This is a genomic window from Luteimonas sp. A277, from assembly GCF_054052045.1.
Genome location: NZ_JBSVRG010000003.1, coordinates 229322 through 284745, shown reverse-complemented (window position 1 = coordinate 284745; position 55424 = coordinate 229322). Strand labels below are relative to the sequence as shown.

Here is a 55424-nt window from a genome sequence, read left to right as displayed (position 1 = left end):
TTCCCGAGGTTATCCCCCACAAATAGGCAGATTCCGATGTATTCCTCACCCGTCCGCCACTCGCCACCCGGAGAGCAAGCTCTCCTGTGCTGCCGTTCGACTTGCATGTGTTAGGCCTGCCGCCAGCGTTCACTCTGAGCCAGGATCAAACTCTTCACTTAAGTCTTGCAGGGCCGAAGCCCTTAAGTCTTGAGTGCAGTCGTCGTTACCTGAGCCCCAATTACTCGCTTGCATTTGCATGCATTTGAATCGTTGTTGCTCTTGTTACGAACGTCTGCATTTTGTGGATGGTCACCCACCTGCCAGACGCCCGCACAAGTCACCTGCGCACACTGTCAAAGAACCCGGGAACAGGCCTCAGCGCCTCGATCCCGACCCCTCGCAACTTCTCGAGGGGAGCCGCACATGATAGCGCGGATTTGGTTTCTGTCAACACCTCGTGAGGGTGACTTTTTCCGTTTCGCTTCCCATTCAGTCGGTGACCGTCCGGGGAGCGAGCCGCACATTCTAGCGCCGAATTGAAGAACGTCAACACCTCGTGGGATATCTGCGTTCCTCTCCCGCTCAGGTCCGCCGGGCTGTGCCGGCCGCTCTCCGTTGCGGGCCGCGCATTGTGCACAGGTTTGCCGGAAGAAGGAAGGGGCTGTTGCCGGTCTCCCGCCGCCGGGCGGCCCCGCGCTTGACCCCCGTTGCAGCCATGGTTGATCGTTCCCGACTCACCATGAAGGAGTACCCCCCATGTTTTCACCGCGCTCCCTGTTCACCAGGCTTCTGCCTGTACTGGCACTTCTGCTTTCCAGCGGCTGTGCGAGCGGTGGCAACTGGGTGGAGGTTGGCGGCGAGCGCTTCACGGTGGAGATCGCCGCCACCGATGAAGAGCGCGCACGGGGACTGATGTTCCGCGACCAGCTCCCGGCTGGCGCCGGAATGCTGTTCATCCATGACCGGGAAGAGCCCCAGGCGTACTGGATGAGGAACACGCTGATCGCACTGGACATCCTGTATTTCGATCGCGACCGCAGGCTGGTGTCACAGCAGCGCGATGTTCCGCCGTGCTCGGCCGACTTGCGCTGCCCGTCCTACCCCAGCCGGGCGCCCGCGCTCTATGTGCTTGAACTCAACGCCGGCGAAGCCGCACGGCTGCAGCTGGAGGACGGTGCGCACATGCGCTTTGGGCCGGGCATCCCGGTTGCGGACTGAACCGTTGCACCTCGCATCCTTGTGCGCGCCCAGCCGCGGTCCCAGTCTTTGATGCATGAGTACTGACCTTCTCCTGCCGGGCTGGAACGCGCTGGCCACGCTGGATGACGCCGACATCCCCCTGCTGGGCACGGCGCTGCTGATTGCGCGCGACGAGTATCCGGATCTTGAGCCGCAGTATTACGAACAGATGCTGGCGCACCACGTGGAACAGCTGCGTCCACGGATCGAGCCGGTCGAACCCTGGCCGATGCGGATGCTGGCCATCAACGCGTACCTGTTCGACGAGCTCGGCTACAGCGGCAACCACGACGAGTACTACGACCCGCGCAACAGCTACCTCAACGAAGTGTTCGAGCGCCGGCTGGGCATTCCGATCTCCTTGGCAGTGGTGCAGATCGAAGTGGCGCGGCGACTGGACATGCCGCTGGAGGGCATCTCCTTCCCCGGTCACTTCCTGGTCCGCTTGCCGGTCGATGACGGCATGCTGGTCATGGACCCCTTCAACCGTGGCCGCCCACTGGATGCGGACGAACTGCGCGAACGGATCCAGCCTCATCTTGCCGGGACGCAGATTGACGACCAAGCCCTGCACCGGGTCCTGAACCCGGCGTCGCACAGGAGCATCCTGGTCCGCATGCTGCGCAACCTGCACGGGCTGTATGCGCAGGACGGCGACTGGGCGCGGGCGGCACGAAGCGCGGACCGGATACTGAAGCTGGCTCCGGACAACCCCCCGGCACTGCGCGATCGGGGCATGAGCTACCTGCACCTGGGCCATCGCCACGGTGCGCGTGCGGACCTGGGCCGCTATCTGCTGCTGGACCCGAACGCGGACGATGCCCGCCAGGTATATGAATCGCTGGCCGAGGCCAGCAGCGGCAGCGCCCGGCTGAATTGAGCCACCGGGCGACCGCGCGACGGCTGGCGCGTCAGAGCGCCATCATCTCGAAATCGTCCTTGGTCACGCCGCAGTCGGGGCAGGTCCAGTCTTCGGGCACATCCTCCCAGCGCGTCCCCGCTGCAATGCCTTCTTCGGGCATGCCGACGGCCTCGTCATAGATGAATCCGCAAACCACGCACATCCAGGTCTGGTAGGCAGTCTGCGTGGCGGTGGCGTTCATCTGATAATGGGTCCTGTTGCGGCTGGAGAAGCGGACATTGTCCCACCGCTTGCCGCGCCACGGAAACCGCCACATGAATGACAAGTCAGCCGCCGCGCGCGGCCTTTACCTGATCACGCCGGATGAATGCGATACCCCGCGACTGCTGGAGCGCGTCCGCGAGGTGATCGACCTGGCCACTTGGCTGCAGTACCGCAACAAAGCAGCCGATGCCGGGTTGCGCGATACCCAGGCCGCTGCGCTGAGAGTGCTGTGCACCGAAGCGGGCGTTCCGCTGATCATCAACGATGACCCCGCGCTGGCCCGGGCATGCGGCGCCGACGGCGTGCACCTGGGTGAAGACGATGGCGGGATCGCCGCGGCGCGGGCGATGCTGGGAGATTCGGCCATCATCGGCATCTCCTGCTATGACGATCTGGAACGGGCACAACGCATGGCTGCCGCCGGCGCCGACTACGTGGCCTTTGGCGCATTTTTCCCCAGCACCAGCAAGGCCACCAGTCGCCGCGCCACCCCGGGGCTGCTGCGTGAAGCCGGCGCGCTGGGCCTGCCGCGGGTGGCGATTGGCGGGATCAACGCCGACAATGCTCCGGCACTGGTGGCCGCCGGTGCGGACCTGATTGCGGTGATCGGCGCGGTGTTCGACGCCCCTGACCCGCGCGCTTGCGCGCAGTCCCTGCGCCAGGCATTTATTGCCTGACCGCCCATCGCTGCCGGCCACCCGCCCCCGCCGCAAGGCTCCCTCCCCCATCTCCCAGGAACCCTCTCCATGAAGCACGACAAATCCCAGGCCCTGTTCTCCCGTGCCAAGCGCCTGCTCCCGGGCGGCGTCAACTCGCCGGTGCGCGCATTCAACTCGGTGGGCGGCGAACCATTCTTCGTGGAACGTGCCGACGGTGCCTACCTGTATGACGTGGACGGCAACCGCTACATCGACTACGTAGGCTCGTGGGGGCCGATGATCGTTGGCCACAACCACCCGAAGGTGCGCGAGGCGGTGGCGGAAGCGATCGGCAACGGCCTTTCCTTCGGCACGCCCTGCCCGGCCGAGGTGACCATGGCCGAGACCATCACCCGGCTGGTGCCGTCCTGCGAGATGGTGCGGATGGTCAACTCCGGCACCGAGGCCACCCTGTCGGCGATCCGCCTGGCGCGCGGGGCCACCGGGCGCCAGCGCATCGTCAAGTTCGAAGGCTGCTACCACGGCCACGGCGACTCATTCCTGGTCAAGGCCGGCAGCGGCATGCTGACCCTGGGCGTACCCACTTCACCGGGCGTGCCGGCTGGATTGAGCGAGTTGACCTCAACCATCAGCTACAACGATTTCGAAGGCGCGACGAAGCTGTTTGACGAAATCGGCAGCGAAGTGGCTGCGGTGATCATTGAGCCCGTCGTGGGCAACGCCAACTGCCTGCCGCCGCGGGAAGGCTACCTGCAGCACCTGCGCGAGCTGTGCACCAAGCACGGCGCACTGCTGATTTTCGACGAGGTGATGACCGGCTTCCGGGTGGCGCTCGGCGGCGCGCAGGCGCGTTATGGGGTGACCCCGGACCTGTCGACCTTCGGCAAGATCATCGGCGGCGGCATGCCGGTGGGCGCCTACGGCGGCCGCCGCGACCTGATGGAGCAGATCTCACCGGCCGGGCCGATCTACCAGGCGGGTACGCTCAGCGGCAATCCGGTGGCGATGGCCGCAGGGCTGGCGATGCTGGAGCTGGTGCAGGAGCCGGGCTTCCACGACCGCCTGGAGGCCACTGCCAACGCGCTGTGCGACGGCTTTGAAGCCGCCGCCCGCGACGCCGGCGTGCCACTGACCACCACCCGCGTTGGCGCGATGTACGGCCTGTTCTTCAGCAGCGAAAAGGTGGACACCTACGCCGGCGCCACCGCGTGTGACATCGATGCGTTCAAGCGCTTCTTCCATGCCATGCTGGAGCGCGGCGTATTCGTGGCGCCGTCCGCGTACGAGGCCGGCTTTATCTCGAGCGCACACGATGAGGCCGTAGTGGAGGCCACTCTGGAAGCCGCGCGCGAGGCCTTCAAGGTGGTCGCGGCCGGGTAAGGCATCCCCTCAGGCGAGGGCGACCAGCGCCTGGCGCAGCCGCGCCAGGCCGTCGGCCACTTCGCCGTCGTTGATGGTCAGGGCCGGCACGAAGCGCAGCACGTCCGGCCCGGCCTGCAGCAGCAGTACGCCGCTGGCAGCTGCCAGATCCAGGATTTCGCCCGCGCGGCCGGCATGGGCCGGGGTCAGCTGGGCGCCGAGCATCAGCCCGCGCCCACGAACCTGCGAGAACAGCCCGAGATCCGCGTTGATCGCCTCCAGTCCCGCGCGCAGCGCCGCCGACTGGCGTGAGACGTTGCTGGCGATCTCGCGCGAGGCCAGCTTGCGCAGCGCCACCCGGGCCACCGCGGCCGCCAGCGGGTTGCCACCGAACGTGCTGCCATGGGCACCGAGCTGCATCGCCTCGGCCGCTTTGGGGCCGGCCAGCATCGCGCCCACCGGGAAGCCGCCACCCAGCGCCTTGGCCAGGGTGACAACGTCAGGCACCACCTGGTCATGCCAGTGAGCGAACAGGGTGCCGGTGCGCCCCATGCCGCACTGGATTTCATCCAGCACCAGCAGCGCGCGGTGGTGGTCGCACAGCTCGCGCAGTCCGCGCAGGTACCCGGGCGCGGCCGGCGTGACTCCACCTTCGCCCTGAACCGGCTCCACCAGCACCGCGGCCACGTCGCCGGCGGCCATGGCGATCTCCGCCTGCACCAGATCGTTGAAATCAACGTAGCGGAAGCCTCCCGGCAGGGGCTCGAAACCGGCCTGGTACGCAGGCTGGGCGGTAGCGGTCACGGTGGCCAGCGTGCGGCCATGGAAACCACCACGGAAGGTGAGGATGACCCGCCGCTCCGGTGGACGGCCTTCGCCCGCGGCCCATTTGCGTACGAGCTTGATCGCAGCTTCGTTGGCCTCCGCGCCGGAATTGCACAGGAACACCCGGGAGGCGAACCGCGAAGCCTCGACCAGTTCCTTCGCCAGCCGCAACGGCGGCTCACTGTGGAACACATTGCTGGTATGCCAGAGTTTGCCGGCCTGTTCGGTCAGCGCCCCAAGCAGGTCAGGATCACCGTGGCCCAGGCTGCACACGGCGATGCCGGCGGCCAGGTCGACATAGTCGCGACCGGCGCTGTCCCACAGCCGGGCACCCTCCCCGCGTTCAAGCACTACCTCGCGCTGGCGGTACACCGGCAGGTAGTAGCTGGACAGGGGCAGCAGGTCATCAGGGGTCTGGTTCATGGCGCGATCGGGCAGGTGGGAACTGGCCACATTCTCGCCCATCCCGCACCGGTTGGTGCCAGCGGTTCAGGGGTCGAGGAAGAGATCCGGCAGCAGCGGCTGGGTTGGGTCGACCGCGTAGCGGGACAGATCCGTCACGCCGGCTCCGGCCAGGACTTCATCATCGACCAGGAACTGCCCTGAGAATCCCGCGGCCTTGCGCACCAGCACCGCGTGTGCAGCGTCGGCAAGGATGTCCGGGGTGCGGCAGCGGGCCGCATCCACGCCCGGAATCATGCGGATGGCATCGGTGGCGATCACCGTGCGCGGCCACAGCGCGTTGATCGCCACGCCGCGGGGCCCGAATTCCGCTGCCAGCCCGAGGGTGACGAAGCTCATACCCATCTTGGCCAGGGTGTAGCCGGTGTGCGGACCCCACCACTTGGGATCCAGCGATGGCGGCGGGGCCAAGGTGAGGATGTGCGGATTGGCGGCCTCCAGCAGGTGCGGCAGGCAGGCCTGGGCGCACAGGAAGGTGCCTCGCGAGTTGACCTGTTGCATCAGGTCGAACCGCTTCATCGGTGTATCCAGCGTGCCGCGCAGCCAGATCGCGCTGGCGTTGTTGACCAGGACGTCCAGCCCGCCGAATTCGGCCACGGTGGCTGCAACCGCCTCGCGGACCTGGTCTTCCTCGCGGATATCGCACTGGATCGCCAGCGCGCGTCCGCCCATGGCCTGCACTTCCGCAGCCACGGTATGAATGGTGCCGGGCAGCTTGGGGTTGGGCACCCCGGACTTGGCCACGATGGCGACGTTGGCGCCGTCACGGGCGGCACGCAGGGCGATGGCGCGACCAATGCCGCGCGAGGCTCCGGTAATGAACAGGGTTTTGCCCTTGAGCGTGGTCATGCTGCGTTCTCCTGCCCGCTGCGGGCGGTCATGGCGTGGGTCAGGGCTTGGGGCCCTGGCCCTCGTTGTCTTCCCATTTGAGGATCCGACGGGTGATGAAGCGGTACACCGGCTTGCCAGTGCGGAACCACAGGTCACGCACCCAGGAATGCCGCTTGAGTACACGCTTCTCCACCGGCGTCAGGTGCTCGCGGCAATACATGCGTTTGTGTTTGAGCAGATGGCGCAGGTCTTCGCGGGCCAGCAGCCGCATCCAGCGCGAGCGCGGTTTGCCGACCACCGCCAGCTGGAAGTCGATGATCCCCGGACCACCGTCTTCCAGCACCAGCCAGTTGGCCTCCTTGGCCAGGTCGTTGTGGGCCACGCCGCGACGGTGCAGCTCCTGCAGCTTGCGGCGGGCAGCACGGAAATATGCCAAGTCTCCACGCGGCGGGCGCTGGTACATGGCCGCACCGGCCATGTAGCTGCGGTCCAACCGCCGTCCATCCCATTCCAGCAGCTGGGGCACATCAGCCATGCCGCGCACCTGCTCCAGTCCGCGCGCCTCGCGCCGGGCCAGCCACCACGCGGGCAGCCGCAGCCACAGCGGCACGTGACGCAGGTCGCGCCGCACGAATACGCCCTGCGATCCGCGCATCAGCGAAATACGGCCGAAGCTGTCGGCTTTGAGCGCCTGGATTTCGATCGCGGCTTCTTCCTTCATCCAATCATTGTAAGGTCGCGTTGCGGGTAGCGCGGCGTTGCAAGTAGCGCTGCCATAATTGCGGGATGAATGAAGCCTGGCTCGACAGCCTGCTGACCTGGATCAGCGCCCACCCCGTGGCTGCAGGCGCGGTGATTTTCCTGATCGCCTTCCTGGATTCACTGGTGATCGTGGGCATCGTGGTGCCGGCCATGCCGCTGCTGTTTGCCGTGGGCACGCTGATCGGGCTTGGCCATATCGATGGTTCCTACGCGATTGCCTGCGCCGCGGCCGGGGCGTTCAGCGCCGACGCGCTCAGCTACTGGGTCGGCCGCCGCTGGGGGCCACAGATGCGTGAGCTGTGGGCGTTCCGGCGCTACCCGCAGCTGCTCGACCGCGGTGAGAACCTGTTCCGACGCCACGATGTCAAAAGCATCCTGGTGGCGCGGTTCGTGGGTGCGGTGCGGCCGTTCGTTCCGGCCATTGCCGGCATGCTGCGGATGCAGCTGCGGCGCTTTGTTCCATTCAGCGCGCTTGCCGCGGTGGCATGGGCAGCGGTGTTCCTGGCGCCGGGCTGGATCTTTGGGGCGTCCTACGAGGCCGTGGCCGCAGTCGCCGACCGCCTGGCGCTGGTGTTGGTGGCCCTGCTGGCAGCGCTGGCGCTGGTATGGGCCTGCGTGCTCTACACCTGGCGCTGGTTCGACGGTCGCACCAGTGAACTGCTGGCGCGGGCGCTGCGCTGGAGCCGTTCGCGCCCGCGGCTGGGCCGCTACGCCGAGGCCTTGATCGACCCGCGCCGGCCGGAATCACCCTCGCTGGCAATCCTGGCGGTGCTGCTGATCGGCATTGGCTGGGCGTGGTTCGCACTGCTCACCACCGTGTTGATGAAGGGCGAGCCGCTGGCGATCGACCAGAGCGTGCATGCCTTCATGACCACGCTGCGCAACCCGTTGGCCGACCGCCTGATGGCCGGCCTGGCCTCGATCGGAAATGCCGAAGTGCTGGTGCCCGCGGCGGCGCTGGCCATGATCTGGCTGGCCTGGCGGCGGCGCTGGATGGCGATGGCGCACTGGGCGGCGGCCATCGGCTTCGGCGTTGTATTGACCGGGCTGCTGGAGGCGGCCATCAGCATGCCGCCACCGCCAAGGGCCCACGGCAGCTTCGGCTTTCCGTCCATGAGCGTGACCATGACCACCATCACCTTCGGCTTCTTCGCCGTGCTCATTGCGCGGGAGCTGCCGGGGCGTTCGCGGGTATGGCCTTACCTGGTCTCGGGGATCGTCGCCACGCTGCTTGGCTTCGCCCGCATCTATCTGGGCGCGCACTGGCTGAGTGACGTTATCGGCGGGATGCTGCTGGGAATCGTGTGGCTGCTGGTGCTGGGCCTGGCCTATCGCAGCCATGTGAACCGCTCGTTCTGGATGCGCCCGCTGGCGGCCATCTTCTATATGACCTTCGCCGTGGCCGCGCTCTGGCACGCCCCGCGCGCCATCGACCCGATGTTGGCCAGCCTGTCCCCACCACCGCCGGCCGCGACGATGTCCGCGCAACAGTGGTGGCAGGAAGGTTGGCGTACGCTTCCGCCGCAGCGCAACGAGCGTGACCATGAGCTGCGCTGGCCCTTGGACGTGCAGATAGCCGGGCCACTGCAGCCATTGCAGGTCGAGCTGGAAACCCGGGGCTGGGTGGCCCAGCCACAGGCGGACTGGATCGCGACGCTTGGTCTGCTTGACGATGACTTGGCCCCGGCCGAACAGCCGGTCCTCCCCGCTACCCTGGATACCGAAGCCGAAACCCTGCTTCTGCGCAGGGACGCCGGCCCGGATCGGGCCCAGGTGTTGCGCCTCTGGCGTGCTCCGGCCGCGCTGACCGATGGCACGCCGCTTTGGGTGGGCACGGTGCAGACGCTGCACTACACGCGCCCTTTCAACCTGTTCGGACTGTGGCAGCCGCGTGCTGATGAACATGGCGCCTGGGATCAACTGCGCGCCGCGGTGGAAGATCTCGACACCCGGGTGGAACCCCACCCGCAATCACGGCTGCCGGTACTGCGCATCCGCATTGCCACGGACTGATCAGGGCTCGGCTTCGGAAACGAACTCCAGGATCCACTGCAGCCGCGCGTGCGGGTCCCGCTCCTGCAGAAGACCCTGCCGCTGGTCGTCAACCAGCGGCAGCAACTCAGCCAGTCGCCAGCCGATCCATGCGGCTTCCTGCAGCCGCGGCTTGGCGATGGCGTTCAGATCGGAGCCTATCTGCTCCAGGATCCGCACCAGCAATTCGCCCAGCAATGCGTGCTCGGGGCGCAAGGGGGCCGACGCGTCCTCTTCGACCCAGGCGATGTCGGCCATGACCAGACCGTTGTCGCGCACCCGGGTACGTTGCACCTGAAACCGCCGCGCCCCGCGGACCCGCAGCGCCAGCAGGCCGTCCGGCCCCTGGTCGAAATCTTCGATCAGCGCCTCGGTGCCCCATGCCGCTGGCGTGGCCGCGACGCCGGCCTCGCTACCCTCCACGATCATGCACACACCGAAACCGCCACCGCTGCGCCCGACCTCGCGCACCAGGTCCAGGTAGCGGGGTTCAAACACCCGTATCCCCAGCGCCGCGCCCGGCACCAGCACCGTATGCAGCGGAAACAACGGCAGGCTTGCCTGTGTCGTCATCACCAACCTCCGGATCCGCCGCTGCGGTACTCCGGCGGCGCCGCCGCGCCCGACACGGGCGCCGACATCAACAAGTCCAGGCCCAGCCGCCGCGACAGGAACTGGGTGGCCAGCTGTCCGCGCACGCTGTTGCCCGCCTCATCCAGCGGCGGGGCGAAAGTTCCCATGCCACCCTTGCCTGGCGAAATGGTCACGATGCCGCCGCCGATGCCGCTCTTGCCCGGCAGCCCCACTTCGTAGAACCAGTCGCCGGACGTTTCATACAGCCCCGCTGTCACCATCACCGCCAGCGCGTAATGGCAGGTGCGCGGCTTGACCACCTGCTCGTTGGTCAACGGATTCATGCCGCCGGCGGCCAGGGTGGCGCCCATCACGGCCATATCGCGAGCGGTCACGTCCAGGCAGCATTGGCGGGTATACAGCTCCACCGCCTCTACCGGGTCGCAATAGATAGCGCCCTTGCTGCGCAGCAGCCAGGCAATGCTGCGATTGCGGTAATTGGTGTCGCTGGCAGATGCATAGACTTCCTGGTTCAGCGTCAGCTCGCGGCCCGCAAAGCGCGACATCCCCTGCTGGATGAAGCGCCACTTCTCCTCGATGCCGCCGCCCGGCACCAGGCTGGTGGTGGCAATCGCGCCGGCGTTGACCATGGGATTGGAGCGACCGTCCACACCGCGCTCGATCGGTGCAAGCGAGTCAAATGCCTGTCCGGTGGCGTTTGCCCCCAGTCTCCTGCGCGCGGCCTTGGGGCCGATCAGATCGCAAATCAGTGCAAACACGAACGGCTTGGACACGCTCATGGCGGTGAACGGGCGTTCCGCATCCCCCACCGCGATCACCCGCCCGTTCGCGCTCACCACGCAAATCCCGAACAGGTCATGCGGCATCTGCGCCAGGGCAGGATAGACCTGCGACATCCCGCCCCGATCAACCCGGGAGAAACGACGGTGTGCCTGCTGCAGCAGATGGGTGACGCGATCAACCGGCGGCAGATTGCCGGTTGAAACGAACATGTCATCGCGGTCGAGGATTCCGGTATCCATCATCCAGTTCCTGCACGGGCCCCCTGCAGGACGGTGAAGAACCGCCGGGGCGCATCGTCAAAACCACCGTTGGACATGAACACCACCCGATCGCCCGAGCCCACCAGATCCAGCAGGTTGGCGATCAGCGCATCCACATCGGCCACTGCGCCAGCCTGCCCGCGCACGGCCGCCACCACCCTGGCCGCATCCCAGGCCAGTTCCGGTCGGTGCAGGAACACCACCGCATCGGCATCATCAAATGCGGGGGCCAAGGCATCGGCGTGCGCCCCCAGGCGCATCGAATTGCTGCGCGGCTCCATCGCCACCACGATCCGCCCCGCGGGCGCACTGGCCCGCAGCCCGGCAAGGGTAGTGGCGATGGCGGTCGGATGATGGGCGAAGTCGTCGTACACCACGATGTCGTCCACTTCGCCAATCCGCTCCATGCGCCGCTTGACGCTGTTGAAGCGGGCCAGCGCGGGGATCACCAGGGCCGGCTCCACGCCCACGGCCGCACACGCGGCGATCGCGCCGAGCGCATTCATTACGTTGTGGCGTCCGAGCAGCGGCCAGCGCACCGTGCCCTGCGGGACACCATCGCGCAGGACCTCGAACACGCTGCCATCGGCTTGCACCAGGCGCGCATTCCAGTCGAACTCGCCGTCGATGCCGAACCGCTCCACCGGCGTCCAGCAACCCATGTCCAGCACCCGTGCGAGGTTGGCGTCTTCGCCGTTAACCACCAGCCGCCCGCCACCGGGTACGGTGCGCACCATATGGTGGAACTGACGCTCGATCGCCGCCAGGTCCGGGAAAATATCGGCGTGGTCGAATTCCAGGTTGTTCAGCACGGCCACCCTGGGCCGGTAATGCACGAACTTGCTGCGCTTGTCGAAGAAGGCCGTGTCATATTCATCGGCTTCCACCACAAACACCGGGTCGCTGCCCAGACGGGCGGAGACCCCGAAGTCATCCGGAACGCCACCGATCAGGAACCCCGCATCGCGCCCGGCTGCCTGCAGCAGCCATGCCAGGATGGTGCTGGTGGTGGTCTTGCCGTGGGTGCCGGCCACCGCGATGGTGGTGCGACCGGGCAGCACGTGCTCGGCCAGCCACTGCGCGCCGGAGGTGTAGTCGCGGCCGGAATCAAGCAGGGCCTCCACCGCCGGATTGCCGCGCGACAGGGCGTTGCCGACGATTACCTGGTCGGCATCGGCGCTGATGTGTTCCGGCCGATAACCTTGTCGCAGGGCGATGCCCAGGCGTTCGAGCTGGGTGGACATGGGCGGATAGACCGCCTGGTCACTGCCTTCGACTTCAGTGCCGGATTCGCGCGCCAGCGCGGCAACGCCACCCATGAAAGTCCCGGCAATGCCGAGGATGTGGATCTTCAAGAGATTAGGTTTCCTTGGAACTTGGGAGCCGGAATTCACTCTACCCGAGACGTATCGTGGCATCGGCGCCACTGTTTACCTCAGCCACCGGAGGGGAGTCCGCGACGGCCCGCGCCAGCACGGCTTCGGCCAGCAGCAGCGCCAGCGCCAGGCCAAGGAGCAGGGCGCCTGCCACGGCAGGCGTGGTCCGAAGCACCTGTTGCCACAGGGCAAGGTAACACCGCACCAGCCAGGCCATGGCCACCACCGTAGCGAGCCCCAACGGAACAAACAGCACCAGGATCATGCCGGGCCCTGCCCCTTCCCCGGCCACGAAAAGCAGGGCCACCACGGGCGCCAGCACCAGGTTGCGCAGCCCGGCCAATACGCCGGTTGCCTGCAGTGCCTGGGACAGCAGGTGGCGCCTTCGGGCAACCAGCATGACCGCAGCTACCAGTAGCGCCTCTATCGCCAGAGCGGACACGAACGCAGCCGGCGCCTGGCCAGGCGGTACGCCTACCGACACGCTCCAGGTCAGGCCCAGCGCAAACAGCCAGGCCAGCACCGCAGGAAGCGACCGGCCCGGCAGGATTTCAAGCGGTCCAGCCCCCCGCAGCCAGCGCCACCAGCGACTGGCCACCGGGCCCGGCACGACTCAGGCGGCGGTCTTGCCGGCGCCGATCGCGGCCATGATGCGGTCGAACACCTCATCCAGCCCGCCCACGCCATCGACCACGGTCAGCTGCCCGTGCTCGCGGTAGAACTCGATCACCGGTGCAGTCTGCTCGTCATACACCGTCAGGCGCTTGCGCACCGATTCGGGATTGTCGTCAGAACGACCCTCGGCCTTGGCCCGGCCGGCCAGGCGATCGATCAGCAGTTCGTTGTCCACTTCCAGCTGCACGGCCGCATCAAACGGCTGGCCCAGCCGCTCCAGCAGGTCGCCCAGCGCCGCGGCCTGGGCCAGATTGCGCGGGTAGCCATCCAGGATGAAGCCGTTGCGCACATCCTCGCGGGCCAGGCGGTCTTCCAGCATGCCCAGCAGGATGTCATCAGACACCAGATCGCCCCGGGCCATCACCTCCTTGGCCTGCAGTCCCAGCGTGCTGCCGGCGGCTACTTCGGCCCGCAGCAGGTCGCCAGTGGAGATGTGCGGAACACCCAGCTGCTCCTTGAGGCGCGCGGCCTGCGTTCCCTTACCCGACCCCGGGGCTCCCAAAAGTACCAGTCGCATCTTGTCGCTCCTCGATCTGTTCGAATGCGTGAATTCCGACGGCACGACGGTGGCGATAAACTGCTTCCGGGCGCCTGCGGGCGCCAGTTTACTGCATCGGCCGGGCCTCTCCGGCCGCTCTCACCATGGATACGGACTTCATATGCCCAAGGGAACGCTGCTTTACGCCCAATCGGGCGGCGTCACCGCCGTCATCAACGCCACCGCCTCGGCCGTCATTTCCACGGCGCGCTCGCACCGGATCAAGGTACTCGCCGGACGCAACGGCATCCTGGGCGTGCTGCGCGAGGAGCTGATTGATACCGGGCGTGAAAGCGCGGCTGCCATCCGCGCCCTGGCGCATACCCCGGGCGGTGCGTTCGGATCCTGTCGCTACAAGCTCGGCAGTCTGGAAGACGACCGCGCGAAGTACGCGCGCCTGATCGACGTGCTGCGCGCTCATGACGTGCGCTGGTTCCTCTACAACGGCGGCAACGACTCGGCCGACACCGCACTCAAACTGTCGCAGCTGGCGGCCGAATTCGACTATCCGCTCACCTGTGTTGGCGTGCCCAAGACCGTGGACAACGACCTGGCGCTGACCGACTGCTGTCCCGGCTTCGGCTCCGCCGCCAAATACACCGCCGTTTCCGTGCGCGAAGCAGCCCTGGACGTCGCCGCCATGGCCGACACCTCGACCAAGGTATTTGTATACGAAGCCATGGGCCGACACGCCGGCTGGCTGGCCGCCGCCGCCGGCCTGGCCGGCAACGGCCCCGACCAGGCCCCGCACATCATCCTTTTCCCCGAACGCAGCTACGACGAAGCCGACTTCCTGGCCCGCGTGCAGCAGGTGGTGGACCGCGTGGGCTGGTGCGTCGTGGTAGCCAGCGAAGGTATCCGCACCGCCGACGGCAGCTTCGTTGCCGATGCCGGCGGTGGCAAGGACTCCTTCGGCCACACCCAGCTCGGCGGCGTCGCTCCGTACCTCGCCGGCCGGGTCCAAAACAAACTGGGGTTGAAAGTCCACTGGGCCATGCCCGACTACCTGCAGCGCTCCGCCCGCCACATCGCCTCGCAGACCGACCTGGACCACGCCATCGCCGTCGGCAAGGCCGCAGTGGAAATGGCATTGGAGGGCAGGAACGCCACCATGCCGGTGATCAAGCGTGTTTCCGACAGTCCTTATCGTTGGAAGATCGAAGCCGCGCCGCTCAGCCGGATCGCCAACCGGGAAAAGAAGGTGCCTGCCCGGTTTGTGCGCAAGGATGGCTACGGCATTACTGCGGCTGCGCGAAGGTATCTGGAGCCGCTGATCCGGGGGGAGGCTTATCCGCCTTATGGGCGGGACGGTGTGCCGAAGTACGTGGAGCTGAAGAATGTGCTGGTGGAGAAGAAACTGGGAGATTGGGAAGGGTAGCCGCTCTCCCATACACCCAACTGTCATACGAATACCGGAGCTCATCGGTGCGGATCGCTCGGTTCGACCCCACCCTCGGCCTCAACTTCCTGGGGCCGCACCGGCTGCTTGCAACCCCTGCGAGATTCTCCTCCGTCATCAACAGGCGATCAACCTTGGACGGCCTGCGCCGTCCGGCCAACAAGTCACCGCCCTCCTACCACCAATGCAATCGACGCCCTCCCCGCGTCAGAACTTTCTATGTTCGCGTACTTTCGCCTGCTGTTGACGCTCATGCTCCAACAGCCGCTCAAGCCTCGCGGCATCGACGAACTCACCGAAGAAGATCGGCTCCTCCCAGCGATGCGGATCGTCCGGCTCGATCCGGCTTTCCTCCTCTACCTCCGGCAGCCAAACGGGCGTCTTGCACGTCTTGAACACCAGCCAACGCACCAACGTCAGCAACCATACGATTGGGTAGAACAACGGGGCCAGCACGTAGCGCAATGAAGCAAACCCTGCGCCCATGGTGCCAAAGGCATGGACATAGCAATTCTTCCAGGTGGGCGCGACCGACAGGACAATCATCCGGTCCAGCGGATGATCCACCACCGTCTCAGGACCTTCTTCCATGTAGCGACAAATGAATTCCCACAGCGACTGGATACGGTCAATGCGCTCATCGCCCGTATAGCGGCCCACCGCAAACGTCTCTCGCACCATGTCGCCATCGAGCACATGGCCGCGCACATCGCACAGGAACTTCTGTTGGTATCCACGCCCCACGTGCCAAAACACCTTGTCCCACGGCACCGTCAACACGCCACCGGGGCCGTTATGGCGGAAGACATGCACCTCGCGCGCCTTACGATTGAAGCGGACCGGATAATTAGTATAAGAAAAGAAGTCATACCTAAAATGAAGCTTCCACAGAATCCATGGAACACCGAAGCAGAACACTGCAACAACCACAGTCGAAATAGCAGCAAAAACAACCCCTACTTCACCAGAGAGGTAACTGTCAACCCATATAAAATATGGAATGAAGATCAAGCCAAAGAATAAAAGGAAAGACCCACCCAATATACCGACAGTCGTATTAGCCATTCCCCTCAATGGAAAACTTCGATCAACGAAATCCGCATAAGTTGAATTGAACCTGATCAAACTGTCGAATGTCTCTGGCCTGATCCCTGGCTGCCGCTTATGCGGCAATGCCGCGCGCCGCTCCTCCGCCCCCAACAGACGATCGACCTTAAACGGCTTGGTCCACCCTGTCAGCACAATTCTACTTCTCCGTCTTACCAAGCCCGATCAGTTCCCAGACACGACGCGTGTCCGCTCTTCCCGCATACGCTCCTCGTGCCGCTCCATCACGCCGGGCCTATCGGCGAACTCGGCTATATAGTTCGGCTCTTCCCAACGATGTGGATCATTCGGCTCGACTTGACTTTCAGCTTCTATTTCCGCTGGCCATACCGGCTCCTTGCACGTATTCAGCACCAGCCAGCGCGTCAGCGTCAGCACTCCAACGATTGGGTAAAACAAAAAGAACAGAACGAAGCGCAGTGAAGTAAAGCCAGGCCCGAGACTGGTATAGGCGTGAATGAAACAGTTCTTTAGCGTGGGCTTAGGCGACTCATGGATTAACCTGTCCAGCGGATGCTCGGCCACCGCCTCGGGCCCTTCATCCATATAGCGACGAATAAACTCCCAGACGCTCAGGATGCGATCCAGTCTGTCGTCGTCGAAGTAGTGCCCCACGGCGAAGGTGTCGCTTACCATGTCTCCGTCCAGCACGTGGCCGCGCACATCGCACAGGAATTTCTGCTCGTAGCCGCGCCCGATGTGCCAGAACACCTCGTCCCACGGCACCGTCAACACGCCGCCCTGAGACTTCCCTCGAAACACATGAACCATGCGCGTCTTGCGGTTGAAACGGATCGGATAGTGGGTATAGGCGAACAATTCCTTGCTAAAGTATTTTTTCCATATGAACCAATAAAAGAACGACATCGCTACAAAACAGACCACCAGAAAGACGAGATTGGCTGAAATATTGTTGCCTTCCATCAGGTCAAGCAGCATGTAGGTGAAAAACCAGACTGAAAATACGAGCAAAGCGAGCGCCACCCAGCCACCAAATGCCGTATTCACCATGCCTCGCAACCTGAAGCTGCGGTCAATAAAATCTGCATAGATCGAGTTGAAACGAATCAGGCTGCTGTATGTGTACGGCTGCACCCCCGGTTGTCGATGACGGGACAACACCGCATGCCGTTCCTCCGTCGCCAACAGACGATCAAGCTCGAACGGCTTGGTCCACCCGGTCAGCACGTCACTGCTCTCCCTCCGACGCCAGCGCAATCATTGCATCCCATTGCATCGCAATCTCCGCGAACTCCCCTGCTTTATGACGACCAAAGTCGATCGTCTTATCCAGCCACTTCTGGATGTCGTCCTTTTTAAGAAAACCGACCACAAGGATCACTAGCGCTACAACGAGAGCAACGACAAGTCCGACTACTCCGCCGAGCTTCCCGATGGCAAGCAAGACTCCCACTGTCATCATACCCATGCCTAAAGCAATCATGGTTCGTCCGTACCAAGGGCTGATCTGCAGATTTCGATAACCCTCATCAATTGCCAGCAAGCCGGATATCACTCCTCCGAGCCCTCCGATCAGCCTGCCAACATAACCAAGTAAACGTGCGCGTGTCATGGCTTCTCCACTGCGCAAACTCAACGACTTGCTTAGCGGCGTCGACCCCCAACCACTCCTCCTCAGCGCCGACCCCGCTCCCTCCATTAACGATCCGCTCAATGCCGCTACGCCAGCCGCGAACCCCCACGCCACCCGCGACGAGGGCGCGCGCTTCATCTCGTCCCAGGCGCTGCTCAGCGTCCACGCCGCCAGCAGCGCCCCCACGAAATGCCCGCCCGCCTCCAGCCGCATCGCCGTCCGGACTCCCGACTGCGCGCACAGGTCGAACTGCTCCGGCGTGAGCCGCAGCGTCCCCCGAGCCTCCATACGCTGCGTGCTCTCCATCAGCAAAACCCCCTGGAAGGTCACGCGCCCGCCGCCCGGATCGAACAAGTTCCGGATCTCGTTCGACGAACCCGATGGCCGTCGACGCGGATCGAGCACTGCCTCCGTCGCATGGCTCACGATTCGCAACGCCTGCATCCGCGTCGTCTCGCTACGCACAGTCACCATCCGGTAGTCCGGCGATTTCGCCTTGGCCACCGCCCCCAGCACCGTCACCGCCCGGACCTCCACGCTGCCTGCGATCAGGTTGCCTGTGCGCAGGTCATACACCCGCTTGAACTTGCGTACCAGCACCGCGCTGTATTCGTGCGCATAGTTGCTAAGCCCCGTCTTGGCCGCCTGCACCACGTTCGCCGTTACTTGGCCCAGCAAGCCGTTGATTCCGTTCCATAGGCGGTTCGCCATTCCGTCCCAACCTCCGTACGGTTCCACGCCCACATCAGCCATTTCCACCCATTGCCGCGCCAACTCGTCCTGGTTGAATACCAGCCCACGCACCAGCACCGAACCCGGGTCGTTCGGGTCGGCATCGAAGCATCGCTCCAGGTAGTCGCAGACGGTCTTCCGTCCCGCCGCGTCCACAAGCACCGTGTACAGCACGCCCGTGTAGACCAATCCGCTCTGCACATGGCCCCGATCGAAGTTGCACTTGAAGTATTCCCGAAACGGTTCGCCGTCCATCCATGCGATGTATGCCTCATCCAGTGGCTTGATCGTGCTCTCCTCGAACGCCGCCAGCGCAGCCGGGTATTCCTCCTCCAGGTAGCGCCTGCGCGCCGCCTCGTCGTACATCGGTTCGTACTTCTCCCAAGCACGGGCGTGGATCAACTCCAGTTCCGACTCGTCAATCCGCCCCGCCCTCTCCATGCCGCGGACTACGCCGGTGATGCCCGGCTGGCCGCCATAGTACGTTCCGGCGTGGGCGGGCATGAGCGCACCGAGTATGCCGACGAAGTTTCGCCGCGCTTCGCTCGTACTGGCTTCGGCGCCATTCTCCACCGCCTGCCGCACCGCCCCGATCAGCAGCGCCGACTCATGCTTTTGCTTGCGCTCCGGCGCCTCCGCCCACTCCCGTGCGCGCTCTTTGGCCAGTTCATTCAGATCGGTCGCGATCCCCACGGGGTCGTTCAGGGCCACCATCGCCGGAGGATATCCCCAGCGCTCGCCCGCACGTTGCGCGTCCGCGATCAGTTGCTCCGCTTCGGACGAGCAGTTCGCGAATCCTTCCAGGCAATGGAAGAATGCCGGATAGGGCTTGATCGAGACGCTTTGCAGGAGCGTCGAACGTTCGGACTCCGGCAATGCCGCCTGCGCCGCCTCATGTCCGGCGATTTCCTCTGGCGTGTTGGGCTGGGCCGCGGGCGACTCGAAATGGTATTCCGCCACGCGCTCCGCGAGCGCGGACAGGCTTTCAATGTGCGACTGCATCGCCCCCCCCCTACTAACCGTCCAAGCTCCCACGTCGATCCGCCGCATGTGCTTCTCGCGATTCGCCTGCACACGGTTGTGCTCCAGCACCGCCGGTGTCCATGCCACATCCGAGAACGCGAACCAGACCGGTCCGGCATTGGCGGCATCGGGAATGACGACGCACTTGGTCATCGGCGGGTTGCCGTGGCGCGAGCATACTGCGGGAAGCTCGTCCTCGTCCGTCTGTGGCGGTGGCGCCTTGTCCCGGATATCGAACTCGATCAACTGGCTGTCTTCTCCGATCTCGTACGCCTTCCACTCGCCGCGCACCTCGTTGAAGACGTACAGATAACCGCTGCGCAGCAGCCGTAACGTGTATCTCGCCGATTCGTCCGGAAGGGCGATATCGCGGACGCCATCCCCGAACGGGTCCGCCAGTTCCGGCGCCTTCTCCTTCACTTTTTCATCGTTGCGTGCCACCGCGTAGCGCAACGGCAGGATCGGGAGGCCGAACTTCGTGCAGTTCGGACAATGCTCTTGCTGGGTCTGTGCGTCCGTCATGGTCATCAATCCTTGTAAGTCTCGCTATCCGTTTTCCCGCAGCAATCCGGGCTCCATATCCATGCACGCGGCAACATAGGAAATCTCGCCCTTCCTCGCCCGGTGCAGCCGCTCCCGCATGTCATCGCACAAATGGAAGTCGGCACCGTGACGCAGGCACTGCCTGGCGTAGAGCCCCCTGTCCGCAGCCTCATGCAAGCCCTGCCGTTGCGCGTTTTTCAGCCCTTCAACCAGCTGTCTGGCGACGTCGTCGCCTGCAGGTGCCGGCAACTCTTCGGCAAGATCGCGCAGGCAGCGGTTCAATGCCTCCAGTTGATCCAGGGCCAGCCACTGCTCCTGCGTCAAGGTCAATCGCTGGGAGCTGGCGGCGACCGTACGCTCATGGGCCTGCCATTGCCCGCTCAATGGGTCGTACCAGGTCCAAGCGGCGACCGGCCCCATCAAGCGGGCCATCTGCTCATCGTCAAGCATCCAGCGCAAATGCCGGAACACGCGCGGGTCGTGAAACCGCAACCACGCCCCGGCCGCACCGGAACGCCGAAGCAGCATGTTCCGAACCAGATGCATCTGTAGCTTCTGCATGTCTACAGCGCCCGCCAGCAGCGCGGAGAACAGCGGCATGTCGTAGTTCCCGCTCCACCACTCCGCATGCTCCAGCAGGTCCAACCGGCGGGATTGCGGCAAGGACTTCAGCTCCACCAGCAAAGGCATCAAGCGGGCATGTCGCTCAAGGCATTTCGGCAGCAAGCTGACCGTCTCCAGGTCGCTGCGCTGGTCCAATGACACCTGCATCGGATTGATCAGCGCATAGTCCTGCGCAACAAACAGCCTGTGATCCAGCTCGACGATCATCTGCCTAGTCCAAAGCCACAACACCCGCCCCGGCCGCATCGGCGCTCTTCGCGCCGAGTTCGCAGAATTTCGGTTCCGCTTCACCGAATGTCGGCGCCTGCCCGCTGGCAACGTTGGGCGTGGTCAACTCCCGATTCGCAGCCTTGAACTCGATCGTCCCCGGCGCCCCCAGCTCGATATCCCCACCCTCCAACTTCAGATAAGCACCCTGCGCCGTCAGCAGCACATGCTTGCTCGGCGCCGCGATTTCCACATCCGCCTGGGTGCTGGCAATGGTGACGCTCTGTTTGGCAGCAACCTTCGCCTCGTTCCTGTGCGCCCGCGCGCTCACCTTGCCCTGCGCCGCGTGCAGGGCGATGCCCGTCTCCTGGTTCGGCTTGCCCGCCGGGCCGTCGCTGCCCTGGGTGAACAGGGCGATGCCGCCGCCGGCGGCAATCACCGTCTCGCCCTGACTCGCCCAGTCCAGGTCCGCGCCGGCCAGCAGGCTGGTCTGCGTGCCGGATACCCATGTCTGGTCGGCCGGGGTCAGGCTCATCAAACCGTCGGGACTGGAGGCCACCAGATGCGGGGCGCTCCAAGCAGACACTTCACCCTCACCGCCGCCGATGGCCGCTTCACCACCGCCCCCGGCTGCGCTGCCCTGTCGGGTCGCCTTCAAATGCTCTTGCACCTGCTGCAGAGACTGCTGGGCAGGCAGGGTTTCGGGATCGGCGGGCAAGGCGGCCTCTTGACTCCTTGCGGTATCCGCCAAGACCTGCAGCAGCTGCTCACCCTCGACCAGCTGGGACAGCGCCCCGCCCGCCTCCAGCTGTTGCTGGCCATGTTCAGTGGTCAAGAACAGGCCGCTGCCGGCGCGGATGGCGCCGCTGGCCTGGGTACCCAGTTCCGCACCAAAGCCGCGCTCGGCACCGCGCACGTTGTCCTGTCCACCCTTCAGGTGCCCCAGGGTCAGGGTGGTGGCGTGTTGGGTTGTAGCGGCCTGGGCGCGTCCCTGTCCCGGCGTGTCGTCCAGCCGCAGCAGCTGGTAGCCGCCGCTGCCGTCCTGACTGTTGGCGAGTGCCTGGCTCTTGAAGCCGGTGTAGACCGCGGCATGGTCGTTGCCGTCGAACCAGGCCGCTGCGTTGCCGGTCGCACCCACTCCGCCGCCGGCCACCTGGTTGTGCTGGGCATCGTCCTGCCCGCGACCGTTGTAGACGGTGCCGATCACCACCGGCCGGTCGATATCGCCTTCAAGGAAGGCCACCATTACTTCCTGTCCCCGCCGCGGAACCGCCACGCCACCCCAGTTGTCGCCGGCCCATGGCGTGGCTACCCGGACCCAGGTCCATGCGCCGCCATCTCCGGGCGCGTTGTCGTCCCCGCCCGGATGTGCGGTGCCGCTGCTCGCATCCGCACCGCGCTGCCAGGGGAACTGCACCTTGATCCGGTGGTCGCGATCAGTCAGTAGCGGACCGCCGTCGCTCACCACGACGGCGCTCTGGGTGCCATGCACGGTGGGTTTTGGATGCAGCCGGATGCCATGACCGTCAGCGGTGGTGGGCCGGTAGGACACCTCAGCCGGAATCACCGTGAAGCGGTTGCGATAGAAATCCGTATCCACCCCTGCTTCCAACCGTCGACGCACAGGATCCATGCTGTCCGCTGACAGCTCCGCCGGAAGCTCGGCCCCGGCCTTGGCTGCCGGACCCAACGTCTGCTCCAGCGCATCAAGCACTTCGGCGCCTAGGTTGTTGCGGGCCTGGTGGATGACTTCCAGGCACACGAACTCCCGGTCGTCGCTGTCACGCAAGGCGTGATGCTGGGTCAGTTCGAACGCCAGCCCCGGGGCCAGCCGGCGCCACGTGCCCTGTCCGCTGACTACGTGCGACCGCACCTGCAGCGCCTCCATCTGCCGCCGCGCGCGCAGTTCGCCCTGCGCGCCGTCCACCCAGGCACAGGGGCCGGCGGCATCCTGGTCGCCGGGCACCACGTTTCCGTGTGCCTGGCCCTCGGCCGAAGCCGGGCGCAGTCCACGGCTGCGGTAATCCCAACTCGCCCGCTCAATGCGTCCGGTCTGCAACCGGCGCGTGCGCATCCACTGCTGGATAGAATCCTCGCGCTCGGTGGCGTCGGCACGGTGGAAACGCACCGCCCCGCCATCGGCAAACGAATCGGAGTGATCACACAGCACCAGGGTGTGGCCGCCCAGCGTGGCGTCATCCGCGGCACCGGCGTGTTCGAACCAGTAGAAAATTCCTTCGTCCGCCAGCAGCCGGTGCAGGAAAGCGAAGTCGCTCTCTTCGTACTGGGTGGTCAGGCTGCGCTTGCGATACAGCGCGCGGTCGGCCAGTTCCCAGCGCCACGCTGGGGCGAGCGCACCGGCCTGCGCATAGTCAGCGAACAGGTCCTCGACGATCTCGATGACCGTCATGTCCTGGAAGGCGTAGCTGTCAAAGCGCTGGCCAAGGAACGCCAGCCACGGCTCGACCACCAGCCGGTAGCGCGCCAGGCCGCCGTTGCCGCCAAGCAGTTCGCAGTCGGTGACGTGGCCGTGGAAGGGGCGTAGATCGACGCCGGAATCAGCCGTCAGCAACTCCACCAGCACCGGCTGGCCGATCAGGTCGTCAAGAGACAGGTGCGCATCAACCGACAGCGCGGTCAGCTCAAGGCGGAAGCCGCCCTGATCGAAAGATTCGCGTGCCCCCAGGGTCTCGGCAACCAGAACGTCGCCGCCCAGCGGGGTGTGCAGCCGCAACAGCCGGTCATGCTGGCCCGGGGCGGCCAGCGCCGCCATCGCGATGGCGAGTACGTCCATGTCGTGCTCCTTGATGATCCATCATCAAACGCGCGGACAGCCGAGTATGCCGCAAGGGCGGCCGGGCTCAAAGTACCGTCATTGCTGTTCGAGCATGGGCGGCAGCGGGCAGTGCAGTACGCCGCAGATCATGCGCAGCAGCTCGGCTTCGGCCACCGTGACCCGGCCGTCGTGCATGGCGGCGGCGGTGAGCGCCTCCACCATCAGCTGCTTGGCCAGTGGATCCAGCCGGTCCAGCGGACCCCACACCTCGTCCAGCGCCAGCACGCCGCGCACCGGGGGCTCGTAGGGCATGTGATCGCGCGGCAGCACCCGCTGCAGGCCGGCAAGGTAGGCGCGCCGGGCCTCGTCCGGATCGCGGTGGCCGGCCTGGGCCACCACCGCCAGCAGGATCGAGAACTCGCGCTTCACCGCCACAGGCTTGCGCCGGCCGAAGCGCGCATGCGCGGCGGGGTTGAGCGATTCACGCACCTGGGTTTCCAGCAGCTGCCCCAGGCAGTACTCGAACAGGGACACGTGGTTATCGGTGTGGACCACCGCGTGCACCGTATCTAGGAACGACTCCAGCTCCGGCCGCGGCCGCAGGCGCAGCACCGGGAAGGCCAGCGAAGCCAGCGGCAGCCGGTGCATCGGGTGCAGGGCCAACAATGGGCCGGCGCGCAGCGACTCGGCCGCGTCGGCCATGGGCGCGCCTAGCCGGGCCCCGATTTCATCGTGCTGATGGCCGCGCACCGTGGCGTCCTCATCGTCCAGCAGCAGGCCCAGCAGCAGCGCCATCACCGAATCACGGTGCCGGGCCAGCTCACGCAGCTCGGTGGGCATGGTCGAAACGATGGTGTCCGCCCGCCGGTAGTCGTCATCGCGCGGGTTGGCTACCTGGGCCGCGACCATCGGCGGGGTCACGTCGAGCTCGATACGTGCATCCGGCAGCAGCGATTCCCCGGTCGGGGCCAGGCCCATCTGCAGGTCTTCCTGCAGGCCGTTGGGCGGCGCGCTGAACCACTGCTTCTGCAGCCGCTCCAGCTGCTCGGAACGGAACCCGGGCTCCAGCACCTGGATGCGCTGCAGGATCGGCGGATGGGTGGCGAACAGCCCGGACAGCCCCACGCCGTCGCCGAACAGCATGTGACTGACTTCCTCCACCTCGCCCCGCTGGGCGAACTGCGAACCTTCCTGCACGCCGGCAATCTTCTTCAGCGCGCCGGCGATGCCGCTGGTCTGGCGGGTGAACTGCACCGCCGAAGCGTCGGCCAGCACCTCGCGCGAGCGGCTCACCCCGGCCTTGATCATGCGCCCGAAGAAGATGCCGATGTAGCCGATCACGATGGCCGCCAGCGCCGCGACCAGGATCGCTGCGGCACCGCGCTCGCGCGAGCGACCGCCGTACAGCATGATCTTGCGGCCGATCAGGCCCAGCATGAGGATGCCGAACAACACGCCCATCAGACGGATATTCAGGCGCATGTCGCCGTTGAGGATATGGCTGTACTCGTGGGCGATCACGCCCTGCAGCTCATCGCGGTTGAGCTTGTCCAGCGCACCGCGGGTTACCGCCACCGCCGCGTCCGAAGGCGAGTAGCCGGCGGCGAAGGCGTTGATCGCCGCCTCGTTTTCCATCACGTAGATCTGTGGCACGGGTACGCCGGAGGCGATCGACATCTCCTCCACCACGTTGCGCAGCCGCCGCAGGTGCGGATCCAGCGTGTCCTCGGGTACCAGCACGCCGCCCATCTGGGTGGCCACCGCGCCACCGCCGCTGCCGAGCGAGGAGATCCGGTACAGCGATCCCAGCCCGATGATGCCGCCGGTGATGATCGCCGTGCCGGCCAGTACGCCCGGATCGGGCCCAACGACTATGGCAACGGCCACGCAGGCCGCCACCACCATTCCGACCACTGCCAGTGCGAACAGCACGATCAGCCGCGTGGTGTTGCGGCGTGCCTGGTTCTGGCGTTCGAAGAAGTTCATGGGTGAGCCACGACCCCGGCTCGTCAGAACTGCACCTTGGGCGCCTCACGCACCTCGGCGCGATCGGCCGGGATATCAAGCAACGCCGCCGCGGCGAAATTGAACATACCGGCGACCACACTGGAGGGAAACACTTCGCGCTTGTTGTTGTAGGCCATCACCGAATCGTTATAGGCCTGACGCGCAAACGCGACCCGGTTCTCGGTGCTGGTCAGCTCTTCGGTCAGCTGCATCATGTTCTGGTTGGCCTTCAGGTCCGGGTAGGCCTCGGCCACCATCATCAGCCGGCCAAGCACGCCGTTGAGCTGGCCCTGGGTGGCGGCCAGGGTAGCCATGGCTTCCGGATCGCCCGGGTTCGCCTTGGCTGCGGCCAGGCCCGACTGCGCCGCGGTGCGGGCGGCGGTCACCGCCTCCAGCGTCTCGCGCTCATGACCCATGTAGGCGCGCGCGGTTTCCACCAGGTTGGGGATCAGGTCAAACCGGCGCTGCAGCTGCACATCAATCTGGGCGAAGGCGTTCTTAAATGCGTTGCGGGCGGTCACCAGGCCGTTGTAGATGCCCACACCCCACAGGACAACCACTGCGATCGCGCCAAGTAATACCAGGATAATCAATGTGCTACCCATCAAAGCTCCCCTTATTCATGCAAATGGATTTTGACGCGCTTATGATCGTTCTGCAGGCAAGCATACGCAGGGGATAGACCCGATGAAAGTGAAGACACGCCGGAACCGCTGGTCCGCCCATTCGGCCTGGCAGCTGGGACTGATCGGCATGTTGATGCCGCTCGCGCTTGGCACCGCCGCGCAGACGCCGGTGGAGAGCGTCGCGCCATTTCCGGAAACCATGTCGGCCTTCCCGGCTCCGACCGATGGCCGGCCCGCGCAGATGCCGCCGCCTGAAGAGCGCCTGCCACTGGCGGAAGGTTTCGACGTACGCGAGTTCGAAGCCATGGCCGACGCCCTGGTCGAGGGCCAGCGCGTACCCGGTCTGGCGATGGCCATCGTCCACAACGGGCAAGTATTGAGCGCGCGCGGCTACGGCATTACCGATGTCAAGGCGGCCGAGCCTGTGGATTCACACACCGTATTCCGCCTGGCTTCGCTGTCCAAGTCCTTTGCCGGCACCATCGCCGGCATGCTGGTGTCCGAGGGCGCGATGCGCTGGGACAGCCGGGTGGTGGACTACCTGCCCGGCCTGCGCATGTCCAACCCCGGCGCGGCCGAGAAGATCACCGTGGCCGATGTGCTCAGCCACCGGGTCGGCCTCGGCCGGCATACCTATGATCGCGACATCGAACGCGGCGCCGAATACAACGCCCTGGTACAGAAGCTGTCGCAGGCTCCGATGACCTGCGAGCCCGGCGACTGCTATGGCTATCAGAACGTCGCCTTCAGCCTGGTGGGCGATGTGGTGTTTGCCACCTCGGGCCAGTTCTTCAGCGAAGCGGTTTCGCGCCGGCTGTTCAAGCCGCTCGGCATGCACGATGCCAGCTATGGCCTGGACGGGATCCAGAACAGTCCGCGCTGGGCCAAGCCTCACGTGCGTGCAGGCCGCGGCTGGACCTCACTCACGCCCAAACCCACCTATTACCGGGTGGCTCCGGCGGCGGGTGTCAACGCCAGCATTTCAGACATGGCCCAGTGGCTGATCGCCCACATGGGCTACCGGCCCGACGTACTCCCGGCCCCGCTGCTGTCCACCCTGCATGCGCCCATCGTTGGCACCCCGGGTGAAATGCGCGGGCGCAGCGGTTCCTGGCGCCAGCAGCGGCTCAACGCCGCCGGCTACGGCCTGGGCTGGCGGATCTACGATTACTCCGGCCATCGCATGGTGTTCCACGGCGGTGCGGTGCAGGGTTACCGCGGGGCGATGGCGATCCTGCCGGAGCGCGACATCGGGGTGGTGATCCTGTGGAACAGCGGCAGCTCGCTGCCCTCGGGCCTGATGCCAACCATCCTGGATCGCGCCATCGGCCTGTCCAACCAGCGCTGGCTGGCGATCGACTACGACTACGATCCCGACGCTGACGCCGATACGGATACCCGCTACGGCAGCGAAGATCCGCAGTCGGGTGGCGGCGCTTCCGCCACGGTCTCACACGCCGAGCCTTACTGATCATCCGGCTGTTCACCGGCTTCGTCTGGTGATGCTGCCCATCCCGCACCCATAAAAAAGCTCCCTCTCCGCCTGGGTATGCGGAGAGGGAGCTTGAGCGCGTCCCGCCCGACCGCAGCCCTTACATCAAGGGCTTGGGCGCGTCCTGGATTACGCGCGGCGGCGAAACCGCCTTCTTGGCAGCGCGGGCCGGTCCGGCTTTCTTCACTGCCTTTTTAGCGACTTTCTTCGCAACCTTTGTCGTCGCCTTCTTGGCCGCGGCCTTCTTGGCAACCTTGCTCACGGCTTTGCTGGCCGCCTTCTTCGCCGCCTTCTTGGCTACCTTTTTCGTCGCAGCCTTCCTGGCGACTTTTTTGGTGGCCTTCTTGGCAGCTGCCTTCTTGGCGACCTTCCTGGTTGCAGCCTTCTTCGCGACCTTCTTCGCGACCTTCTTGGCTACCTTCTTCGTCGCTTTCTTTGCGACCTTTTTTGCGACCTTCTTTGCCGCTGCCTTCTTGGCGACCTTCTTTGCCGCTGCCTTCTTGGCGACCTTCTTCACGACCTTCTTTGCAGCAACCTTTTTGGCGACCTTCTTCGTTGCTTTCTTGGCCGCGACCTTCTTGGCTGCGACCTTCTTGGTTGCCACCTTCCTGGCTACTTTCTTCGCCGCTTTCTTGGCAGTGCTCTTCTTGGCGACAGCCTTCTTGGCTACGGCCTTCTTGGCCACTTTTTTGGCTGCAGTCTTCTTCGCCACCTTCCTGGCAACCTTGCTGGCCGCCTTCTTGGCGACCGCACTCTTCGCCGTTACTTTCTTGGCCGCCTTTTTGGTGGCGGCGCGCTTCTTTGCAGCTTTCTTCGTGGCCATGTGATGGCTCTCCTCGTCGTTGAACTTCGCCTTGCTACCTGCGGCCCAGTTGCTGGGTGCCTTGGAACTGACTGCCGACAATCCGGCATGCGGATGCAGAATGAAAAACACCCGCAGCGCAATACGCCACGGGTGTGATGCAGATCAGGAAATGGTCCTTGAGGGAGACGAAGCCCGCTCCCACCGATTTGAAGCTGATGGCGGAAGGTCTGACTGTCCCGGCTCCGTTCGCGTTGATGCCTGTCACTCGTCTGTTGCAGCCATTGCCTGCTTGGGCGAAACCTAATCACGGCCATTTCGACTGTCAACACCTGCAAGCATCAACGATGATGAAAGGCAGGCGGCAAAGGAGTGCACAAGGCCTCAGCAAGGGATGCATGCTGCTCATTCCACTTGAGCACGGCACCTGCAGCATCAACGACGTCACATCACAAAAGCCTTGTTTACAAGGTGTTTTTGAAGACACCCGCCTTCGCCATCGCCAACCCTGGTCGCTGCCTGCCCAGGCCATGGACGCGTGTGTGCATCGGTGACATGGGCACGCATTGGCGGTTGCCATGCGGTCACGTTCAACGGCCGGTTCCTGCATTGCACAAGCCGGTTTGCGCCGCAATTGCGCGAACCCCGAAGACGCGAATGCCGGCACTTGGCCGGCATTCGCAGGAACTTTGGCTGGCTGCCTTGGCAGCTGCCTGATATGGAAGACTGCTGCTCAGTCGTCCAGCTGAGCAGTGTAGGCATCCGGATCAAGCATCTCTTTGATCGGGTCCAGGCTGTCCGCCTGGACCACGAAGATCCAGCCATTGCCAAAGGCGTCCTCGTTGATGGTCTCGGGCTTGTCGGAGAGGTCTTCGTTGACCGCCACGATGGTGCCGGACACCGGCGTGTAGATGTCGGAGGCGGCCTTGACCGACTCCACAACGGCTACGGCGCCGCCGGCCTCGACGGTGTCACCAACTTCGGGCAGGTCGACGTACACCAGATCACCCAGCGACTCCTGCGCGTGCTCTGAAATGCCAACCGTGACCTTGCCGCCTTCTTCGACGCGTGCCCACTCGTGGGACTTGAGGAATTTCAGATCGCCTGGGATCTCGCTCATGGTTGGCTCCGGATCGGTTTGTGTGTGGGAAAAGGAACGGGTCTAGTGTAGCCCCGAGCCGCCCTGCCGGGCAGCGGGGCCGTGCGCATTACTGCTCGATGCCGGGCTGGACTTTGCCTTCCCGGACGAATGGAAAACGGACGGTGCGCACCGGGACTTCACGTCCGCGCAGGTCGACGTGCACCTGGCCCGGCTCGCCGGCGGGCACGCGCGCGAACGCAATGGCCTTGCCGATGGTGGGAGAGAACGTCCCGGACAGGATCAGTCCCTCGCCCGCTTCGGTCAGCACGCGCTGTCCGTGGCGCAGTACGCCGCGATCGTCCATCACCAAGCCGATCAGCTGCTGCGGCACGCCCTGCGACTGCTGCTCCTCGAGCGCCTTGCGGCCGATGAAGTCACGCCCTTCATCCAGCGAGACGGTCCAGCCGAGCCCGGCCACGTACGGGGTCACTTCCTCGTCCATGTCCTGGCCGTAGAGGTTCATGCCAGCTTCCAGGCGCAGCGTGTCGCGGGCAGCCAGGCCGGCCGGCTTCACCCCGGCTTCCACCAGTGCGCTCCAGAACGCCACTGCGTCGTCCTCGGGCAGCATCACTTCAAAGCCGTCCTCGCCGGTGTAACCGGTGCGGGCGATGAACAACCGCGCACCGCTGAGCGCGGTGGCCTCAAGCGCCGCGAAACGGCCGAGCCCGGTGATGGCCTCACGGTCGGCCTCGGCCAGCAGGCCGATAACGGCATCACGTGCCTGCGGACCCTGCACGGCGATCACCGCCAGCTCGGTACGCTCGCGCACCTCCACGTCCAGGCCCTGCACCTGCTTGCCGATCCAGGCCAGGTCCTTGTCGCGGGTGCTGGCGTTGGCCACCATCCGGTAGCGGTTGTCGTCCAGCAGGTACACGATCACGTCGTCGATCACCCCGCCCTGCTCGTTGAGCATGCAGGTGTACAGCGCGCGGCCCGACTTCTTCAGCTTGTTGATCGAGTTGGCAAACAGGCGTTCCAGGAATTCGCGCGCCTGCGGCCCGAACAGGTCGATCACCGCCATGTGGCTGACATCGAACATGCCGGCCGCGCGGCGCACCTGGTGGTGCTCCTCGATCTGCGAGCCGTAGTTGAGCGGCATGTCCCAACCGCCGAAGTCGACCATTTTCGCGCCGAGGGCGCGGTGGGTTTGGTTGAGGACGGTCTTGCGGAGCATGGCGCACCTGTTGTTGTGTGGGCGGAGCCCGGCATTATCCCAGATACGCCGCCGCCGGGCGGCCCTGGCCCCCATCGGGGGCCTTTACCCGGCCGCGTGTTCCGCCGGCTCCACCTGCAGGCCCACTCCATCGGTGCCCACTACGCGCACGGCCACGCCCGCGGGCAGATCCGGGCCTTCCACCACCCAGAATGCATCGCCGATCTTGACCCTGCCGCGGCCGGCCACGATGCCCGTCTCCAGCGCTACCACCCGGCCCACGTGCTGGGCGGCACGCCGGTTGAGCGTGGGCCTGTCGCTCTCGCGCGCCCGGTGCCGGAACCACTTCCGGTAGATCTGGATCGAAACGAAGCTCAGCACCACGAAGGCAGCCACCTGGGCCAGCAGGGGAATGCCTGGCACCACCAGCACCGCCACGAATACCGCAGCGGCGGCGAACCCCATCCACAGCATGAAGGCGCCCGGCGCCAGGGCCTCGGCGGCAAACAGCAGCAGGGCCACCGCGCCCCAGACCATCACCTCCCAGCGCACGGTCAGCCTTCCCGCCGCGTGGCAACCCGCGCCTGGGTCGCGTCCTGCTGCTTGCCCAGCGCCTCGCGCGCAATCTCGGCGATACCGGCGATCGAGCCGATGATTCCGGAGGCCTCCATCGGCATCAGCACGAATTTCTGGTTGGGCGCAGTGGCCAGCTTCTCGAAAGCTTCCACGTATTTCTGGGCAATGAAATAGTTGATCGCCTGCACATCACCCTGGGCGATCGCGTCGGAGACCAGCTGCGTGGCCCTGGCTTCCGCTTCCGCCAGCCGCTCGCGCGCCTCGGCCTCGCGGAACGAGGATTCCTTCTGGCCTTCAGCCTCCAGGATCGCGGCCTGCTTCTCACCCTCGGCGCGCAGGATTTCGGACTGGCGGTGGCCTTCGGCCTCCAGGATCACCGCGCGGCGCTCGCGCTCGGCCTTCATCTGCCGGGCCATCGAATCCACAAGGTCGCGCGGCGGCTGGATGTCCCGGATTTCGATGCGGGTGACCTTGATGCCCCAGGGGTTGGTGGCGTGGTCCACCACGTCCAGCAGCTGGGCGTTGATCTTTTCGCGGTTGGAGAGCGACTCGTCCAGATCCATTGAGCCGATCACCGTACGGATGTTGGTCTGCACCAGGGCGATCGTGGCTATTTCCAGGTTGGCCACCTCGTAGGCGGCCTTGGCTGCGTCCAGCACCTGGAAAAATACCACCCCGTCCACCCGCACCACCGCGTTGTCCTTGGTGATCACGTCCTGGCTGGGAACGTCCAGCACCTGCTCCATCATGTTGATCTTGCGGCCGACTCCGTACACGACCGGGATCAGGAAGTGCAGCCCCGGGTCCATGGTGTGGGTGTATTTGCCGAAGCGCTCGACGGTCCACTCATAGCCCTGCGGCACCATGCGCACGGTCTTGGACAGCACAATGACGCCGGCCACCAACAGCACGACCGCCAAGAATCCGGTTGCCCCCATCGATTCTTCTCCCCTTGTTTCCGCCCCGCTGGCGGTCGTCGGAGTATAGGGCGAGTCGACGGCCCGTCACCGCGCAGCCGACTGGTCGCCGGCGGACGCGCTGGCCGGCTCCACCCATTCGGAGAACTCGGCGTCGATCTGGCCGTCGTCGATCCGCTCGCCTGCAACGACGCGCTCGGCCTGCTCGAACAGCGGCATGATCATCTCCATGCCGTCCACCCCGGCCTTCATCCGCAATCCCGGCGGCTGCGACAGCAGCGCGTCCCAGCGCGCGCGCACCCGGGCCCAGTAGCCGCTGGTGGCGTCCCAGTATTCGCGTGCCGGACTGAAATCGACCTCCTCCGTCGAGCGGTAATCATTGAATCCCACCTCGCGCGCCAGCGTGCGCGTGCTGCCGTCGGCCGCGCGCACCACCTTGGTGTTGTCCTGCTCATGGGTCCAGCCGCCGGGCACGATGGTGTGGCGGTTCTCGACGTTGAGCGCGTTGTAGTCATCGCGTTTGGTGTATTCGCGCCGCGGCAGCGGACGCCAGGTCCGGTCCGAGGTCCAGGTGGATACGCCGTAGCGGTGGTTCCAGCGCCCGGTGCCGCAGTAGCGCGGCGCGTCGTTGACCTCGTACACGCACTGGGTCCAGGCGCCATCGGTGGCCTCCGCCGGGATGTCCCGGACTTCCCAGGTCTGGTCAGCGGTGAACTCGAAGCGTTGCGGCGCCTCGTAGATCCAGTCCTGGCGCCAATGCTTGGTGACGTGGCCGCTGCGCGGGTCAACCAGCAGGTGTTGCAGCACGACCTTCTCCGCCGTGTCCTCGACAACGTACACCACTTCGCTGCCACCGCTGCGCTGCGGCTCCATGCGTTCGTAGCCGTCGGCCAGCAGCACCGTTTCGTCAAAGGCGAAGCTCACCTTGTATTCGCCCTGCATGGCGAGGATCGCCTTCTGGTCGCGCGCCGGATCTGGCGGCCGTGGTTCGGAGGCAACGGCCGTGCCGCAGACAAGCAGCGGCAACAGCGCCAGTTTGAACATGGATTCGGGTCTCATTGAAAAATTCCTCGTCGGGTTGGATGGCATCAGGTCAAAGCTCCACCGACACGCTGACCGCGACACTGCGGCCAGGTGAAGTGAAGCGGTCGAGTACGCCGCTGGTCGCCAGGGCCAGCGGCAGGTCTCCGGCTGCCCAGTACCTGCGGTCGGCCAGGTTGCGCACACCGGCGTCCACGCGCAGGCCGGGGGCGAAATTCCAATGGGCGTAGAGGTCGAGCACGGCGTGGCCCGGGGTTCGGTACAGCTGTGGGTCGGAGACGCGGTCCTTGCGCGCCACCATCCGCGCTGCCAGTTCCGCACCCCACCGCTTGCGCTCATATCCGACACCGACGGAGGCGGTGGCAGGATCTATCGAGTCCAGCGGCACGCCGGCGGTGCGGTCCTCGCCACGCGACCAGGCCGCCGCGCCGCGCAGGGTCCAGCCCTGCCACGCCGGCGACAGCGCACCGAAGTCCACGCCGGCCTTGATTTCCACGCCGCGTATCCGCGCCTCGGATACATTCTGCGACTGGAACACCATCAGGCCCTCGTCGTTGAAGCCGACGAAGCGGAACGATTCGATGAAGTCCTCATAGCGGTTGTGATAGCCGGTCAATCCGGCGTAGACGGCCTGGCCGGCATAGCGGACACCGGCCTCGAAACCATCGCTGGTCTCCGGCCTCAGGTCCGGGTTGGCGATCGCGGTGTAGCCGAACATGACGTTGGTGAAGCCGATATTGACGTCGCTGTAGGGCGGCGCCCGAAAGCCCCCCGCATAGCTGGCAAAAAGCGACCAGCCAGCCGCCGGCTTCCATACGGCGCCCAGCTTGGGTGACACCTGGGTACGCGTCAGACCGCTGACCTGCACCCCGGGGTTGTCACCGGCAAAGATCGGGTCGACTTCCGGGCGCAGTTCGTAGTGGTCAACCCGCAGCCCGGGCACCAGGCGGAATCCACCGGCGCCGAAGATCATTTCATCCTGGGCGTACAGCGCGTACGTGGTCGTGGTGCTGGGCGGGAAGTCACGCACCGGAAACACGTCCGGCAACATGGCGTTGCTGGTGCTCCCGGTGGCGAGGTTGGTCACCAGCCCGTCGCGCTTCTGCCGGGTGCGGGTGCGCGACACTTCGATGCCCCAGGCCAGCTCGTGACTCGAGCCGACGCCTGCAACCGATTTCCTGAAATTGGCCTGCAGCCCGTACGCCCGCTGGTCGAAATTGAAGCTGCGATCCCGCCGTTCCGACACCCCGCCGGCCGTGATCCGCTCCTCCACGGTGTCCTGGGTGGTTTCGCTGTCCTGGCGGTAGATCTGCCAATCCAGCGCGTCGGCGAACGCCGCACCGGGCAGGTCCACCTCGTGTGCCAGGGCGACCCGGGCGCGGGTCTGGTGGTCATTGGCACGAACGGCAACGTTGTCCGCGCCGGTGAGGCCCTGCACTCCCTGCATGCTGAGCATGTTGGTGTCGGCAGCGTCTTCATTGCCTTCCACGGTGAGCCGGAAACGCTGGCCTGCACCCGGCTCGAATACCAGCTTGGCAAGCACGCTGCGACCATCGCGCTGCTGCGGATTGGGCGCGGTGCGGGCAGGGCCACTGCTCTCGTCCTCGCCCATGTTGTCCGTCTCCCGACCCTGGCGATGGCCCACCACCAACAGTCCGGACCAGCGCTCTCCACCCAGTGCGGCGGTGGCGCCGGCAAAGAAGCCATCCCAGTCGCTCTCCACGCCGAGCCTGAAACCAAGGTGCGCATCCCTGCCTGGCTGCAGGTAGTCAGCTGGGTCCCGGGTCACGAATGCCACCACCCCGCCCAGCGCATCCGAGCCGTACAGCGAACTGCCCGGCCCACGCACCACTTCGACCCGCTTGAGCGTGTCCATGTCGACGAAGTTGCGGTTGGCGTTGGAAAAACTGCCGATCTCGAACGCGTCAGGCACCGGCACGCCGTCGGTGAGGATCCGGACCCGGTTTCCTCCCAGCCCGCGGATGCGGATGTCACCGATGCCGAAGCGGCCGTATGAACCCGTCACCGTCACCCCGGGTTCGTAGCGAAACAGATCCTTCAGGTCGCGCACCATCTGCGCGTCCATGCGTTCGCGATCGATCACGTCAACGGTATTGGGCACGTCGGCGATTGCGCGCGCGGTGCGGGTAGCGGTTACCACCACCCGGTGGAAATCGGTGGCCACGGCGGCCGCGGCCGCGTCGGCCCCGCCTTCGGGCTCAACGGCGGCGGCAGACGCGGACAGGACCGCGCAAAAGGCAAGGAATAGACGACTCGGACGCATTGCAGGCTCGCATGGATCAATCGCGGGCGGCAGCTGGCGTCCGGGGAAACCGGAGGGCGGGCGGGCCTTGGAATCGGGGCACCGGAGCGGTGCCCCGCGGTTACTTGGTCAGGATCAACTTGTCGTTACGGGTATGGCGCAAGCGGTAGCACTCGCCGCCATGGCGGATGAGCACTTCGCGCTGGCCCTGCAGCAGACGGGCGCTGTCGAGCTCGGACGCGCCCGGGGCGGCGTGGGAGGGGCTGCGCGCGTCGGCTCCGGTGGAGCCGGAACCCGGGTTTTCGTCACATGAGGGGACGGAAAGCATCGGACAGTTCCAGTGGGCTGGGGCAAGTGATGGTAATGATTCTCATTTGCCTGTCAACCCGTGTGCTGACGCCGAATCTTGTCGCGCTATGCTCCGCGGGGGAAAGGGAGCTGCATCGGCATGCGCGATATGGTCAAAGCGCCATCCAGGATCATCAGCGAGCTGCTGGCACGACCGGACCAGCTCGCGCTGGAAATGGGCGCAGATGGCGAACTGCTGGTGGCCCGGGTGCGGGCGATCGGCTGTGCGATTGCGCTGCTGCTGCCTGCGCTGCTGCTGCTTGGCGGCGGCACCGTGCACGAAGCGATGATCGGCTTGGCCGCGGCCGTAGTGGCCAACATTTTTGCCCAGGTGTGGCTGGCCCTGGCCCGCAACGCGCGCCGGCACCGCTGGCTGCCCCTGGCCAGCAGCATCTGGGATGTCACCGCCACCAGCTGCGTCCTGGCCGCCCTCGCGTTCCGCGATCCGGTGGCTGGCACGGGCAGTCTGGTGGTTTGGTGCTTCTATGTCATTGCGATCCTGCTCACCGCGCTGCGCCATGACGGCCGCCTGACGCTGTACATCGGCGCCCTGGCCACGGTGCAGTACGCGCTGCTGGCCGGGCTGATCTTTGCCGTGACCCCGGCCGAGCTGCTGGTGTCGGTGGACTACGGCACCGCATCCATCGGCGGTCAGATGCAGCGGGTGGTCCTGCTGCTGCTGGTGACCGTGGTCATCGCCACCATCGTCTACCGCATGCAGCGGCTGGTGGAGATGTCCGGCCGTGACGGGCTGACCGGACTGCCCAACCGCGCGTGGCTGTTGCAGAGCATGCCGCGGATCTTCGAATCGGCCCGCGGCAGCGGCGCTTCGCTTAGCCTGGCCCTGCTGGACCTGGACAGCTTCCGCCGCATCAACGACGAAGCCGGGCACCAGAGCGGCGACCGCGCGATCCGCCAGGTCGCCGCCCAGCTTGAGCAGATGCTGGAGGAAAACGAGCACCTGGCCCGGATCGGAGGCCAGGAGTTCGTGCTGCTGCTCGCCTCGCCGATCGGCAGCGCATGGGAGCGGCTGGACCGGATGCGGCTTCAGCTCAATGAACGTCCATTCCTGTCTGGACGCGGCACGGATCCGCATTGGCTCTCGTTCAGCGCGGGGCTGGCGGCCTGGCCCCAGGACGGGGCCTCCACCTCGGCCCTGCTGCGTTCGGCGGATCGGCGACTGCAGCAGGCCAAGCTGGCCGGACGCAACCGGGTACTGGCCCGCGACGGCTGAATTCCAGTCTTTCCGGCAATGGTCGATATTGCCGTGCTGCCCTCCCTCGCCTAACCTGCCCGATTGACTGCGTGCCCAGGGGCAACGATGGAAGGTTTGATGCGGGTCGGCTTCGGCCTGGTGGGGCTGGCTGTGCTGGTGGGGATCACCTGGCTGTTCTCCGACAACAAGCGCCGGGTGTCGTGGTCGCTGGTGGGCACCGGGCTGGTGCTGCAGATCGTGTTCGCCACCCTGGTGCTGCTGGGCGACAGGTTCCTCGGCTGGCTCGGTTCGGTCAGCCCCACGCTGTTGCTGTGGCTGCCGCGGCTGGCGGTTGGCGCCTGGGTCATCACCGCGGCGCTGATCCTGGCAGCGTCCATCACCCGCCGTACCGGTGGTGCGCCCGAACGAGTGATGCGCATGGCAAACACCGCGCTGCCGGTCGCGGCGGTGGCCACGGCACTGTCAGCGCCCTACTTCGGCGCGGTGATCGGGGCGATTTCCCGCGGTTTCGTCGGCTTGCTGGCCTTCACCGGCGAGGGCGCGAGCTTTATTTTCGGCGATTTCACCGACACCTCGCGCTTCGGCTTCATCTTCGCCTTCCAGGTGCTGCCGACCATCATCTTCTTTGCCAGCCTGATGAGCGTGCTCTACCACGTCGGGGTCATGCAGAAAATCGTGGAGGCCATGTCCTGGGGCATGACCAGGCTGATGCGGGTGTCGGGTGCGGAAACCCTGGCGGTCAGTGCCAATACATTCGTCGGCCAGACCGAAGCGCCGCTGGTGATCCGCCCCTACGTGCCGCAGATGACCCAGTCCGAGCTGCTCACCGTGATGGTGTCGGGCATGGCCACCATTGCCGGCGGGGTGCTGGGCGCGTTCGTGATCCTGCTCGGCGGTGACGATCCGGTGCAGCAGGCCTATTTCGCCCGCCACCTGATCACCGCCAGCGTGATGGCGGCGCCGGCCACCATCGTGATCGCCAAGATCCTCAAGCCCGAGACCGAAACTCCGCTGACCATGGGCTCGGTACGAATCGAGGTGGAGCACACGACTGCCAACGTGATCGACGCCGCTGCCACCGGCGCCGCCGAGGGCCTGAAGCTCGCCTTGAACGTGGGCGCAATGCTGCTGGCCTTCATTGCCCTGATTGCCCTGCTCAACGCGCCGCTGGTGTGGCTGGGCCAGACCACCGGCCTTGAACAGGTGATGGGCCGACCGACCGACCTGTCCGCCCTGCTGGGCGTCCTCCTCTCGCCGCTGGCCTGGATCATCGGCGTGCCGTGGCACGAGGCCTCGACGGTTGGCGGACTGATCGGCACGAAAGTGGTGCTCAACGAATTCGTCGCCTATGTGCAGCTGAGCGAGATCCTGCGCGGCAACGTGGATGGCGTGAGCCTGGGACCGCAGGGAACCCTGATCGCCACCTACGCGCTGTGCGGCTTTGCCAACTTCAGCTCGATCGCGATCCAGATCGGAGGCATCGGCGGCATCGCACCGACCCGCCGCGCCGAACTGGCCAAGTTGGGACTGCGCGCGGTACTCGGCGGTTCCATCGTGACCATGATGACCGCCACCATTGCCGGCGTTCTGACCAACCTGGCCTGAGCCTGGGGATTGCATGAGCAGCGCCCGCGTCACCGTCGTCGGTTCCTTCAACGTCGATCACGTCTGGCATGCACCACGCCTGCCGCGGCCAGGCGAGACCCTGGCGGGTGAATACACCACCGGGCCAGGCGGCAAGGGCTTCAACCAGGCCGTGGCAGCGCGGCGTGCGGGTGCTGCAACCAGCTTCATCTGCGCCCTGGGCGACGATGCCGGCGGCGCCATGGCCAGGGATCTGGCCGCGACCGACGGGATCGACCTGCACGTGCAGCAGGCCGACGCGCCCACCGGCACCGCCGGGATCTATACCGATGCCGCGGGTCGCAACTCGATCGTGATCGGCCCCGGTGCCAACGGCGCGCTGCATGCGGCGTTTGTACGCGCGCAGGATGCGATCCTGCGCTCCGCGCGCGTGGTACTTGCCCAGCTCGAATCCCCCCCCGCGTCGATCCTGGCGGCCCTGCTGGGCGTCCGTGCGGGCGGCGGCATGGCGATGCTCAACCCTGCGCCCGCCAATGCCCCGGTGAGCGCAGAGCTGTTGGCCGCCTCAGACCTCATCACCCCCAACGAAACCGAGTTCTCCGCGTTGCTGCAGGCCCACGGCCATGGCGCGGTCGCGCCGGACAGCATCGCCGGCCTGCAGCCCGCGGCCCTGCATGCCCTGTGCCGGACTCTGCTGCCGCACGGCAGCGTGGTGGTGACCCTGGGTGAGATGGGCGCCTTCGTTTCACATCCGCCGGGCCGTCTGCACGGCGACGTGGACAGCCACTACCTGGTGCCGGCCGAGCGCGTTGCCACCGTGGATACCACCGGTGCCGGCGACGCCTTCAACGGGTCGCTGGCCGCGGGGCTGGCCAGCAGCGACGGGCAGCCTTTCGCCGTCCACGTGCGCTTTGCCGCGTGCTTCGCCGCCCTGTCCACCGAGCGTGCCGGAGCCGCCGCTGCCATGCCTGCGGCCGAGCAGGTACGACAGCGCTTCCCCACGCACGCCGCCTGACCGGACCCTCTCCAACCTGGCCACGGCCCGCGGCCGGATCGGCGACAATTCCACCATGCAGATCGGAAGCCACCGCATTGCACCCCGGCTGATCCTCGCCCCGATGGCGGGGGTCACCGACAAGCCGTTCCGGCAGCTGTGCAAGCAGCTGGGGGCCGGGTTGGCGGTGTCGGAAATGACCACCAGCGATCCGCGCCTCTGGCATACGGAAAAATCCCTGCGGCGCATGGACCACGCCGGCGAGCCGGATCCGGTGAGCGTGCAGATCGCCGGCACCCAGCCCCAGGTGATGGCCGAGGCAGCGCGGCACAACGCCGGTCAGGGCGCGCAGATCATCGATATCAACATGGGCTGTCCGGCCAAGAAGGTGTGCAGCGCCTGGGCCGGATCGGCGCTGATGCGCGATGAGGCGCTGGTGGCCGGCATTCTGGAGGCCGTGGTGGGCGCGGTTGATGTGCCGGTGACGCTGAAGATCCGCACCGGCTGGGACACGGAACATCGCAACGCGCCGCAGATCGCCCGCATCGCCCAGGAAAGCGGCATCGCTGCGCTGGCGGTGCACGGGCGCACGCGCGACCAGCACTACAAGGGCGAGGCTGAGTACGACACTATCGCCGCGATCAAACAGGACCTTTCAATCCCGGTGATCGCCAATGGCGACATCGACTCGCCGGAAAAAGCCGCATACGTGCTCAGCGTCACCGGCGCCGACGCGCTGATGATTGGCCGCGCGGCCCAGGGCCGGCCGTGGATCTTCCGCGAGATCGCCCACTACCTGGCCACCGGGGAGCACCTGCCCGAGCCATCGCTGCTGGAAGTGCGCGACGTGCTGATCGGGCATCTGCAGGCCCTGCACGCCTTCTACGGAGAAGCTTCCGGGGTCCGCATCGCCCGCAAGCATCTGGGCTGGTACGCCAAGGACCGCCCGGAGAACCGCGCATTCCGCGCGGTAGTCAACCAGGCTGAAACCGCGGACGCGCAGATCAGCCTGACCCGGGACTATTTCGACGCGCTGGCCGCCGGAGCCACTCCCGGACTGCGGGCCGCCGCCTGAGTTTCGCGCGGCGCTTCAATCCCGCGGGTCATCGCCGGCGCGGCGCGCGCCGGATCATTCCAGATCCGCTGCCATAACCCTGCCAGCCCTCCCTGCGGCAATTGCATGGGCAGCTGCTCGGGATGGATCGCCCGCCAATTGTCGCCATCCCGCTCAGCAACGACGAAGGTGAAGCTGTAGTCCGGCTCGGCTCCCATGCGCAGGTCGCTCAGCAGCAAACGGTCATCTTCGACCCGTACCTTCATGAAGCCATGGTTGAACCACGCCAGCCGCTGGACGTCGGGCAGCCCGGCGGCAGCCGCCAACTCGCGGTTGTCGGAAGGGTAATGGTGGAACCTGATCAAGCCACTGTCCGCCACCAGCGAGCGCTCGCCTTCAACGAAGCCGTCAGGAGTCATCGCCACCACCCGCCACAGCAACGTATTGAGTGGCATCGGCACGGAGAACCGGGGTGCGTCCTGCAGGCCGATCGCCGCCAGCGAGCGCTCGGCTTCGCGTTCCACCAGGCCTTTGGCCACCAGCGACCAGCCCAGATAAACGGTGCTCAGGGCCAGCCCCAGCACCAGAGCCCGCTGCCCCAGCGCGCGCGGCCCGGCGTACAGGGCCACCACGGTGCCCAGCAGCAGCCAGAGCGTGTAGGCGGGGTCGATGATGAACAGCGTCGACCACATCACCGGGCGGGCCGGCAGCGGCCACCACAGCTGGGTCCCGTAGACGGTGAAGGCATCCAACAGTGGATGGGTTACCAGCGCCAGCTGGATGGCCCAGAACCAGCGCTGCGGCGCCTGCGCCACCCGCCCGCCGCGACGCTGGAAGAACCACCAGATCGCCCAGGCCACGAACGGCAGCACCAGCAGCGAATGGCTGGCGCCGCGATGCAATGTCATCAGCGCGACCGGGTTGTCGGTCAACAGCAGCAGCGGCAGTGAATCCAGATCGGGCAGCGTGCCGAGCACCGCGCCTGCGGTCATCGCCACCCTGCGGTGCGCCGCCGGCACCACCGCGGCGGCAACCGATGCGCCAAGCAATATCTGGGTCAGGGAATCCATGCCCTAATTGTAGGACGGCACCCGCCGGGGCCGGCTCAATGCACGCTGGCGCCGCAGCACTTCTTCCACTTCTGTCCGCTGCCGCAGGGGCAGGGATCGTTGCGGCCGGGCTGCGCCTTGCCCTGCACTGGCACCTGTGCTTCCTGCAATTGCGCAAGATGGAGGTCCTGCAGCAGGGCGGGGACGGAAGAAAGCAAGTCCCAGCGCTCATCGAAGTCGAAACGGTCTTCCCAATCCAGGCCCAGCTCGCCGGCCTGGACCGGATCGATCAGGGTCAGGCGGGCCAGGTCTTCAAGATCGCGGGCCAGATCCTCATCGTCCGCGGCCCACGCCGACCAGCCTTCCGCCCGCAGAGCAACGCCCTGGAGGAAACCGGACGCCCACAGCGCACCGAGCGGAAAATCCTGCGGCACCGAGGCCAGCGGGTCATCGTCAGGCCCCAGTTCGCCATGTTCCGGCGCGGGAAGCCCGAGGAAGGGCAGCAGCTCGAAATCCCGCTGCATCGCCTCTTCCGACTCGTCGTCCTCATCGGCAAGCGGCTGCGCTACCCGCCACTTCACATGGCTCCACAGCTGGGCCAGCAGCGCATGTGCCTGCTGCAGGGCTTCGGCGCCCAGGCGCGCATCGCCCATCGCCAGCGGCAGGTAGTCTCCCGGCCCCGCGGCCGGAGCGGGGCCGACCATGAGCGCGGAGAACAACCCGTCCAGCGCCTCCAACGGCATGCCGCCATGGTCCATGGCCCAGCTTTCGGCAAGCGTTTCCAGCGCCGCCAGGTCTTCCTCTTCGATCGGTACGCAACCGTCTTCCATCTGTGCCATCGTTGTTTTTGCCTGATCAGTTGAGCCGCAGTTTAACGCCGCCGTCCAATCAGCAGGCAATCATGCAAAGCAGGGACGCGAAGAGTATCATTCGCGGCCATCTTTCCATCCGAATACAGGGATACAGCCGATGTCGAGCTACCTCTTCACCTCTGAGTCGGTATCTGAAGGCCACCCGGACAAGGTCGCCGACCAGATTTCCGACGCCGTTCTGGACGCCATGCTGGCCCAGGACAAGGGCGCCCGCGTGGCCTGCGAGACCCTGATCAAGACCGGCGTGGCAATCGTCGCCGGCGAGGTCACGACCTCGGCCTGGGTGGACCTGGAGGCGCTGGTGCGCAAGGTCATCACCGATATCGGCTATGACAGCTCCGACGTCGGCTTCGATGGCGACACCTGCGGCGTACTCAACCTGATCGGCAAGCAGTCCCAGCACATCGCCCAGGGCGTGGACCGCAAGGACCCGGAAATGCAGGGCGCCGGCGACCAGGGCCTGATGTTCGGCTATGCCTGCAACGAGGCGCCCGAGTACATGCCCGCGCCGATCTACTACAGCCACCGGCTGGTCGAACAGCAGGCCAAGGTGCGCAAGAAGCGCAATTCGCCGCTGCCGTGGCTGCGCCCGGACGCCAAGAGCCAGGTGACCCTGCGCTACGACGGCAACGAGATCGTGGGTCTGGATGCGGTGGTGCTCTCCACCCAGCACGCCCCGGGCGTGAAGCAGAAGGACCTGGTGGAGGCCGTGCGCGAGCACATCCTCAAGCCGGTGCTGCCCAAAGCGTGGCTGGATGCGCTGCCGAAGAAGGCGCTGCACATCAACCCGACCGGCAAGTTCGAGATCGGCGGGCCGGTGGGCGACGCCGGCCTGACCGGACGCAAGATCATCGTCGACACCTACGGCGGCATGGCCCGCCACGGTGGCGGCGCGTTCTCGGGCAAGGACCCGTCCAAGGTTGACCGTTCGGCTGCCTACGCCGCCCGCTACGTGGCCAAGAACGTGGTCGCCGCCGGCCTGGCCGACAGGTGCGAGGTGCAGGTGAGCTATGCCATCGGCGTGGCCGAGCCCACCTCCATCTCGGTCACCACCTTTGGCACCGGCAGGATCCCGGATGAGCAGATCGAAAAGCTGATCCGCGCCCACTTCGACCTGCGTCCCTACGGCATCATCAAGATGCTCGACCTGATCCACCCCATCTACCAGCCCACCGCCGCCTACGGCCACTTCGGCCGCAAGCCCTACCAGCACACCTATCGCTGGGAAGAGACGGTGAACGGCAAGGTGGAAAAGCATTCCTCGACCGCGACCGCCTTCTCCTGGGAGAAGACCGACCGCGCCGAGGAACTGCGCAAGGCCGCGAAGCTGAAATAGCCGGATCGGGCCGCCCGGCGGTTACGTTCGGTCGGCCCCTCGTCCGGTTGATCCTGCCGTTGTAGGAGCGCGCCATGCGCGCGAAGCCGCGTGAATCCGGACCGTGCGGTGTGGCGTCGGTCACGATCCGGTGACCGATGCCGCGTTGTGATGCCATGTGTCACGCGGCTTCGCGGGCGTGGCCCGCTCCTACAACAACGCAGATTCATGCGTGAAAAAAGGCCGCCCAGTGGGCGGCCTTCCTGTATCTGCACAGCTGGCTGGAAGATCAGCCGTTGAGCAGCTTGGCGATCGCCGGGCCGAGGTCGCCAGGCGACTTGACCGTGGTCACGCCGGCCTTTTCCAGCGCGGCGAACTTGCCTTCGGCCGTGCCCGAACCGCCCGATGCGATCGCACCGGCGTGGCCCATGCGCTTGCCCGGAGGGGCGCTGGCGCCGGCGATGAAGCCGACCACCGGCTTGGTCACGTGCTCGGCGATGTACTCGGCCGCTTCTTCCTCGGCACTGCCGCCGATTTCGCCGACCATGATGATGCCTTCGGTCTGCTCGTCGTCCTGGAACAGCTTCAGGCAGTCGATGAAGCTCAGGCCGTGGATCGGGTCGCCGCCGATGCCGATCACCGTCGACTGGCCCAGGCCCGCGTCGGTGGTCTGCTTCACGGCTTCATAGGTCAGCGTGCCCGAACGCGACACGATGGCCACCTTGCCGGCCTGGTGGATGTGGCCCGGCATGATGCCGATCTTGCACTCGCCCGGAGTGATGATGCCGGGGCAGTTCGGCCCCACCAGCACGGTGTCCGGGTAGGTCAGGTTCAGGGTCTGCTTGACCCGCAGCATGTCCAGCACCGGGATGCCTTCGGTGATGCACACGATCACCTGGATGCCGGCTTCAGCGGCCTCCAGGATGGCGTCGGCCGCGAACGGCGGCGGCACGTAGATCACCGAAGCGTTGGCGCCGGTTTCCTCGACCGCATCGATCACGGTGTTGAACACGGGCAGGCCCAGGTGCTCGCTGCCGCCCTTGCCCGGGGTCACGCCGCCGACAACCTTGGTGCCGTACTCGAGCATCTGCTCAGCGTGGAAGGTGCCCTGCTGGCCGGTAAAGCCCTGCACGATCACCTTGGTGTTTTTATTGACGAGAACGCTCATTGCGATTGGATCCTTGGAAGTGGGGTCAGGCAGCCTTGGCTGCGGCGACGGCCTTGCGGGCACCGTCGTTGATGTCGTCGGCCGAGGTGATCGCCAGGCCGGAGTTCTTCAACATCTCCTTGCCCGCGTCCACGTTGGTCCCCTCCAGGCGCACGATCACCGGCACCTTGACGTCCACTTCCTTGACCGCGGCAATGATGCCCTCGGCGATCATGTCGCAGCGCACGATGCCGCCGAAGATGTTGACGAAGATCGCCTTCACATCGTCGGACGACAGGATCAGCTTGAACGCCTCGGTCACCCGCTCCTTGGTGGCGCCGCCGCCGACATCGAGGAAGTTGGCCGGCGAGCCGCCCTCCAGCTGGATCACGTCCATGGTGGCCATGGCCAGGCCCGCGCCGTTGACCATGCAGCCGATGTTGCCGTCCATGGTCACGTAGTTCAGGTCGTGCTGGCTGGCGGCGACCTCGGTCTCGTCTTCCTGGCGGATGTCGCGCATGGCCACCAGGTCCGGGTGGCGGTAGGCGGCGTTGTCGTCAGAGTCGACCTTGCCGTCGAGCACCGCCAGGCTGCCGTCGGTGAGGATGGCCAGCGGGTTCAGTTCAACCAGCGCCAGGTCCTTCTCGTTGAACAGCTTGTACAGCCCCATCATGATCTTCGACAGCTGGCCGACCTGCTTGGCGTTCAGGCCGAGCGCGAAGCCCAGGTCGCGGCACTGGTACGGCTGCAAACCCTGGATGTAGTTGACGTTGAGGGTCTGGATCTTCTCCGGCGTCTCGGCGGCCACCTGCTCGATGTCCATGCCACCTTCGCTGGAAGCGATGAAGGTGATCGACTGGGTCGAACGGTCCACCAGCACCGACAGGTACAGCTCCTTGGCGATATCGGTGCCTTCGGAGATCAGCACCGAATCGATCGGCAGCTCGACGCCCGCGGTCTGGTAGGTCGCCATCTTCGTACCAAGCATCGCCTTGGCGTATTCGCGCACTTCATCGTGGGTCTTGGCCAGCTTCACGCCGCCTGCCTTGCCGCGGCCACCCGCGTGGATCTGCGCCTTGACCACCCACAAGTTGCCGGGGATGGCCTTGGCGGCCTCGACGGCCTCTTCGGGAGAGCGCGCGATGCGCCCCGCGGGAACTGCGATGCCGTAATCGACAAACAGTTGTTTTGCCTGGTATTCGTGGAAATTCATGTGGGATCCATGCGTGGGAGGGGTCAAATGCGCCCCGGAGGTCCGCACGGACCCGGGGCGCCGCACCGCGCATGCCGCGCGCGGCCGGTCCACATATTCTCGCCGATGCGGCTGGCGCGGGCAAAACACCCCTCGCCGGGGCGTCGCCGGAGCCCTCACCGGCGAGCCTATACTCGGCCCCTGGATCCTGACGGCCGCATCACTTGCCCTCGATTTTCGCTCCACCCGCCTATACCCAGCGCGTCCTGCGGCGCGAGCTGTACCTGTTCGCGCTCTACCGCCTGCTTGAAGCCAGCCTGCTCGCCCTGGTGGTATTTGGGCCTTGGGAGTTTTTGAGCGGCGAGCCACGCAATATCGCGCTGGCCACCGCCGCGTGCCTGGCCTACCTGCCGGCGGCGATGCTGCTGTTCTTCTGGTCGCGCCGCACCGACACGCGGATGTCGGAAGTAGCGCTGGTGGGGGTATGCACCGACATCATCGTTGCCGCGCTGGTCACCCATGCCATTCCCCAGGCAGGACCGGGCGTGGCCCTGATGCTGGTGTTCAACCTGGGCGCGGCGGCGCTGTTCCTGCGCCTGCAGGCTGGACTGGCCGTGGCCGCCTTCGCCGCGGCGGCGCTGGTGGTGGAGTTCGTGTGGAGCAGGCTGGATGGCAGCGCAGGCGATCGCCCGCTGGCCGAACTGCTGATGTTCACCTTCAGCTTCTTCGCCATGGTGACGCTGACTTTCCTGCTGGGCCAGCGCCTGCGCACCAGCCAGGACCTGGCGGACCGGCGCGGCGCCGAGGCCGAGAACCTCGCCGGGATCAACGAGCTGATCATCCGCCGCATGCGCACCGGGGTGCTGATGGTCGACGCCACCCGGCGCGTGCGCCTGGCCAATGAAGCGGCGACACAGCTGTATGGCGAAACCGAACAGGGTCTGGAGGGGCGCGCGCTGTCGGATCTGTCGCCCGAGCTGACCGACCGGCTCAAGGAATGGCTGCGCACGGGCGCGCTGGATGACACCCCGATGGGTTACGGCAGCGAGCGGCTGGAAGTGCAGCCGCGCTTCACCCGCCTGCTCAACGACAGTGACACCGTACTGGTGTTCCTCGACGACGCCTCGCTGGTCTCGCGCCGGGCGGAATCGCTGACGCTGTCTGCAATGGGCCGCTTCTCCGCCAGCCTGGCCCATGAAATCCGCAACCCGCTGGCGGCGATCAACTACGCGGTCCAGCTGCTGGAAGAGTCCACCAGCCTGCCGGATACCGATCGTCGCCTGCTCGAGATCATCCACCAGCAGTGCCAACGCACCAACGGCATCGTGGAAAGCGTGCTGGGCCTGGCGCGGCGCGAACGCGCCATGGGCGAGCAGCTGGAGCTGGTGGCCTTCTCGCGCCGCTTCGTCGACGAATTCTCCCGCACCATGACGCCGGAAAACGGCGTCCTGCAGGTCAACGATCGCCAGAAGCCTCTGATCGGGGTGTTCGATCCCGGCCACCTGCAGCAGATCCTCACCATCCTGGTGCAGAACGCCATCAACTACGGCCGCCTGCCGGGCGAAGCCGCCCGGGTCACCATCGCGGTGAGTGAACTGGACGGACGGCCGGTGATCGAAGTGCTGGACCGTGGGCCCGGCGTGCCGGACGCGATCGCCGCGCAGCTGGGGCGTCCGTTCTTCACCACCTCCGAACACGGCACCGGCCTTGGCCTCTATATCGCCCGTGAGCTGAGCCGCTCCAACGGCGCCAGCCTGGATTACGTATCGGTGCCGGGCGGCGGTGCCTGCTTCCGCATCGTCCTCGCCGGACGCAATCCGCTGCTGGCCACGCAGCTGCCCTGACAGGGGCATAAAAGCGCTGAAAAAGGGCACCTCCCGCCCCATATCGTTACTTTGGTCCTGCCCCAAGGCACAATGGATGCCGAATCCGCACTGCCAGGCCCGTCAATGAGTGAAAACAGCAGCGTTCTGATCGTCGATGACGAGCATGACATCCGCGAGCTGCTGGTCCTGACCCTGGGACGCATGGGCCTGCGCACCGATACCGCTGCCAATCTCACCGCCGCCCGGCAGCTGCTCAGCGCCAATACGTACGACCTGTGCCTGACCGACATGCGCCTGCCCGACGGCTCGGGGTTGGAGCTGGTGACCGAGATCGCCACCCATTTCCCCGACACGCCGGTTGCAATGATCACGGCCTACGGCAACGTCGAAGCCGCCGTGGAGGCACTCAAGGCCGGCGCGTTCGACTTTGTCAGCAAGCCGGTGGACGTGCACATGCTTCGCGGCCTGGTGCGCCAGGCGCTGGACCTGTCGCAGAACAGCCAGCAGCAGCCGGAAGAGGCCAATCGCCTGTTTGGCGAATCCGAAGCGATGATCACCCTGCGCCGGACCATTTCCAAAGTCGCGCGCAGCCAGGCACCGGTGCACATCAGCGGCGAATCCGGCACCGGCAAGGAGCTGGTGGCGCGCACCATCCATGCCCAGGGCGCGCGCTCAGCCGGCCCCTTCGTGCCGGTCAACTGCGGCGCGATTCCCAACGAACTGATGGAAAGCGAGTTCTTCGGCCACAGGAAGGGCAGCTTCACCGGCGCCCATGCCGACAAACCCGGACTGTTCCAGAGCGCCGATGACGGCACCCTGTTCCTGGACGAAGTAGCCGAGCTGCCACTGTCGATGCAGGTCAAGTTGCTGCGCGCGATCCAGGAAAAAAAGGTGCGCCCGGTCGGCGCGCAGACCGAGGTGGACGTGGATGTGCGCATCCTCTCGGCCACCCACAAGGACCTGGCCGCGCTGGTCGAGGACGGCAGCTTCCGCCACGACCTGTACTACCGCATCAACGTGATCGGCCTGCACGTGCCGCCGCTGCGCGAGCGCACCGGCGACCTGCCGCTGCTGTCCACGGCCATCCTGCAGCGCCTGGCCCCGGCCATGAACCGCAGCGTGCCCCAGCTCTCGCCCCAGGCATCCGCTGCGCTGGAGGAATACGGCTTCCCCGGCAACGTACGCGAGCTGGAGAACATCCTCGAGCGCGCCATGGCCCTGGCCGACGGCGACGCCATCGAGGTCGAGGACCTGCAGCTGCCCCGGCACGAGCCGCGCCCCCCGCAGTCGCCCGCCGCCGGGCAGGGCGTGGACCCCTCCCGCCTCAGCCCCTATGACACCGCCTCCAGCGCCCTGCCTTCGTACATCGAGGAAATCGAGCGCGCCGCCATCCAGCAGGCGCTGCAGGAAAACCGCTACAACAAGACCAGGACCGCCGCCGCGCTGGGCATCACCTTCCGCGCCCTGCGCTACAAGCTCAAGAAGCTGGGCATCGACTGAACCGCCACCCGGGCGGGCCAGCGCGGCACGTCAGCCGCTGCGGCGCCGGAACAGCAGGAACGAGATCGTCAGCATCAGCACCGGTGGCAACAGGTAGGCGATGCGGAAGTCGAACTGGTACACGCCCGCCAGGCGCACGAACTGGTTCTGCAGCAGCCAGAACCCGAGTCCGAACACCACCCCGATGAACAGCCGACGCCCCTGCCCGCCGCTGCGCAGGCTGCCGAAGGCGAACGGGATCGCCGCCAGGCACAGCGCCAGCACGTTGAGCGGATAGAACCAGCGGCCCCAATAATGCTCCTCGTACTCGCTGGCATCCAGTCCGTTGCGTTGGCGGTAATCGATGCCCCGGCGCAGGTCCGACGTGGTCTGGTAACGGGGCCGCCACAGGTTGCCGGCGGTGGCCAACGCGGCCGCATCCAGCTGCGAGGTCCAGCGCTCCTCCATCACCTCGGTCTCGGAGACCGAGCGCTCCTCGAACCACACCCGGCGCACCCCCTGCAGCAGCCAGCCATCACCGTCATGCGCGGCGCTGGCCGCCCTGGCCACCGACGCCAGGCGGCCCTCTTCGTCGAATTCGAACAGGCGCACGTCGCTCAGTTCCAGCCATTGCCGATCGCCCTCGCGCCGCTCTTCGCCGCCCTGGGCGTTGAGGAAGGTATCGCCCTCGCGCGCCCACAGGCCCGAATAGCGGGCCACGATCAGGTCGCTGGATTTGGCCGCCGCCTTCATGTTGTCCGCGCTGCGCTGGGCCCACGGCGCCAGGGTTTCGGCGTTGAGGATCATGACCACGGTGATCAGCAGCAGCGGCACTGCCACCGACGCGCTCAGCCTCTTGCGCGACAGGCCCACCGCCCGCAGCGCGGTCAGCTCCGAGCTGGCGGCCAGCACGCCCAGCCCCATCAGCGTGCCGATCACCGCCCCGGTCGGGAACATCATGTAGGCCCGGCGCGGGAGGGTGTAGATGACATAGGTGAGCGCCGGGACGAAGCCGTAATCGCCCTCGCCGATATCATCGATCTCCGCCAGCAGGCCGCTGATCATCAGGTCCAGCCCGGTGAGCACTGCCCAGGTCAGCAGCACGCTGGTCAATACCACGCGCGCCACGTACAGGTCGTGGATTTTTGGCAACATCTTCATGCCCGTCGCCTCCACGGAGCGCGGCGCAAGCGGCCGTCGTCAAAATACATCCACAGCCCGAGCGCCAGGACCGGCAGCACCAGCCACCACAGCCCCAATCCCAGCGGAATGGTGCCTTCGGCCAGCCAGTCCTGGCCCAGGATCATCAGGTTGACGCTGACGAAGTACCCGAGGAAAGCAAGCATGGTGCGGCCGTAGCGCGATTGCCGGGGCGGGCTGCGCGCCAGCGGCACTGCCAGCAGCCCGAAACCCAGCGCCAGCAGCGGCGGCGCCAGGCGGAAGTGCAACTCGGCCCGCGCCTCCGGGCGCTCATCGCCCAGCAGCGCCAGGGTGGGCATCAGCTCCGGGTCTTCCTCGTCCCGGCTGTGGTCAGCCGGGGGCAGGCGCAGCTCATTGCTGGCAAACCGCATCAGGCGGAAATCCAGCCCGTCTTCCTGCGGCCCTTCCACGCGGAAACCATCATCAAGGACCAGGTAGCGTTCGCCGTCGGGCTCCACGTTCAGCCGCCCGGTCGTCGAGGTGGTCACGTCCATGCGCGCACCTTCCTGCTGGTAGACGAACACCCGCGTCATCTGGGTGCCATCCCCCGACATGCCGCCCACGTAGACCACCCCGCCACCGCCTGGAATCTCCACGAACCGGCCCGCCTCCAGCCCGGCCACCATCATGCTGCGGCTGCCGGCTTCCACCATGCGCGCGGAATAGTCGCGCGCCCAGGGCCCCAGCCACATCGAGCACACCGCCACCAGCAGCACCATCGGCACGATCAGCATCAGCACCGGCCGCAGCAGCCGCCGCGGCCCCACGCCGGTGGCGGTGAGCACCGGCATCTCCGAATCCCGGTACAGCCGGCCCACCGACAGCAGCAGGCCCAGCAGCAGGCCCAGCGGCAGGATCAGCGGCAGGTAGTTGAGCACCTGCAGGCCGAGCTGGGACAGCATCATCCCCGCCGGCACCCGCCCGCGGGCGATATTGCCCAGCACGTCGGCGAACACGCCGCCAAGGCTGACCACCATCAGCACGACCATCACGGCAAAGGTGGCCTGGGCGAATTCGCGGAACAGATAGCTGTCGAGTTTGGGCATCAAAAGGGTGCTTGCTTTAGACTTGGGGATTCACTTTTGTTCTTTACAGCATGCTTCCACGCCGCCCGCGAAGGCGCAGGCTGGCCGATCCGCAGAGCCGGATCCGGGCGTGGATTGTCCGATTGTAAGGAACTGGACACGGAATCTCGTTGATGACCCTGGAATTCACCCTGAATCATGCTCCCGCCGCGACCGCCGACACCGGCTGCGTTGTGGTGGGCCTCTTCGCCGACAAGGCCCTGACCCCCGCCGCTGCGGTGCTGGACGAGGCCAGCGGTGGCCGTCTGTCGCGCCTTGTCGCGCGTGGCGACCTGCCCGGCAAGCCCGGCAGCGCCGTGCTGCTGCACGAACTGGAAGGTATCACCGCGCCACGGGTGCTGGTGGTTGGCCTGGGCGAGCGCGACCGGTTTGACGCCGCGCGCTACCAGCAGGCGGTGGCCACCGCGGCGCGTACGCTCAAGACCGGAGCCACGGATTCCGCGCTGCTGACCCTGACCGAGGTGCTGGTGAAGGACCGCGACGCGGCCTGGAACATCCGCCAGGCGGTGATCACCACCGACCACGCGACCTACCGCTATACCGCCACCCTGGGCGAGAAGAACAAGAAGCGCGAGCACACCGGCCTGACCTCGGTGGCCGTGGCCGGCGACGATGCCCAGGCCCTGGCCCAGGGCAGGGCGATCGCCGCAGGCGTGAAGTTCGCCCGCGAGCTGGGCAACCTGCCGCCGAACATCTGCAACCCGGCCTACCTGGCCGACCAGGCCCGCGATTTTGCCAGCCGCTTTGAAAAAGCCGGCTGCACGGTGCTCGAAGAAGAACAGATGGAAGAGCTCGGCATGGGCTCGCTGCTGTCGGTGGCGCGCGGCTCGGCCAACCGTCCGCGGCTGATCGTGCTGGAGTGGAACAATGGTGGCGACGCCAAGCCCTACGTGCTGGTCGGCAAGGGCATCACCTTTGATACCGGCGGGATCAACCTCAAGACCCAGGGCGGCATCGAGGAGATGAAGTACGACATGTGCGGCGCCGCCACGGTGCTGGGCACGTTCGTGTCCGCGGTGGGCCTGGAACTGCCGATCAACCTGCGCGTGGTGGTACCGGCGGTGGAGAACGCCATCGACGGCGACAGCTACCGCCCGTCCGACGTCATCACCAGCATGTCCGGCAAGACGATTGAAGTGGGCAACACCGACGCCGAAGGCCGCCTGATCCTGTGCGATGCGCTCACCTATGCCGAGCGCTTCGAGCCCGAGGCGCTGGTGGACGTGGCCACCCTCACCGGTGCCTGCATGGTCGCGCTCGGCCGCCAGGCTTCGGGCCTGATGAGCAAGCACGACGACCTGGCCAACGAGCTGCTGGCCGCCGGCGAGACCGTGTTCGACCGCGCATGGCGCCTGCCGCTGTGGGATGAATACCAGTCGATGCTCGATTCCAACTTCGCCGACATCTACAACATCGGTGGACGCTGGGCGGGCGCGATCACCGCAGGCTGCTTCCTCTCGCGCTTCACCGAGGGCCAGCGCTGGGCGCACATCGACATCGCCGGCAGCGCCAGCGGCGACGGCAAGATGGGCATGGCTTCCGGACGCCCGGTGGGCCTGCTCAGCCAGTGGCTGCTGGACCGCGTCTGAGGCCTGGCAGTGCGCGCCGACTTCTACCTGATCGCCAAGCCGCGGTTCCGCGACGAACCGCTGCGCCTGGTGTGTGAGCTGGTGCGCAAGGCGCACGCCGCCAACCTGCCCACCCTGGTGCTGGCGCGCGACCGCACCCAGGCCGAGCTGCTGGACGACCTGCTGTGGGACATGGGCGACGACGCCTTCATCCCGCACCAGATCGCCGGGCTTGACCCTGATGAAGACGGCGAAACGCCGGTGCTGATCGCCGGCCCGGAGTACGACGCGCCAATGCGCCCGCTGGTGATCAACCTGCGCGATGCGGCGGTGGAAGGCGGCTTTGAGCGGGTGCTGGAAGTAGTGCCCGCCGATCCTTCCGCACGCGATCCCCTGCGCGAACGCTGGAAACAATACCGGGCCCGCGGGCTGCAGGTAACCAAGCACGATATGTGAGAGCAGCAGACCATGTCCCTGGCCCCCAGTTACAACCCCGGCAGTTTCGAGTCCCGCCTGTACGCCGAGTGGGAGTCATCGGGCGCGTTCGCGCCGCGCGGTGACGGCCCCGCGTACACCATCCTGCTGCCGCCGCCCAACGTCACCGGCACCCTGCACATGGGCCACGCGTTCCAGCACACCCTGCAGGACGCACTGGTGCGCTACCACCGCATGCGCGGCTACCGCACCCTGTGGCAGATGGGCAGCGACCACGCCGGCATCGCCACCGAGATGGTGGTGACCCGCAACCTGGCTGCCGAAGGCAATGGCGAGACCCGCGATTCGCTGGGCCGCGACGGCTTTATCGCCAAGGTCTGGGAGTGGAAGCAGCAGTCCGGCGACACCATCGAGCGCCAGATGCGCCGCATGGGCGTGTCCGGGGACTGGTCGCGCAAGGTCTTCACCATGGATGACGGCCCCTCGGCTGCCGTGGTGGAAGCCTTCGTGCGCTTGCACGAGCAGGGGCTGATCTACCGCGGCAAGCGCCTGGTCAACTGGGATCCGGTGCTGCAGACCGCGGTGTCCGACCTGGAAGTGGTCAACGAGGAAGAGAACGGCCATCTGTGGTCGATCCGCTATCCGCTGGCCGGCGGCGCCACCTACGAACACATCGAACAGGACGCCGACGGCAACGAGCTGCGCGAGACCCGCGACTACCTGGTGGTGGCCACCACCCGGCCGGAAACCATGCTCGGCGACAGCGCGGTGATGGTGCATCCGGAAGACGCGCGCTATGCCGGCCTGATCGGCAAGGCAGTGACGCTGCCGCTCACCGGGCGCGAGATCCCGGTGATCGCCGACGACTACGTCGACCGCGACTTCGGCACCGGCGTGGTCAAGGTCACTCCCGCGCACGATTTCAACGACAACGCGGTGGGCCAGCGCCACAACCTGCCGCTGATCAACATCTTCACCGCCACCGCCTGCATCAACGACGAAGCGCCGGAGCAGTACCGCGGCCTGGACCGCTTCGACGCCCGCAAGGCGGTGCTGGCGGACCTGGAGGCCGAGGGCCTGCTGGTTGAAACCAAACCCCACAAGCTGCAGGTGCCGCGCGGCGACCGCAGCGGCCAGGTGATCGAGCCGTACCTGACCGACCAGTGGTTCGTGCGCATGGACGGGATGGGCAAGCGCGGCCTGGAGCTGGTTGAAGGCGCTGATGGCAAGCCGGGCGCGGTCAAGTTCGTACCGCCGAACTGGATCAACACCTATCGCCACTGGCTGGGCAACATCCAGGACTGGACCATCAGCCGCCAGCTGTGGTGGGGCCACCGCATTCCGGCCTGGTTCGACGATCAGGGCAACGCCTATGTAGGTCGCGACGAGGCCGATGCGCGGGCGCGCGCCGGTCTGGGCACCGATGTGCCACTGCGTCAGGACAGCGATGTGCTGGAAACCTGGTTCTCCTCCGCGCTGTGGCCGTTCAGCACCATGGGCTGGCCGGACGAGGCCGCCATGGCCGAGCGCGGCTT

At 66.1% G+C, this 55424-nt stretch carries 45 protein-coding genes, 1 rRNA gene and 5 pseudogenes (1 of these 51 cut by a window edge); 20 read left to right on the top strand and 31 right to left on the bottom strand.

Annotation, left to right across the window (positions count from 1 at the left end):
- Window positions 1-161: ribosomal RNA gene (locus ACW7G2_RS04920) — 16S ribosomal RNA — on the bottom strand; the annotation flags it as partial.
- A gap of 577 nt (window positions 162-738) precedes the next feature.
- Between ACW7G2_RS04920 and ACW7G2_RS04915 the strand changes: the two genes are divergently transcribed.
- Window positions 739-1200 (top strand): DUF192 domain-containing protein, encoded by a 462-nt coding sequence (locus tag ACW7G2_RS04915; protein WP_456973320.1) that lies wholly within the window; start codon window positions 739-741, stop codon window positions 1198-1200.
- Between the two features lie 55 nt (window positions 1201-1255).
- Window positions 1256-2101, top strand: coding sequence for a SirB1 family protein (locus ACW7G2_RS04910; protein ID WP_456973318.1), 846 nt, complete (start codon window positions 1256-1258; stop codon window positions 2099-2101).
- Between the two features lie 31 nt (window positions 2102-2132).
- Here ACW7G2_RS04910 and ACW7G2_RS04905 read toward each other — a convergent pair whose 3' ends face one another.
- On the bottom strand, window positions 2133-2399 hold the full coding sequence (locus ACW7G2_RS04905) for a rubredoxin (RefSeq protein ID WP_456973316.1): 267 nt from the start codon (window positions 2397-2399) through the stop codon (window positions 2133-2135).
- Between ACW7G2_RS04905 and thiE the strand changes: the two genes are divergently transcribed.
- Both thiE and hemL read left to right on the top strand, forming a co-directional pair.
- Complete coding sequence (thiE, locus tag ACW7G2_RS04900; protein ID WP_456973314.1) at window positions 2398-3024, top strand: thiamine phosphate synthase; 627 nt, start codon at window positions 2398-2400, stop codon at window positions 3022-3024. The two genes, ACW7G2_RS04905 and thiE, sit on opposite strands and share 2 nt — an antisense overlap.
- A 69-nt stretch (window positions 3025-3093) precedes the next feature.
- A complete protein-coding gene (gene hemL, locus ACW7G2_RS04895; RefSeq protein ID WP_456973312.1) occupies window positions 3094-4386 on the top strand; it encodes a glutamate-1-semialdehyde 2,1-aminomutase in 1293 nt (430 codons plus the stop codon).
- A gap of 9 nt (window positions 4387-4395) precedes the next feature.
- Here hemL and ACW7G2_RS04890 read toward each other — a convergent pair whose 3' ends face one another.
- The 3 genes from ACW7G2_RS04890 to ACW7G2_RS04880 form a co-directional block, all read right to left on the bottom strand.
- The gene (locus ACW7G2_RS04890) at window positions 4396-5613 is read right to left on the bottom strand and encodes an acetylornithine transaminase (protein ID WP_456973310.1); all 1218 of its coding nucleotides are present in this window, start codon (window positions 5611-5613) and stop codon (window positions 4396-4398) included.
- Window positions 5614-5679: 66 nt separating this feature from the next.
- Window positions 5680-6501 carry an SDR family oxidoreductase gene (locus tag ACW7G2_RS04885; protein ID WP_456973308.1) on the bottom strand — a complete coding sequence of 274 codons (822 nt, stop codon included), beginning with the start codon at window positions 6499-6501 and terminating at the stop codon, window positions 5680-5682.
- 40 nt (window positions 6502-6541) lie between these two features.
- On the bottom strand, window positions 6542-7204 hold the full coding sequence (locus ACW7G2_RS04880) for a serine/threonine protein kinase (protein WP_456973306.1): 663 nt from the start codon (window positions 7202-7204) through the stop codon (window positions 6542-6544).
- 65 nt (window positions 7205-7269) lie between these two features.
- Between ACW7G2_RS04880 and ACW7G2_RS04875 the strand changes: the two genes are divergently transcribed.
- The gene (locus ACW7G2_RS04875) at window positions 7270-9258 is read left to right on the top strand and encodes a VTT domain-containing protein (RefSeq protein WP_456973304.1); all 1989 of its coding nucleotides are present in this window, start codon (window positions 7270-7272) and stop codon (window positions 9256-9258) included.
- On the opposite strand, the gene ACW7G2_RS04870 is transcribed toward ACW7G2_RS04875, so the two are convergent.
- From ACW7G2_RS04870 to ACW7G2_RS04850, 5 genes are read right to left on the bottom strand one after another with little or no spacing between them, the layout of a single operon-like run.
- On the bottom strand, window positions 9259-9849 hold the full coding sequence (locus ACW7G2_RS04870) for an LON peptidase substrate-binding domain-containing protein (RefSeq protein WP_456973302.1): 591 nt from the start codon (window positions 9847-9849) through the stop codon (window positions 9259-9261).
- Complete coding sequence (glsA, locus tag ACW7G2_RS04865; RefSeq protein WP_456973300.1) at window positions 9849-10892, bottom strand: glutaminase A; 1044 nt, start codon at window positions 10890-10892, stop codon at window positions 9849-9851. The genes ACW7G2_RS04870 and glsA overlap by 1 nt, the downstream gene beginning before the upstream one ends.
- A complete protein-coding gene (gene mpl / locus ACW7G2_RS04860; RefSeq protein WP_456973298.1) occupies window positions 10892-12331 on the bottom strand; it encodes a UDP-N-acetylmuramate:L-alanyl-gamma-D-glutamyl-meso-diaminopimelate ligase in 1440 nt (479 codons plus the stop codon). Before mpl ends, glsA begins: the two co-directional genes overlap by 1 nt.
- On the bottom strand, window positions 12309-12887 hold the full coding sequence (locus tag ACW7G2_RS04855; RefSeq protein ID WP_456973296.1) for a hypothetical protein: 579 nt from the start codon (window positions 12885-12887) through the stop codon (window positions 12309-12311). The genes mpl and ACW7G2_RS04855 overlap by 23 nt, the downstream gene beginning before the upstream one ends.
- A 15-nt stretch (window positions 12888-12902) precedes the next feature.
- Window positions 12903-13481, bottom strand: a complete 579-nt coding sequence (locus ACW7G2_RS04850) for an adenylate kinase (RefSeq protein ID WP_456973294.1) — start codon at window positions 13479-13481, stop codon at window positions 12903-12905.
- Window positions 13482-13623: 142 nt separating this feature from the next.
- On the opposite strand from ACW7G2_RS04850, the gene ACW7G2_RS04845 reads away from it, so the two are divergent.
- Complete coding sequence (locus ACW7G2_RS04845) at window positions 13624-14880, top strand: 6-phosphofructokinase (protein ID WP_456973292.1); 1257 nt, start codon at window positions 13624-13626, stop codon at window positions 14878-14880.
- A gap of 228 nt (window positions 14881-15108) precedes the next feature.
- On the opposite strand, the gene ACW7G2_RS04840 is transcribed toward ACW7G2_RS04845, so the two are convergent.
- The 7 genes from ACW7G2_RS04840 to ACW7G2_RS04810 form a co-directional block, all read right to left on the bottom strand.
- Window positions 15109-16143: a DUF6708 domain-containing protein gene (locus ACW7G2_RS04840; RefSeq protein WP_456973290.1), complete on the bottom strand. Its 1035-nt coding sequence runs from the start codon at window positions 16141-16143 to the stop codon at window positions 15109-15111.
- A 30-nt stretch (window positions 16144-16173) separates the two neighbouring features.
- Window positions 16174-17196: a DUF6708 domain-containing protein gene (locus ACW7G2_RS04835; protein WP_456973288.1), complete on the bottom strand. Its 1023-nt coding sequence runs from the start codon at window positions 17194-17196 to the stop codon at window positions 16174-16176.
- 1 nt (window position 17197) lies between these two features.
- Window positions 17198-19879 carry a T6SS effector BTH_I2691 family protein gene (locus tag ACW7G2_RS04830; RefSeq protein WP_456973286.1) on the bottom strand — a complete coding sequence of 894 codons (2682 nt, stop codon included), beginning with the start codon at window positions 19877-19879 and terminating at the stop codon, window positions 17198-17200.
- Between the two features lie 24 nt (window positions 19880-19903).
- Window positions 19904-20731 carry a DUF4123 domain-containing protein gene (locus tag ACW7G2_RS04825; RefSeq protein WP_456973284.1) on the bottom strand — a complete coding sequence of 276 codons (828 nt, stop codon included), beginning with the start codon at window positions 20729-20731 and terminating at the stop codon, window positions 19904-19906.
- Between the two features lie 4 nt (window positions 20732-20735).
- Window positions 20736-23525 (bottom strand): type VI secretion system Vgr family protein, encoded by a 2790-nt coding sequence (locus tag ACW7G2_RS04820; protein ID WP_456973282.1) that lies wholly within the window; start codon window positions 23523-23525, stop codon window positions 20736-20738.
- Between the two features lie 78 nt (window positions 23526-23603).
- Window positions 23604-25493 (bottom strand): M48 family metallopeptidase, encoded by a 1890-nt coding sequence (locus ACW7G2_RS04815; protein WP_456973280.1) that lies wholly within the window; start codon window positions 25491-25493, stop codon window positions 23604-23606.
- Between the two features lie 23 nt (window positions 25494-25516).
- Complete coding sequence (locus ACW7G2_RS04810) at window positions 25517-26119, bottom strand: LemA family protein (protein WP_456973278.1); 603 nt, start codon at window positions 26117-26119, stop codon at window positions 25517-25519.
- 82 nt (window positions 26120-26201) lie between these two features.
- On the opposite strand from ACW7G2_RS04810, the gene ACW7G2_RS04805 reads away from it, so the two are divergent.
- On the top strand, window positions 26202-27611 hold the full coding sequence (locus tag ACW7G2_RS04805; protein ID WP_456973276.1) for a serine hydrolase domain-containing protein: 1410 nt from the start codon (window positions 26202-26204) through the stop codon (window positions 27609-27611).
- Window positions 27612-27732: 121 nt separating this feature from the next.
- Here ACW7G2_RS04805 and ACW7G2_RS04800 read toward each other — a convergent pair whose 3' ends face one another.
- Window positions 27733-28455, bottom strand: a complete 723-nt coding sequence (locus ACW7G2_RS04800; protein WP_456973274.1) for a hypothetical protein — start codon at window positions 28453-28455, stop codon at window positions 27733-27735.
- Between the two features lie 158 nt (window positions 28456-28613).
- Between ACW7G2_RS04800 and ACW7G2_RS04795 the strand changes: the two genes are divergently transcribed.
- A complete protein-coding gene (locus ACW7G2_RS04795; protein ID WP_456973272.1) occupies window positions 28614-28988 on the top strand; it encodes a hypothetical protein in 375 nt (124 codons plus the stop codon).
- A 179-nt stretch (window positions 28989-29167) separates the two neighbouring features.
- Here the strand turns inward: ACW7G2_RS04795 and gcvH are convergent, their stop codons facing one another.
- The 7 genes and pseudogenes from gcvH to hemP all read right to left on the bottom strand — a co-directional run.
- Complete coding sequence (gene gcvH / locus ACW7G2_RS04790; protein WP_456973270.1) at window positions 29168-29554, bottom strand: glycine cleavage system protein GcvH; 387 nt, start codon at window positions 29552-29554, stop codon at window positions 29168-29170.
- 88 nt (window positions 29555-29642) lie between these two features.
- Window positions 29643-30749 (bottom strand): glycine cleavage system aminomethyltransferase GcvT, encoded by a 1107-nt coding sequence (gcvT, locus tag ACW7G2_RS04785; protein WP_456973267.1) that lies wholly within the window; start codon window positions 30747-30749, stop codon window positions 29643-29645.
- An 84-nt stretch (window positions 30750-30833) separates the two neighbouring features.
- Window positions 30834-31280, bottom strand: a complete 447-nt coding sequence (locus ACW7G2_RS04780; protein ID WP_456973265.1) for an NfeD family protein — start codon at window positions 31278-31280, stop codon at window positions 30834-30836.
- Window positions 31281-31282: 2 nt separating this feature from the next.
- Window positions 31283-32242, bottom strand: a complete 960-nt coding sequence (locus tag ACW7G2_RS04775; protein ID WP_456973263.1) for an SPFH domain-containing protein — start codon at window positions 32240-32242, stop codon at window positions 31283-31285.
- Window positions 32243-32308: 66 nt separating this feature from the next.
- Entirely contained in the window at window positions 32309-33280 is a 972-nt protein-coding gene (locus tag ACW7G2_RS04770) for a DUF6607 family protein (protein ID WP_456973261.1), read from the bottom strand.
- Window positions 33281-33314: 34 nt separating this feature from the next.
- Window positions 33315-35546, bottom strand: a complete 2232-nt coding sequence (locus tag ACW7G2_RS04765) for a TonB-dependent hemoglobin/transferrin/lactoferrin family receptor (RefSeq protein ID WP_456973259.1) — start codon at window positions 35544-35546, stop codon at window positions 33315-33317.
- A gap of 100 nt (window positions 35547-35646) precedes the next feature.
- Window positions 35647-35751 (bottom strand): annotated as a pseudogene (gene hemP / locus ACW7G2_RS04760) (hemin uptake protein HemP); the annotation flags it as partial.
- 222 nt (window positions 35752-35973) lie between these two features.
- Here hemP and ACW7G2_RS04755 point away from each other — a divergent pair.
- From ACW7G2_RS04755 to dusB, 5 genes and pseudogenes are all read left to right on the top strand, one after another.
- Window positions 35974-37107: a GGDEF domain-containing protein gene (locus ACW7G2_RS04755; RefSeq protein ID WP_456973257.1), complete on the top strand. Its 1134-nt coding sequence runs from the start codon at window positions 35974-35976 to the stop codon at window positions 37105-37107.
- A gap of 87 nt (window positions 37108-37194) precedes the next feature.
- Window positions 37195-37350: pseudogene (locus tag ACW7G2_RS04750) on the top strand (Na+ dependent nucleoside transporter N-terminal domain-containing protein); the annotation flags it as partial.
- A gap of 204 nt (window positions 37351-37554) precedes the next feature.
- Window positions 37555-38694: pseudogene (locus ACW7G2_RS04745) on the top strand (NupC/NupG family nucleoside CNT transporter); the annotation flags it as partial.
- 13 nt (window positions 38695-38707) lie between these two features.
- Window positions 38708-39688 carry a ribokinase gene (locus ACW7G2_RS04740; RefSeq protein ID WP_456973255.1) on the top strand — a complete coding sequence of 327 codons (981 nt, stop codon included), beginning with the start codon at window positions 38708-38710 and terminating at the stop codon, window positions 39686-39688.
- Window positions 39689-39743: 55 nt separating this feature from the next.
- The gene (dusB, locus tag ACW7G2_RS04735; protein ID WP_456973253.1) at window positions 39744-40742 is read left to right on the top strand and encodes a tRNA dihydrouridine synthase DusB; all 999 of its coding nucleotides are present in this window, start codon (window positions 39744-39746) and stop codon (window positions 40740-40742) included.
- Here the strand turns inward: dusB and ACW7G2_RS04730 are convergent.
- Window positions 40688-41791, bottom strand: coding sequence for a metal-dependent hydrolase (locus tag ACW7G2_RS04730; RefSeq protein WP_456973251.1), 1104 nt, complete (start codon window positions 41789-41791; stop codon window positions 40688-40690). The genes dusB and ACW7G2_RS04730 overlap by 55 nt on opposite strands.
- Window positions 41792-41826: 35 nt before the next feature.
- A complete protein-coding gene (locus ACW7G2_RS04725) occupies window positions 41827-42609 on the bottom strand; it encodes a UPF0149 family protein (protein ID WP_456973249.1) in 783 nt (260 codons plus the stop codon).
- Window positions 42610-42739: 130 nt separating this feature from the next.
- Between ACW7G2_RS04725 and metK the strand changes: the two genes are divergently transcribed.
- Entirely contained in the window at window positions 42740-43978 is a 1239-nt protein-coding gene (metK, locus tag ACW7G2_RS04720; RefSeq protein ID WP_456973247.1) for a methionine adenosyltransferase, read from the top strand.
- A gap of 268 nt (window positions 43979-44246) precedes the next feature.
- Here metK and sucD read toward each other — a convergent pair whose 3' ends face one another.
- Window positions 44247-45125 (bottom strand): succinate--CoA ligase subunit alpha, encoded by an 879-nt coding sequence (sucD, locus tag ACW7G2_RS04715; protein WP_456973242.1) that lies wholly within the window; start codon window positions 45123-45125, stop codon window positions 44247-44249.
- Between the two features lie 25 nt (window positions 45126-45150).
- Complete coding sequence (gene sucC, locus ACW7G2_RS04710) at window positions 45151-46317, bottom strand: ADP-forming succinate--CoA ligase subunit beta (RefSeq protein WP_456973240.1); 1167 nt, start codon at window positions 46315-46317, stop codon at window positions 45151-45153.
- Window positions 46318-46520: 203 nt separating this feature from the next.
- On the opposite strand from sucC, the gene ACW7G2_RS04705 reads away from it, so the two are divergent.
- The 3 genes and pseudogenes from ACW7G2_RS04705 to ACW7G2_RS04695 all read left to right on the top strand — a co-directional run.
- Window positions 46521-48140: a sensor histidine kinase gene (locus ACW7G2_RS04705; protein ID WP_456973238.1), complete on the top strand. Its 1620-nt coding sequence runs from the start codon at window positions 46521-46523 to the stop codon at window positions 48138-48140.
- 105 nt (window positions 48141-48245) lie between these two features.
- Window positions 48246-49392, top strand: a pseudogene (locus ACW7G2_RS04700) (sigma-54-dependent transcriptional regulator); the annotation flags it as partial.
- Window positions 49393-49457: 65 nt separating this feature from the next.
- Window positions 49458-49622 (top strand): annotated as a pseudogene (locus ACW7G2_RS04695) (helix-turn-helix domain-containing protein); the annotation flags it as partial.
- A 30-nt stretch (window positions 49623-49652) separates the two neighbouring features.
- Here the strand turns inward: ACW7G2_RS04695 and lptG are convergent.
- Window positions 49653-50762: an LPS export ABC transporter permease LptG gene (gene lptG / locus ACW7G2_RS04690; protein WP_456973237.1), complete on the bottom strand. Its 1110-nt coding sequence runs from the start codon at window positions 50760-50762 to the stop codon at window positions 49653-49655.
- Window positions 50759-51847: an LPS export ABC transporter permease LptF gene (gene lptF, locus ACW7G2_RS04685; RefSeq protein ID WP_456973235.1), complete on the bottom strand. Its 1089-nt coding sequence runs from the start codon at window positions 51845-51847 to the stop codon at window positions 50759-50761. The genes lptG and lptF overlap by 4 nt, the downstream gene beginning before the upstream one ends.
- Window positions 51848-51999: 152 nt before the next feature.
- Here lptF and ACW7G2_RS04680 point away from each other — a divergent pair, with 152 nt between their 5' ends.
- The 3 genes in view from ACW7G2_RS04680 to ACW7G2_RS04670 are tightly spaced (at most 12 nt apart) and all read left to right on the top strand, a layout consistent with a single transcriptional unit that may run on beyond the window.
- The gene (locus ACW7G2_RS04680; RefSeq protein WP_456973233.1) at window positions 52000-53475 is read left to right on the top strand and encodes a leucyl aminopeptidase; all 1476 of its coding nucleotides are present in this window, start codon (window positions 52000-52002) and stop codon (window positions 53473-53475) included.
- A gap of 9 nt (window positions 53476-53484) precedes the next feature.
- The gene (locus ACW7G2_RS04675) at window positions 53485-53910 is read left to right on the top strand and encodes a DNA polymerase III subunit chi (protein WP_456973231.1); all 426 of its coding nucleotides are present in this window, start codon (window positions 53485-53487) and stop codon (window positions 53908-53910) included.
- 12 nt (window positions 53911-53922) lie between these two features.
- Window positions 53923-55424: the 5' portion of a valine--tRNA ligase gene (locus ACW7G2_RS04670; protein WP_456973229.1), read on the top strand. It continues 1330 nt past the right edge of the window; 1502 of the gene's 2832 nt are visible here — the first part of the coding sequence; the start codon lies at window positions 53923-53925; its stop codon lies off the right edge, out of view.

Bases quoted from the DNA above. Each gene is read 5' to 3' on its own strand.
- ACW7G2_RS04915 (WP_456973320.1), top strand. From the start codon at position 739: ATGTTTTCACCGCGCTCCCTGTTCACCAGGCTTCTGCCTGTACTGGCA.
- ACW7G2_RS04910 (WP_456973318.1), top strand. From the start codon at position 1,256: ATGAGTACTGACCTTCTCCTGCCGGGCTGGAACGCGCTGGCCACGCTG.
- thiE (WP_456973314.1), top strand. From the start codon at position 2,398: ATGAATGACAAGTCAGCCGCCGCGCGCGGCCTTTACCTGATCACGCCG.
- ACW7G2_RS04905 (WP_456973316.1), bottom strand. From the start codon at position 2,399: ATGTGGCGGTTTCCGTGGCGCGGCAAGCGGTGGGACAATGTCCGCTTC.
- hemL (WP_456973312.1), top strand. From the start codon at position 3,094: ATGAAGCACGACAAATCCCAGGCCCTGTTCTCCCGTGCCAAGCGCCTG.
- ACW7G2_RS04890 (WP_456973310.1), bottom strand. From the start codon at position 5,613: ATGAACCAGACCCCTGATGACCTGCTGCCCCTGTCCAGCTACTACCTG.
- ACW7G2_RS04885 (WP_456973308.1), bottom strand. From the start codon at position 6,501: ATGACCACGCTCAAGGGCAAAACCCTGTTCATTACCGGAGCCTCGCGC.
- ACW7G2_RS04880 (WP_456973306.1), bottom strand. From the start codon at position 7,204: ATGAAGGAAGAAGCCGCGATCGAAATCCAGGCGCTCAAAGCCGACAGC.
- ACW7G2_RS04875 (WP_456973304.1), top strand. From the start codon at position 7,270: ATGAATGAAGCCTGGCTCGACAGCCTGCTGACCTGGATCAGCGCCCAC.
- ACW7G2_RS04870 (WP_456973302.1), bottom strand. From the start codon at position 9,849: ATGACGACACAGGCAAGCCTGCCGTTGTTTCCGCTGCATACGGTGCTG.
- glsA (WP_456973300.1), bottom strand. From the start codon at position 10,892: ATGGATACCGGAATCCTCGACCGCGATGACATGTTCGTTTCAACCGGC.
- mpl (WP_456973298.1), bottom strand. From the start codon at position 12,331: ATGCCACGATACGTCTCGGGTAGAGTGAATTCCGGCTCCCAAGTTCCA.
- ACW7G2_RS04850 (WP_456973294.1), bottom strand. From the start codon at position 13,481: ATGCGACTGGTACTTTTGGGAGCCCCGGGGTCGGGTAAGGGAACGCAG.
- ACW7G2_RS04845 (WP_456973292.1), top strand. From the start codon at position 13,624: ATGCCCAAGGGAACGCTGCTTTACGCCCAATCGGGCGGCGTCACCGCC.
- ACW7G2_RS04830 (WP_456973286.1), bottom strand. From the start codon at position 19,879: ATGACGGACGCACAGACCCAGCAAGAGCATTGTCCGAACTGCACGAAG.
- ACW7G2_RS04825 (WP_456973284.1), bottom strand. From the start codon at position 20,731: ATGATCGTCGAGCTGGATCACAGGCTGTTTGTTGCGCAGGACTATGCG.
- ACW7G2_RS04820 (WP_456973282.1), bottom strand. From the start codon at position 23,525: ATGGACGTACTCGCCATCGCGATGGCGGCGCTGGCCGCCCCGGGCCAG.
- ACW7G2_RS04815 (WP_456973280.1), bottom strand. From the start codon at position 25,493: ATGAACTTCTTCGAACGCCAGAACCAGGCACGCCGCAACACCACGCGG.
- ACW7G2_RS04810 (WP_456973278.1), bottom strand. From the start codon at position 26,119: ATGGGTAGCACATTGATTATCCTGGTATTACTTGGCGCGATCGCAGTG.
- ACW7G2_RS04805 (WP_456973276.1), top strand. From the start codon at position 26,202: ATGAAAGTGAAGACACGCCGGAACCGCTGGTCCGCCCATTCGGCCTGG.
- ACW7G2_RS04800 (WP_456973274.1), bottom strand. From the start codon at position 28,455: ATGGCCACGAAGAAAGCTGCAAAGAAGCGCGCCGCCACCAAAAAGGCG.
- gcvH (WP_456973270.1), bottom strand. From the start codon at position 29,554: ATGAGCGAGATCCCAGGCGATCTGAAATTCCTCAAGTCCCACGAGTGG.
- gcvT (WP_456973267.1), bottom strand. From the start codon at position 30,749: ATGCTCCGCAAGACCGTCCTCAACCAAACCCACCGCGCCCTCGGCGCG.
- ACW7G2_RS04775 (WP_456973263.1), bottom strand. From the start codon at position 32,242: ATGGGGGCAACCGGATTCTTGGCGGTCGTGCTGTTGGTGGCCGGCGTC.
- ACW7G2_RS04770 (WP_456973261.1), bottom strand. From the start codon at position 33,280: ATGAGACCCGAATCCATGTTCAAACTGGCGCTGTTGCCGCTGCTTGTC.
- ACW7G2_RS04765 (WP_456973259.1), bottom strand. From the start codon at position 35,546: ATGCGTCCGAGTCGTCTATTCCTTGCCTTTTGCGCGGTCCTGTCCGCG.
- ACW7G2_RS04755 (WP_456973257.1), top strand. From the start codon at position 35,974: ATGCGCGATATGGTCAAAGCGCCATCCAGGATCATCAGCGAGCTGCTG.
- ACW7G2_RS04740 (WP_456973255.1), top strand. From the start codon at position 38,708: ATGAGCAGCGCCCGCGTCACCGTCGTCGGTTCCTTCAACGTCGATCAC.
- dusB (WP_456973253.1), top strand. From the start codon at position 39,744: ATGCAGATCGGAAGCCACCGCATTGCACCCCGGCTGATCCTCGCCCCG.
- ACW7G2_RS04730 (WP_456973251.1), bottom strand. From the start codon at position 41,791: ATGGATTCCCTGACCCAGATATTGCTTGGCGCATCGGTTGCCGCCGCG.
- ACW7G2_RS04725 (WP_456973249.1), bottom strand. From the start codon at position 42,609: ATGGCACAGATGGAAGACGGTTGCGTACCGATCGAAGAGGAAGACCTG.
- metK (WP_456973247.1), top strand. From the start codon at position 42,740: ATGTCGAGCTACCTCTTCACCTCTGAGTCGGTATCTGAAGGCCACCCG.
- sucD (WP_456973242.1), bottom strand. From the start codon at position 45,125: ATGAGCGTTCTCGTCAATAAAAACACCAAGGTGATCGTGCAGGGCTTT.
- sucC (WP_456973240.1), bottom strand. From the start codon at position 46,317: ATGAATTTCCACGAATACCAGGCAAAACAACTGTTTGTCGATTACGGC.
- lptG (WP_456973237.1), bottom strand. From the start codon at position 50,762: ATGAAGATGTTGCCAAAAATCCACGACCTGTACGTGGCGCGCGTGGTA.
- lptF (WP_456973235.1), bottom strand. From the start codon at position 51,847: ATGCCCAAACTCGACAGCTATCTGTTCCGCGAATTCGCCCAGGCCACC.
- ACW7G2_RS04680 (WP_456973233.1), top strand. From the start codon at position 52,000: ATGACCCTGGAATTCACCCTGAATCATGCTCCCGCCGCGACCGCCGAC.